Origin of the sequence: Chryseobacterium aurantiacum (assembly GCF_003020585.1) — a bacterium.
GTDB lineage: Bacteria > Bacteroidota > Bacteroidia > Flavobacteriales > Weeksellaceae > Chryseobacterium > Chryseobacterium aurantiacum.
The window spans coordinates 1-57,671 of sequence record NZ_PXUE01000009.1 but is presented as its reverse complement, the minus strand read 5'-3'; the positions used below and the strand labels follow the sequence as shown (position 1 = coordinate 57,671).

Sequence of the window (57,671 nt, the reverse complement as noted above, 5' to 3'; positions counted from 1 at the left end):
CTTAAAATTTTGGCAGATGTAGGTTTAGTAGGGTTTCCAAATGCAGGAAAATCCACACTTTTAGCTTCTGTTTCTGCAGCTAAGCCTAAAATTGCAAACTATGCCTTTACTACATTAACTCCTAACCTTGGGATTGTTGATTATAGAAATTACAAATCATTTGTAATGGCTGATATCCCAGGAATCATTGAAGGAGCAGCAGAAGGAAAAGGATTAGGACACAGATTCCTGAGACACATTGAAAGAAACTCCATTCTGTTGTTTTTAATTCCGGCAGATTCTGAAAATCACTTCCAGGAATTTAAAATTCTTGAAAATGAATTAAAAGAATATAATCCTGAACTTCTAGATAAAGATTTTATTATTTCTGTTTCAAAATCCGATCTTTTGGATGATGAGCTGAAAAAAGAAATCTCAGCAGAATTCCCAGAAAACAAGCAACCTCTATTCTTCTCTGGAGTAACAGGCGAAGGTCTTGTAGAATTGAAAGATGCTATCTGGAAACAGTTACATGGATAAAATAATTTTGATCACAACCCGTGATTAATATTATAAGAAATAAAATAAAGAGGAGCAATCATGCTTCTCTTTATTTTTTTATCATTTTCACTTTATAACTTTTTCTCCGATTCAATTGGAATAATTATTGAAAGACCATTCTGAAATTTAAACTATGAAATATTTACTGGGCCTTTGTGCATTTATCTTTCTATTTTCGTGTACTTCACAGACAACGAATTCAAAATATACCAAAATTGAATATCAGGCAGGTGCTTGCTTTGGATTTTGTCCTGTTTTTAAAATGACAATCAATCCGGATAGAACTGCCATTTTTGAAGCTGAGCATTTTAATTTCAATGATAAGCCATCAAAAGATGAGTTTTCAAAACCTCGCGAAGGCACGTTTACAGGAACCATCAAGGAAAAAGATTACAATAAATTGATCCGTTTGCTTGACGGCTTGGATGTAAAAAACCTAAAGGATAAATATGGTAGCAGAAACATTACTGATCTTTCCACAGCCTATTTAAGAATTAACTTCAATGATGCAACTTCTAAAAATGTAGAAGATTATGGAAAACGCGGCAGTGAAAAACTTTCGGAAGTATATCATTTCTTCGAGGACTTAAGGAAAAACCAGGAATGGAAAAAAGTCAAATAGACCTTATAAAATATTTAACTTATATTTGTGAAAAATAATTCCCTCTCTACGACGGAATTATTTTTTTTATAAAAACGTAATCATTTAATTTAAGAAACAAATATGAAAAAGAACTTTTTTTCCGTTGTACTATTAGCTATTTCAGCTTTAATTAATGCACAGAATACACCTGATAAATCTATAAGTTTTGGGGTAAAGGGAGGATATAATTTATCCAGCATGAAGTTTTTTGATGAAAAGCTAGATTCAAAATCTTATTTCTATGCAGGAATTGTGGCAGAACAGTCTTTATCACCTAAGTTTGGATTGCAGGCTGAGGTTCTTTATACTCAATTAGGAGGTAAAATTGCATATTCTACAGTAGCCCTAATAGGAAGTGAAATTGTAAATACAGGAGATACAACATTCGAATACCGTCTTAACCAGATTCAGGTTCCTATTTCTGCAAAATATTATATTATTCCAAATCTTTCAGCATCTGTAGGGATGAATTTTGGATTTAATATCTCCACAAAAGCAGAATCAAGCAACGCTATTATCGGAACGGAGAAAAGAAATTATGAGGGAATAAAGACATTAAACCTTTTTCCATTTTTAGGAGCAGAATATAAGATCAATGATCAGTTTTTTGTGGATGCCAGATATAATTTCAACTTCATTGAAGCCAGTAAAAACAATACCTTTCCAGTGAAAGTAGGCTTTCTGCAAGCTGGTGTAGGGTATAGATTTAAATAATATCTATATTTTTATCAAAAATATATGGCTGCCTATGCTGGGCAGCCATTTTTTATACCTTTAAAATTCTATTTACTATTTGGTAAACTGTTTTGAAAACAGGGGATATTTCTTAAGATTTTTTAAACTACCTTTGCAAAATGTAATTCTTTCAGACTGAGGGAATTTTTATTTAAATTTTAAAATAATTCATTTGAATTTTACAGACTTAAACTTAATAGAACCTATTGCTAAAGCAATTCAGGAACAGGGATATACGACTCCAACACCCATTCAGGAAAGATCAATTCCTGATATCTTAGATGGCAGAGACTTTTTAGGCTGCGCACAGACAGGAACTGGAAAAACAGCTGCTTTTTCCATCCCTATTTTACAGAATTTATCTAAAAATAAAATTCCAAATAAACATATAAAGGCATTAATCCTTACTCCAACCAGAGAGCTGGCTATTCAAATTGAGGAAAACATTAATGCTTACGGTAAATATCTTCCTTTAAAGCAACTTGTTATCTTCGGAGGAGTAAAACAAGGAAATCAGGAGGCTGCTTTGAGAAAAGGAATCGACATTTTAGTTGCAACGCCGGGAAGACTTCTTGACTTTATTGCGCAGGGAATTATCAGCTTAAAAAACCTTGAAATATTTGTCCTTGATGAAGCAGACAGAATGCTTGACATGGGCTTTGTGCATGATGTTAAAAGAATCATCAAGCTTCTGCCTCAAAGAAGACAAACCTTATTCTTTTCAGCAACCATGCCTGGTGAAATTCAGAAGCTTGCTAATTCAATTCTGAACAATCCTGTAAAGGTAGAAGTTACTCCTGTTTCTTCTACAGCAGATACCATCAAACAGTCTGTTTATTTTGTAGAAAAGGACAATAAACTGAATCTATTATCCCATATCCTGGAAAATGATATTTCGGAATCAGTATTGGTATTTGCAAGAACAAAGCACGGGGCCGACAAAATTGCCAGAAAGCTTCAAAAAGACAATATCTCTGCGGAGGCTATTCATGGTAACAAATCTCAAAATGCAAGGCAAAATGCCCTTAATAACTTCAAATCCGGAAAAACAAGGGTTCTTGTAGCAACAGATATTGCAGCAAGAGGAATTGATATTGATGAGTTAAAATTCGTTATCAATTTTGAGCTATCAGATGTTTCTGAAACCTATGTACACAGAATTGGAAGAACAGGAAGAGCGGGTGCTGAAGGAAACTCTATTTCATTTGTAGACGGGCTAGACCTTTTAAATCTAAAAAATACAGAAAAACTTATTGGAAAGAAGATTCCTGTTATCAAAAACCATCCGTTCCACACTGATGACTTGGTCGCACAGAAAAGAGATTCTAATAACAAACCTTTTTCTGGAGGTTCTGAAAAACCTAGAACATCTACTTCTAATAATAATTCCAGACCGAACAAAAACAACAAAAAGCCTTCTGGTACTGGGGCTCCTACAGGATTTAAAAAACCTAAAAACAAAAACTTTACCAGAAAGAAATAACTCTTATCGGGACGTTGTTCTATATTTATTTTTTAAAACAAGAAATCTCTTTTCAAAATATCGATATGAGAGATGAGAAATGAATATAGTAATCAGTATTACCGAGAGAAAACTTAAAATTATAATTACGGGATCACTTAATTTGTATTTGGAAACGGCCTTAAGGAGGATAAATCCTACAGGCTGCATTACAATAGCATGATACATGTAGATCCCGTAAGAAATTTTCCCAAGATGAATAAGTCTTTTATTTTCAAAAAAACGGATGGGCTTATGAGTGAAAAAAATAAGAAAAACGCCAAATAATATCATCCCAAAAATATGATATTGCAGGTCTGACATATTATTGGTGAAAATATTCGTTGTAAAGTATATGAGTAAGAGAATACTACTTACAACACAGATAAAGCCATTATACTTATTCTCCTTAATTCTTAACAAAGAACACCAGCCTGTAAAAGAAAAATAGAAAAACATCATTTGATATTTACTTAAAAAAGCTAACGCTGGTGTAAAGTATAAACCAATAAATACAAAGCTAAAAATAAATAAAAAGGCTTTGATATATTTTTGTGGAACCAAAAGAATAAGAGGGGCTACTAAAAGATAAAACTGCTCTTCTACCCCTATAGACCAAAGCATTTCAAGAATGCCTCCTGGTCTGAAAGCGGCAAAAACATTAGGAAAAAATGTAAACAAAAGAATAATACCCTCTGTGAGGTTATAATTGCTTTGAAAATCAAACCCCATCTTAGGAAGAACAATGTGATAGTAAACCATTCCTATAATGGCAACCAGATAGTATAACGGAAAAATTCTGAGCATTCTCCTTATGTAGAAATTCTTCAAATCAATTCTTCCGGTCATTGACTTCTCTTCAAATAACTGTCTTATAATAAGAAAACCACTTAAAGAAAAAAACATATATACAGCTTCGCTTCCTTTATTAAATATAGGTAAATCATTGAATGCTGCTAATCCTCTATTTTGAAAAAACTGTGGAATATGAAAAATCATAACCAGGAAAGCCAGGAAAAACCTTAATGAAGTAATATTAGGAAGCAGTTTCATGTATTTTTAAGTATTAAAAATATTTCTTGCGTTCTCAGTGGTAATTCTATCTATCTCAGAAAAATCCTTACCATAGATATCCACCAGTTTACCGGCAACTAGGTCAAGATATGAACTTTCATTTCTTTTTCCTCTATGTGGAACAGGGGCTAAATAAGGAGAGTCTGTTTCAAGTACAATTTTATCTAAAGGAATTTCGTTCAGAAACTGGTCTATTTTCCCATTTTTAAAGGTTACTACTCCACCTATTCCCAAAATAAAGTTCAGGTCTATAGCATGATGAGCCTGCTCCAAATTTCCTGAAAAACAGTGAAAAATACCTCTTAATTTTGGATGTTTTTTTCTTTCCAGTACTTCAAATGTTTCCTCAAAGCTTTCTCTTGTATGGATTACAATCGGAAGATCTTTTTCTATAGCCCAGTCGATCTGTTGTTCAAAAGCCTTTACCTGAATATCAAGAGTGCTTTTATCCCAATATAAATCAATTCCTATTTCTCCTATTGCAGGAAAATGTCTTTGATCTAGATAACTTTTAACAATATTCAGCTCCTTTTCCCAGGATTCCGGTTTTACGTAACAAGGATGAAGCCCCATCATAGAAAAAATCTGCTTCGGGTATTCTGTTTCCAGCTGCAACATTTTCTCATGAGATTCAGAATCAATGGCAGGAAGATAAAACTCTGTAATACCCTTGTCTAAAGCTCTTTGAATGGCTTCTTTTCTATCTTCATCAAATTCTTCTGCGTATAAATGCGTATGTGTATCAATCATTTTTTTATAATTTTAATAGATCTTCATAAGGATTTTCCAGATTCATCAGTATTCCAAATGCAGGTTCTGTTTTTACCCCCTGTTTTTTAAGATCTATTATTTTTTGTTTAAAATCCTCCCCTTTTTCTTGCAAAATATTGTATTCTGCAATCATATGTCTGTAAGCATTTTGTTCTGTAACAGGCTTATTTTGTCCAAAAATCTCGATAGGAAATTCTTCAAGCATAAAGTTCAGAACAATGCTTTTTTCTCCATTTACAATTACATTTTCAACCTTTACATCAGTATCAGATGGAATTAAATTGCTAAATGTAAGATATTTCAAAAAACTGTCTTCAAATCTCAGATCAACCTCACAAATAATATCAAGATCACTGCTTTCAATGTCAATTTCAATAGGAATTGTTCCGGCCAGAATAGCAGAATAAGGTTCTAATTTTTCTAGAACATCATACTTTTTAAGGACTTCATAGGCTCTTTTTTGCCTTTCATTTCCATTTTTCAAATAGTCAATTCTTGTAAAATCAATCATCTGAATATAGTATGTTTTACTTTTTTACGTTGATTTTCTATTCTTTGATCAAGCTTTTCCCTAAACTCTATAAACTTGGGGTCTTTCTTATCATTGGTTTTGTGTTCCAATGCCTTGATGATTTTAAAGTTTTCTTTGATAAAGTTTTGGGTTTCTTCTGAGAAATATGAATCTCCAAATTTGTCAAAAATATAGCCCACAGCCTGTGTACTTGGATGAATCATATCTTCCTTGTAAAAACGATAATCTCTCAGATCATCCATCAAAATTTCATAAACAGGCAAATAATGGCAGTCTTCAAAAAGAGAAATAGATTCATGGATGGCTGTAATTAATTTAGATTTACTCAATTGGTTTTCAACCATTCCATCCTTGGTATGCCTTACCGGTGACACCGAGAACAGGATTTGTACGTTTTCCTTACAAATATCTTTAAGCTCCAGAATTGTATTGTAAATGGAAGCTGTAAGTTCCTGATGGGAAAGCAGTCTTTTTTCGAAGAATTTCTGTGGAATTTTATGGCAATTGGCCACCAGTTTATTCTTCGGAAGAAATTCATAGATAAAAGATGAACCATAGGTGATAATGATCCAGTCAGCCTCCTGAAGAAAGGCATTGCCCTCTTCAATGTTACCATTAATTTTATCTAAGGTCTGGTGAATATATCTTGTATCAAAACTGGTATGATGATCTAGTGAAATATATTCTTCATTGTATATAATCAATTCTTCTTCCTCATAGAATGCTGAATCATGAAGTCTTTTTACAGCATTATTGATAGAAAAAGGATTAAAAATAGTTCCGAAAGAATTATTAAGCGTCTGAAGCTGTCCATCTCTCAGTAAATCAGTCATTTCAGTAGCAAAACAGGATCCGATTGAAAATATTTTATCTTCAATCTCAATTTTCTTCTCCGATTTTGGGATGTCAACCTCTGTTCTGAATTTCATTGTACAGGTATTAGGTGGCAGGAAGTAGGTAGCAGATCATTACTGATAACCGTTACCTACCCCTCTGCTGCCTATATTTAGCTTTCTCTTCTCAATAAATAGTTGGCCAATTCAATGAATGGTTTTTTCTTTTCCTCAGGAATGTCGATTTTCTGAAGATAGCTTTGACCAATTTCGTTATGTTTTTCAATTAAACGGAGTGCTTTTTCGTCTACTTTTGTTCTTCTGAAGATCTTTTCAACTCCGTATATTTTATCGATATTATCTGTCTTTTTAGAATACCAGTAATCCAGTTCCTTTCTTTCCTCTTCTGTAGCATGTTCTTTTGCCAACAGATAAAGAACTGTTTTCTTATTTTCATAGATGTCCCCTGCATGTTTTTTACCAAACTGCGCCTGATCTCCGAAGACATCAAGATAATCGTCCATAATCTGGAAGGCAATTCCGATGTGCTTACCAAAGTTGAAGATAGCTTTTGCATCCTTGAAGTCAGCTCTTGCAATTAAGGCTCCGATTTCAAAAGAAGAAGCACTTAAGACCCCTGTTTTATAGGTAATCATTCTGATATAATCCTCAAAGGTCACATTTTCCTGAGTTTCAAAATTGATATCATATTGCTGTCCTTCGCACAATAGAAGTCCGGTATGGGTGAAAATTCTGATACAAGCCTTGAAGATTTCAGGCTCAAGATCTTCAAAAAATTTGTATGCCTTAAGCATTAATCCGTCTCCGGAAAGAATTCCAACGTTTATACCGTGTAACGTATGAATTGTAGGCTTATTCCTTCTTAAAGGAGCCTCATCCATAATATCATCATGGATCAGGGTGAAGTTATGGAAAAATTCAATAGCCAAAGCCGGTTTGATAGCCTGTTTAAGGTCTCCCCCAAACAGATCACAAGCCATTAGCACCATAATAGGACGAAGACGCTTTCCACCGTGGGAAATAATGTAATTCATCGGATCATACAGCTCTGTAGGTTTATCTTTAAAAGTGTACTTATTAATGGCATCAGCAACAATCTGTTGGTATCTGTCTAAAAATTCCATAAAATCTTATAATTTGAACAAAAATACGATTTTTCGAGGCTTTACAAAACAAAAAACTTTGTCCAAATGGACAAAGTTTATATAATAAGTTGTAATTTTTATCTTAGGAAAGGAAAGTTACCAAAAGATAGGTAATTCCTGCTACAATAGCTGAAATTGGAATGGTTAGTACCCAAGCCCAAAGTAAGCTTACTGTAATTCCCCATCTTACGGCTGAAATTCTTTTCGTTAATCCAACCCCGATGATAGAACCTGTAATTGTATGTGTAGTAGATACAGGAATACTCAAATGATCAGTAATAAAAAGGGTAATTGCTCCTGCAGTTTCTGCACTTACTCCTTCCAATGAGGTTACCTTAGTAATCTTAGTTCCCATTGTCTTAATGATCTTCCACCCTCCACTCATGGTACCTAAACCAATCGCAAGGAATGAAACCAAAGGAACCCAAAGGTAATGCTGAGCAAAGTAATCGAAACGTCCTGCAGCAGGAATGTTCATATAAATTGGATCATGCAGCATTTCAACATGATAATAGATAAGTGCTGCTCCAATAATACCCATTACTTTCTGAGCATCATTCAAACCATGTCCCACGCTAAATAAGGCGGAAGAAACCAACTGAAGCTTCTTGAATGTTTTATCTGCTTTGTGAGGATTAGATCTCTTAAAAATATGTACAATAATCAGGGTAATAATAATTGATATAATCATCCCTATAATCGGTGCCATAAAAATGAACAAGAAAATAGGTATTACTTTATCAAACTTCACGATATCCTGAGTTGTCACCTTACTAAAAGCCTGCTTCAATGTATCGAAAAAGCCTAAATCCGGGTGAGCAGCTACAATATCATGATAATCCAACATAAAAGCGTGCATTAATGCTGCTCCTAGAAACCCACCAATAAGGGTATGTGACGATGATGACGGTATACCAAACCACCATGTCAAAAGGTTCCAGGCAATAGCTGCAATAAGGCCCGAAAATATTACTTCAAGATTAATAAAATTTTCGTTGACAGTTTTTGCAATAGTGTTACCAATTCTAAACTCCCCAATTACGTAAGCTGCTAAAAAGAAAGCGGCAAAGTTCCAAAGTGCTGCCCAAAGAACAGCCTGAAACGGAGTTAAAACCTTTGTAGAAACAATCGTTGCAATTGAATTCGCAGCATCATGAAAACCATTAATATAATCGAAAATTAAGGCTAAAGCAATAATAACTGTAAGTAAAATCGGAAATTCCATTTTTTGCTATGTTAAATATTGTTTAGGCGTATTTAATCATGATGTTCTCAATCGTATTGGCAACATCTTCTGCTTTATCGGTTACGATTTCAAGATAGTTCAATACAGATGAAACTTTAATAATGTTAATAGCATCATTGGTTTCAAATAATTCTACCATTGAGTTGGAAAGCAAGTCATCTGCAATATTTTCAATAGAGTTTACTTTAATACAAGCTTCTTTTACCTGCTCCATATTCTTGAACCCTTTAAGGTTCTTCATTGCATTCTGAATTTCAAGACATGCTTTGTGGATCAATAGAGAGAAATCTGAGTAAGCTTTCATCTCCGGAGATTTGTATAGGAAGATATATTTTGTAGAAGCGTAGATATAATCAGCAATATCGTCTAATCCTGTTGCTAATGTGTGAATATCTTCACGATCGAAAGGTGTGATGAAGTTTTTCCCTAGTTCTACGAAGATCTCGTGAGTAAGTTCGTCATTTTTATGTTCGAAGTCACTCATTTTTTTCAACATTGAATCGTCATTAAGATCGAAATCCTTGATTCCAGTGTTGAATTCCTCAGACATTGCAACTAGGTTTTCAGTTACCTTTTCAAAAAGTACAAAGAAGATTTTATCTTTGGGTTGAAAAGCGTGGAAAATATTACCAATTCCCATTTTTTAGTATTTATAATTCGAGTGCAAATTTCCTAAAAAAGGATCGCACGTGAAACTATATAACATTAAGTTTTGTTAACATTCGCTTAGCAACTGATTATCAAATAAAAAAACCGACATTACTGCCGGTTTTGTATGGTATGAACAAGGGGTTAGTTTGCAACTTCAGCCCTCATATCTTTTCCTTTGAACTTCATGGATTGAATATTGCTCAAGACATTGTCTTTGAACGATTTTTCAACCTCGAAGAAAGAGAATTTCTCTAAAATTTCGATATCTCCAATTTCAGCTCTTTTCTTGCTTTTTCCATCGCCTGTAGCTTTATTGATAATATCTAAAACATCTAGTTTCTTCAAGTGATCTTTCTTTCCAAGATTAAAGAAGAACCTTACCATGTTCTCATCTTTTCTTCTTGGTTTTCCACCACGATCTCTATCTCTTCCGCGATCTCTGTCTCTGCTATCTCTAGAATCTCTGTCACGACCTCTATCTCTGTCTCTATCACGTCCACGGTCTCTTCTTGAGTAATCATCATCTCTGCTGCTCAATTTCTGCTCAACAAGATCATGTTTGTCTTTGTAATATAAAGCAAGATCCTTTAATTGGAATTGTAACAACTGGTGCACCAATTCTTCTTTTGTAAATTTACTTAGATCCGGGATTAAGCTATCATCAAATTCGAATAAGTCTTCATGCTCCGTGAATAATTTCTCGAAAACACCTCCTACCTGAGCCTTGATAATCTGGTCTCCTGTTGGGATAAACTTCTCGTTAATTTCAATTTTTGTAGCAGACTTGATTTGCTTCAATTTTCTGCTTTCTTCCGGCTTAATTAAAGCCATAGAAATACCGTCTTTTCCAGCTCTACCTGTTCTTCCACTTCTGTGAACAAATACTTCAGGATCATCTGGTAAAGAGAAGTGAATAACGTGAGTCAGAGAGTTTACATCCAATCCTCTTGCTGCAACGTCTGTAGCCACAAGAATATCAATGTTCTTCAATCTGAATTTCTTCATTACCGTATCTCTCTGTGCCTGAGAAAGATCACCGTGAAGAGCATCTGCTGCATAACCATTCTGCATCAAGAAGTCAGCAACTTCCTGAGTTTCCATTCTTGTTCTACAGAAAATAATGGAATACTGGTTAGGGTTTGCATCAATTAATCTCTTCAATGCTTCTTTTTTCTGACGGTACCCTACCACATAATATTCGTGAGTAATGTTCTTCTTCACTTCGTTGATAGAACCTACTGAAATACGGTGTGGTTTTGTAAGGTAATTTTTGGAAATTCTTTCCACTTCTTTATTCATCGTAGCCGAGAATAAGAAAGTTTGTTTAGTTTCCGGAGTTTCTCTTAGAATGGTTTCCAATTCGTCTTTGAATCCCATAGAAAGCATTTCATCAGCCTCGTCTAATACCAACCAATGAATAGCAGAAAAGTCTAGTGCTTTTCTGTTGATAAGATCAATTACTCTTCCTGGAGTTCCCACAATAATCTGTGGTTTATCCCTCAAAGATCTCATCTGCTCTACAATACTACTTCCACCATAAACCGCTGTGGTTTTGATGTCCTTCATGTACTTAGAGTAATTCTTTATGTCCTTCGAAATCTGAAGACATAATTCCCGTGTCGGACAAAGCACCAATAATTGGATTTTGCGACTCGTATCGTCAATCATATCCAAAATCGGAAGCGAAAACGCTGCTGTCTTGCCTGTCCCTGTTTGCGCAAGTGCGATCAAGTCGCGAATATCTGAAAGAATAAAAGGGATAGTCTGTTTTTGGATTTCTGTTGGGCTTTCGTAGCCCAGTTCGCCAATTGCCTTAAGGATATCAGGACTTAAATTGGTTTCCGTAAATAAATTCATTAACTATTTTAAAATTTTTGCAAAGATACAATAAATATTTGACTTGTTTTTAAACAAAGTTTTAAATATACAAACTTAAATTCACAATTCTTTAATATTTTCTTAATTTTTAAAAAATAAAACATAAAAAAACACCTCTATAATTAAAGACTTACTAAACAATATTTTTTTTTATTAAAGTAGATTGATTTTTTTGGTACTATTTATGAATTTTCAAACAAAACTACAGAATTGCAATTTTTTATTTTAATTTTCTTCCTTATTATGTAAATTTGAATATTGGGATGATTTTGAAATTCAGGAGATAAAGTTCAAGGTTCGAAATAAAAAAAATTCAAAAAACCCCAGATTTCAAGTAAAGTTAACCAAAATAAAATACCAACACTATATGCCAGCCAGTATTTCTCCCAAAACATTTGATTTTCTAAAAAAATTAAGCAGCAATAACAACCGTGAATGGTTTAATGAAAACAAAGATCTGTATACGGATTCTCAGGGAAACATTATTAGTTTTCTGGATGACCTGATCAAAGAAATGTCCGGTTTTGATGAGGAGCTTGCTAAAATTGACAGCAAAAAAGCATTATTTAGAATTTACCGAGACACCCGATTTTCAAAGGACAAGTCACCTTATAAAACAAATTTCGGCGCGTCCCTGGGAATGGGCAAAGGAAATCAGAAAGGAGGATACTATCTTCATATGGAACCCGGCAAATCCTTTTTGGCAGGAGGAATCTACATGCCTGAATCTTCTGTATTGAAAGAGGTACGAAAGGAAGTCTCCTTATATGGTGATGATTTTCTCAAAATCCTAAACAATAAAGATTTTAAAAAATATTTCCCGGAACTTGATCAGGATGATAAGCTGAAAAAAATTCCTCAAGGTTTTGAAAAGGAAGATCCAATGGCTGAATATTTAAAACTTAAAAACTTTATTGTGGTGTACCACTTGAAAGACGAAGAGGTTCTGGACAAAAATGCAGTAAAGAATATGGCCAAAATCTTTAAACTGATGAAACCATTTAATGATTTCCTGAACACTCCTTTTAATTAATGTATCCGTATTATTAAATATTCCAGGGAATTTCATTGTGTGGGATTCCCTAAATTAATTTTAAGCCTCAAAATATTAAATGTTCATTTTTTTGACTTTAATCCTTTTTAATAGACTGTTCATCAACCAGAGGTGTCTATGTGACAAATCAATAACCTGTTAAAACTCATTTTTCATGAAAAACAGACAGCAAAGCCTTTTCATTGAAAATCAACAGATTATATTTAACATTTTTTAAGATAAGTTTTACATTTTTGTTTATCTTTGCTATTCGTCAAAAAGCTAAGGATGTCTTTATACCAAAAAATTGCAGAAAAACTACAATATATAAGTCCGAATTTTTACAAAAAAAGATATTTTAAGACCCTAAATAATCTTAATAAAAATAATTTTTCGGAACGCAATGTAGAACCGGAACTGGTATGGATCAAGGAATACCTTCCTAAAAATGCTATTATACTGGATATTGGTGCCAATGTAGGAACTTTCTTATATCAGCTGGAGAATAAGCTGGATCATGAGCACATCTATGCTTTTGAGCCTAATAAAAAGCTTTACAGAAGACTGAAAAGACTATTCCCCACGATGCGGGTACTTCCTTTGGCGCTTTCTGACGAAAATACGGTAGCCGAGTTCAAGGTTCCGATTATTAATGGAAAAACAATTGCTTCCCGCGGAACTTTAAATACCTCCTACAAGGAAAAAGGTGAAGAAAAAAGCTACACCGAAAAGGTAAAGGTGATCAAACTAGACGAATGGGCAGCAATAGAACACTTCAGCAGATTAGATTTTATCAAGATCGATGTTGAAGGAAATGAAATAAAGACTCTTTTGGGAGCAAGAGAGACCATCAAACAGTTTCTTCCAACCCTTATGGTTGAGATGGAACAAAGGCACCACCAAACACCAATATGGAATGAAATCTCTAAAGTAAAAAGCTGGGGATATGAAGCCAAGTACCTGAACAGGGAAAGCTTCATTCTGGAAATACTTACGGAAGACATTCTGCTACAAAATACAAGCGACGAAAAAAATAAAACTCAGTACATCAACAATATTATTTTTATACCTAAAAACCCTTAAAACAACTTTATGAGTGTAGTAGCGAGACAAGGCTTCAAATATTCCATTATTGGTTATATTGGTTTTTTGCTGGGCACAGTTTCCGCAATTTTCATTTTTCCTAATGATTTTGAATTTTACGGAAAGCTTCGCTATATTCTTCCTACTGCTGAAATGTTGGTTCCTTTTGTGGTACTGGGTATCTCCTATTCCAATGTAAAGTTTTTTCATACGGTAGAAAAGGATGGCAAAAAACAAAACATGTTATCACTGTCATTACTTACTGTTTTTTTCAACTTTCTCATTTTTACGGCTGTATTTTTTATACTGCCTTATTTTTATCCAAAATTCAGACATTCAGAAGCATGGAAAATTAAGGAAATGATTCTTCCTTTGATTTTAATCCTTTCATTTTGTGCTATTTTCAATAAATACACCTCCAATTACAAAAGAATTGTGGTGTCTAATATCTTTGACAATTTGTTTCCAAAAATAGCCAACCTTGGAGCTTTCTGCCTGTTTTATTATTTTGCGTTATCCCAAAAAATTGCATTCTCGTTTTTCTTCGGTATATTTACCCTGATGCTTTTTGGGTATATTTATTACACCAACAAACTGGAAAAAATTCAGCTTGATTTCAATACGGATTACTTCAAGAAAAATAATTTCTGGCAGCAGTTTTTCAATTACAGCTTCTTCGGATTTTTAGGAACTTTTGGAAATTACCTGGCCATTAACAGTTTTATGATTGGGGAATTTATGGGAATGGAAGAGGTTGGAATTTATTCTGTTCTGTATGCTTTAATCTCTTTGATTTCAATACCACAGCTGGGGTTGTTCAATATTTCCGCTCCTATCATCAACAAAACACTGGCCGATGGAGACATGGAAGAACTAGACAGGTTTCATAAAAAAACCTCGTTGTCTTTATACTTTTTAGGAGCTGTTCTGTTCTCATGTATTATGGTTGGGTTCCCTTATCTTACGCAGTTTATGCCAAAAAACGGAACTATGCTTAGGGAATATGAACCTGTTGTATGGATCTGGGGATCTGCAGTTTTAATTGATCTTGCCACAGGATTCAACGGAAATATTATTTCGCTCTCAAGATACTACAGATTCAATATTTTGGTGATGCTTTTGTTGGCTGGATTAACTATTGGACTGAATTATTATTTCATCAAGAATACGGATCTGAAGCTTATCGGAATTGCTTTATCTACTGCAATTTCACTGACCATTTACAACGTGGTCAAGATTGTATTTAACTACTTTGTATTTAAGGTTTCACCATTAACGATCGAAATGATCTTTGTTTCCATCATTTGTACTTTAGCTATTACTGTAGCTATTGTTTTACCGAACTTCCACAGCAATTTCATCAATCTGATTTATAAACCGGCTGTAGTTTTAGCATTAATCTACGTTGGAAATTATTTTACAAAGATTTTCCCGATAGAAGATTATCTGAATGCGAGGTTTATTAAGAGTATTTTTAAGTTCAAATAGCAAACTAAGAAAGTTGAGAAAGTAAATCCGGCTAAAAAAAAGAAATTTTTATTTAGAAACAAGCTTATTTAACAGCTGTTCCAATCTTTTTTGAACTTCTTCTTTACTGTAGCTTTTTTGGAAATCAAAATAATTATCTGAAAGCCCATTCAATTGATCTTGAACGTTTTCTTTTTCAGCCAGAATAAAATCTAGCTTTGATGGATAGTTATTAGGAAAAACAGCCAGTTTTCCATAGGCAATAGCATCTCCTAGGTTCCCTGTCATCTTGGTTTTTCCATATACTTCTTTGATGCTAAGAAACTCGGTTTCCTGTTGAATAGGACACCAAAGAACATTGGCTTTTTGCATCCATTTTTCAAAATCTGTGGCAGAAACTCTTTCTGAAAAATAAGTAATCGTGATATTTTGGGATATTGTTAAAGATAAGTTTTCGAGTTTTTTTAATTCGTGATCCTTTGCTTTACCAAGGAATACAAATTCACAGTTCATCCCTGTCCCTATTTTCTGGATGGTTTTAAAAATATGATTATAATCCCTCCTTTTCTGTGAAACACCACCAGGAATAACAATAATCAGGTTTTTATTTTCAGTTCTGTTAAATGTTCTTGTATAAAAAAGAGGTAAAAACTGATGTCTATCTGAAATCAACGCTTCATCCAAAACCACTAGAGATCCTGATTTTTGATATACCTTGTTAGAGTAAAGCAAGCCTTCTTTCCACCAAAGTTTCAATCTGTACATGATATCTCCTTTGAATACACTTTTTATCAAGTCCAGCTTTGAAGCTTTTGTAAAGTTCAGGTTATGGGTAACAATGGCTGTATTGTATTTTTTTGTTATCGCCAAAAATGTATTGAAAAAACGGTGAACAGTTCCGATAATAACCAGATCATATTTTTTGGTTTTCAGTTGATCTAAGATCATGGAACTATCCGACAGAAATACTGCTGCATCAGATTCGTTGACCTGGTCCTTAATTTTTTTTGAAAAGTAATAATCTACACTGAAAGATTGATTCCCCTCCATGATATCCATGAAAGCCTGTGCTATTTCTGCGTGGGTATCAATTTCTATGTAGGCTATTTTTTTCACTGATTAATTGTATTAAATAGATTTTGGCTAAAGCCAATTGAATTTTTATTTTATGATTAAATGGGTTAAAACCCATTCCTATTGATATTGATAAGATTTGTCCCCTTACATCATTTTCTCCTACATTTTCAACCATTTTTTCTTCAACATTCTCCAGCGTTGGTCATTAACGGCTTTCTGCTCTTTTTTTGTAATTTTCAGTTCTAGTTTTTGAGATTTGCAGGCTTCATAAGCTTTAATAATATCAAAGAAAAATGAAGGTGACTTACTTTTCATGGCCTCTTTTGAGGAAGCAATATAAGCCAGAAATCTGCTTAATCCAAGGAAATAGAAGTATCTGCCGTAGTAGTCAGCAGGTTTTATGGTATAGTCTGCTCCTTTTACCTTAATCAGTTTTACATGTAGTTCCGGCAAGACAATTTCCTTCCACCCCAAGTGTTCCAGCAGTATGGAGTCTATATTATCCCAGCCTAGGGTTTCCCTTAAACCACCCATTTCAACAAAGCATTCTTTTCGGTAAGCTTTCATTGGGCCTCTTACATGATGTTTATTGGAATTTCCCTCATATACCCAGCTTCCTTCTTTTTCTACATAGAGCAAACCTCCTACTAATCCATATGTTGGATTGTCTATAAAGGTGTGCGCTATAGCTTCCAGATAGTTTTCGGGAAGAATAATATCGGCATCAAATTTACAGATGATATCAAACTCATCAAGAGATTGGGTCTGCAAACCGTTTTTAAAAGCATGAACAACTTTGGATCCTGGCTGATGCTCTGATTTTTGAAGATTAATGGTTTCAAAGCGGGAATCACTCTCTGTATATTTCCTGATGACTTCGGGTGTTTTATCTGTGGATCCGTCATTAATGACCACTACCTTAAAGTCTCTGTTCCTTTGCTTTTGCAGGGAATCCAGAGTGAATGAGAGGTTCTGCTCTTCGTTGTGGGCAGGAATAATGATTAAAAACCTCACGAATTATTTTATAAATGATGAATAACAAGTGCTAAGTGACCTAAAGTTGCCACTTAGCACTTATTGTATGTTATTTGTTATGCGGTTTCAGCATGTTTTTGGGGTCAAGGATTTCGTCCAGTTTTTCCTGGGAAAGAATTCCTTTTTCCAATACAAGGTTGTAAACGCTTTTTCCTGTTTCTAGTGCTTCTTTTGCAATCTCTGTGGATTGTTTGTAGCCAATATAAGGATTAAGTGCTGTTACAATTCCAATGCTGTGTTTCACCATGTTCAGGCACACTTCTTTATTGGCTGTAATTCCTACTACACATTTTTCACGAAGCGTATCCAATGCATTGCAAAGGAAATTGATGTTCTCCATAATAGCGTGGGAAAGTACAGGCTCCATTACGTTAAGTTGCAATTGTCCTGCTTCTGCAGCAAAAGTTACTGTCAGGTCATTTCCAAACACTTTAAAGCACACCTGGTTAACCACTTCCGGAATAACAGGGTTTACTTTACCCGGCATGATGGAAGAACCTGGCTGCATTGGAGGAAGATTGATTTCGAATAATCCTGCTCTTGGCCCTGATGAAAGTAATCTTAAATCATTACAGATTTTAGATAGTTTTACAGCAAGACGCTTCATTGCAGAAGAGTAAATCACATAAGATCCTGTATCCGGAGTTGCTTCTACCAGGTTAGGTGCAGAGATAACCGGATATCCTGTAATCTGAGCCAAATTCTTAGCGCAAAGAACTGCATATCCTACCGGAGCATTTAATCCTGTTCCAATAGCTGTGGCTCCCATATTCACTTCTACAAAAAGGCTAGCATTATTATTCAGCTTGGAAATATCTTCTTCCAAAGTAGCTGCATATGCCTCAAACTCCTGTCCTAATGTCATAGGTACGGCATCCTGAAGCTGCGTACGTCCCATTTTAATAACATCATGGAATTCTTCTCCTTTTGCACGGAAAGCTGCTATAATTTTTTCTAGTTTTTCTACCAGACCGATATTCATCTGCAACAATCCCATTTTGATGGCTGTAGGATAAGCATCATTGGTAGACTGCGAAAGGTTAATATGATCGTTTGGTGAGCAAAATTCATACTCTCCTTTATTCTTTCCTAATTTTTCTAATACAACGTTGGCAATTACTTCATTCGCATTCATATTGATTGAAGTTCCTGCGCCACCTTGAATCATGTCTACCGGAAACTGGTCATGATATTTCCCATCTACAATTTCGTCGCACGCTTCTGCTATTTTGAAATACAGGCTTTCATCAAGAAGACCTAATTCATAATTTGTTTTTGCTGCTGCTTTTTTTACGAAAGCCAATCCTTTGATAAAATCCGGATACGAAGACAAAAGCTGTCCCGAAATCTTGAAGTTATTGATTGCTCTTTGTGTCTGAACCCCATAATAAGCATCTAAAGGCACGTTCAATTCGCCTAATAGATCACTCTCTTTTCTGAAATTTTCCATTACAGATATTTTACTGTTTTTGATCGTTTAAAGATAGCAAAAACGCATCTAATCGATGCGCTTTAATCTGAATTTATTTTACTGAATATTTTACATTCAAAGCTTGCAGTATTGCCCATGTTTCAGCATCCATGATTCCGTCATAGTTTTGTGGACGGAAGTGATATTGAAATGCTTCAATGGTCTTCTTGGTGGCATCATCCCATTTTCCGCTAAGCTCTATTCCATATCCGAATTTCTGCAATGCAGTCTGAATACCGATAATAAATGACGGATCACTATATTTTACGGCAAAATCTGTTTGTGCAAGATCAAAGTAATCCTGTTTGGTCGTCTGGTCGTACCACATTCCTATCTGGTATTCATCATACAGCTTTTTCCATGGGAACATAGGTCCTGGATCCTGCTTTCTTGTAGGCGCAATATCTGCATGAGCAAGTACGTTGGTAGCCGGAATTTGATATCTTGTGATAATATCTTTAGCCAATGCTGCTACTTTTCTTACCTGATCATCACTAAAAGGAGCAAATACTCTTGTACCGGTTCCATTAGGGAAGCCTGCATTTACAATTTCAATTCCTATTGAAGTATCATTTAGATTTTTGTCGCTTCTCCATGAGCTTACTCCTGCATGGTATGCACGCTTATTCTCATCTACCAATTGATAGATTTCTTTATCTCCTGTATTATTGACCAGGTAGTGGGCACTTACAGCCTGCTGTGTAAGAACTGTAATGGACTTATCGTCCGGAAGTGCTGTATAATGTAATATAAGATAACGTTGTCTGAAATTTTGGGCAACGGCAGGGAAATAAGTTTTTACTACCTTATATCCTACCGGTTTTGCAGATACAATAGAACCGTAACTTGCGGTATTATCATTTTTTGTTGCGTCTGCTATATTAGTAGTAAAAAATTCTACTCCGTGTTCGTTTGTAATTTTTGGTTTTGGAGCTTCCGGAGTTTGTGTTTTAGCTACGGGTTTTGGCTGTACCACTGGGGTTTTCGGTTTGTAAGTATTTTTTTTCACATTTTGCTGGGAAGTACATGAAAAAACGAAAGTGCTTAATCCGATGATATATAATGTCTTACGCATCAGTTTGGTTTTTGGATGATTTATTAGTTCAAAAATACACAAAATTTTCTTGAATTTTATTTGGTAAATAAAGAAATCTATTCTATATTTGCACTCGCAATAACGGAACAACGATCATTAAAAAATAAACAAAAAGGAGGGTTGCCAGAGTGGTTAATGGAGCAGTTTGCTAAACTGTCGACGCGAAAGTGTCGCAAGGGTTCGAATCCCTTACCCTCCGCTCATTTATATACTCTCGGGGCGTAGCGTAGTCCGGTCATCGCGCCTGGTTTGGGACCAGGAGGTCGCAGGTTCGAATCCTGCCGCCCCGACTTTTTAATGAGCTTATTAAGTTAAGCAAAATCACTTTTAAGGGTGCGTAGCTCAGCTGGATAGAGCATCTGCCTTCTAAGCAGACGGTCAAAGGTTCGAATCCTTTCGCGCTCACAAATAACGCCATTTAGAACATATGTTTTAAATGGCGTTATTTTTTTATACATGATTCATTATCACAATTTTTTCTGGAACTTCCATTCATTGTAAACAAGCCTACTTCATTTTCAAATACTAAAATTTCTATTATTTCTACTTGCTTTTTAAGGAAGTTAGACATCTTTCATATGTATTGCTTAAAGCTTCTGCTACAATCTTTGGATCTTGTTGGTGTATTCCATGGCTATAGCGAGGCAACAGAATAAGCTGACTATTACTATTATTCTTTATCATCTCTGCATAATGGTTTATTCTTAATTCATCCAATTCTTTCCACCACGGGATTAGATTGATCCCTAATTTCAATTTTTCATTCATTTCGGTTTCATAATGCTCAATATGTTTGTTGTACGAAATCATTACGGTTACAGGAATATCTTTAAGAGGCCGTAAGGATTTGTATTTTTTAAAGAATTCAGGTGAACTTTCATTCAGCTCTCTCTGTGCCTCATTTCGAAAACCATTGGATGTAGAACTATCATTGATGATGTTTCTAAGGTTTATAGCAAATAATTCCCTATACCCTGTCGAGCTTGATGTATTTACTTTCACTTTATTGTCTTCTTCTTTGGTAAGCATAAAATCTGTTGGATCTATGAAAAACAGACCACAAACCTCATTGGGATATATTGAAGCATATAAACGTACAAATGGACCACCTATTGAATGTCCTACCAATAGATAGGGCGGACTTATTTTCAATTCAGTTAACAAGTCATGAAGCCTTCTTATAACTTCTTCATCTGTCTTTACAGAAGTGTCAATTTCTGATTCTCCAATTCCATTCCTATCATAAACTATCCCTGAATACTTTTTTTGAATAAAAGGAAACAAACTTCCATAGCCACCGCCACCTGAACCAAGCCCACTTTCAAAGACTACAATTGGTTCATTAGCCTTTCTTTCATCAAGCCCAAAAGTTTTATACGCCATTTGTTTATTGTTAATGGATACAAATTTCCTTTCAGAAGTCTGTGAATGAAATAATGTTATTGAAAAAAGAGTAATAAATACAGGTATTATTATAGACCTCATCTCTATTGTTTTTAGCATAAGCATCAATGAACTTAAAGTTGCTTTCAACTCGAAAATACACACCCTGTGCACTCTGAATATACTAAACAATATTAATGAATTTTTAAGGGTTACAATACACTTTATCAATATCATTATAAAAAAACTGCTTCAGCATTTGAAGCAGTTTTTAAAATTTAGATCTAGAATTTATTTCAAGACTTTATCATAGATTGTATTAAGCAGGTTCTGTCTCATTTTTGAATTTCTCTGGGTCAAAAGAATAATAATGCCCCATTTTTTTGCTCTATTATAGCAAATGATGGAAGATTGCCCCATAGAGTCTCCCGACTTTAGGTAGATTGTATTTTGCTCATCAGTACTCACACCAAGCCCTAATCCCATTTCTCTTTTTTCATCTTTATAATAGATCTTTTCGGTTATCAGTGCTGCTTCAGAAACAGGGTTCCCCGGGGTTAAAATTGCTTTTAGATATTTTACCATATCAGAAGCATTTGATTTCACCAATCCGGCTGGCGCAGTAACATTCCATTTGAAGAATTCCTGAACTCCTCCATCAGGATTATAACCTGTTGTTCTATTTTTCACATTGAAATCCTTTGTTAATGTATTTTTCATTTTTAAAGGACCTATTATTTTCCCACGAATTATTTCATCATAACTTTTAGCATATACCGTTTCTAAAATCTCTCCAAGTAAAGTATACCCAATAGTAGAATAACGATACTTCCCGTAGTCAATAAGTTCAGTACAATTATTGATTATAGAGGCTAAAGATTGCTCTGTTACGCTACTTACCGGCTGCTGTGGATTCAATTCCATTAATTTACCAAAATCAAGGTCAGGTAAACCAGATTGATGAGATGCCAGATCTGAAATTTTTATTTTGTTTTTAAGATTTGAATTTAAAACATATCTTTTTGGCAAATAGTTATCTATATAATCATCTACTTTAAATTTATGATCAATAACAGCCTGCGCAATCAAATTGGAGGTTAGGATCTTTGTAATAGAAGCAATTTCAAATATGGAATTCTTATCAATATCAACCTTACTTTCTTTGCTCAATTTACCATATGCTGTGAAAAACTCTTTATTATTACTGATAAAACCAACACTAATTCCTACATCAGGATTTTTTTGATAATTATCCTTTATAATGGAATCAATTTTTTTGGAAAAATCTTGCCCAAAAGACAAACTGCTAATTAATAAAAGAACTGCTAAAAAGGTGAATGAAGTTTTCATTGTATCGTTATTTAATGTTATAAAATTATTTCGATACAAATTTGAAAAAGTAAAATCTCTTCTGCGACCGAATAAAAGTATTCGACCTCATTTATCAAAAAAAAACAGGTATGAATAGTTATAAAAAAGAGTACGAGTAATTACAAAACATTGAAAAACAATGTTTTATAAATCAAAATCAACAACTGTGTAATTTTCTTTCAAAATTATTATTAAATGAATATTCTGAAGTAAAATCCACTTCACCCAATATTTCTATTATTAATTTTTGGCAACCTGATATTTTTTACTTCTCTGCTCTCTCTTCATTTTTCTGTAAGCCCAAGGCGCCATTGCATGAACATCCTGCCACAAGCCTGTCTTGGTACGTTGTGCGTTTTGCTGTAATTGCCCCAAAGAAGCATCTTTGGAATAAGAGAAGTACCACCACCCCATTCCTGCTTTTATAAGCTCTTTTGAAAGGTATTTACCATTATCATAGTAAACCTTGGCTACGGAGCGACCATAGCGGTCTTTATTGGTTTCAATAAACTTAACTGTTTTACCAAATACCTGAGCCGAAGTAAACTGCTTGGCATTTTTCCCAAATGGCTGTCCATTTTCCGGGCAGTCTACCTCAGCCAGCCTAAGCTTTTTTTGTTCGTTTCCTTTTAAAAGCAAGGTGATTGTATCTCCATCTGAAATTTTGATTACTTTTCCGCTTGTCTGAGAGAAAATAAGTACCGGGAAAAGCAGGCTCATCAACATTAATCGTTTCATCCGGCAAATATAGGAATTAAGGGAGATTTTCTTATTTTTAGATTATAAAAAGAAACTGTTTGCTTAATTTTTTGTTTCGTAAGGATTTTAAAAATATTGTTCTTACCATCTTTTGTTCCAAGTCTTCCTATGGGTTGAAAAAAAATAAATATTTTTCGGATATCATAAATCCATGGTTATTAACTCAGTAAAGACAATAAAAAGTGTTCACGAAAAAATAATTAAAAATTCTTCTCATTTTATTTTTTTTATTCCAAAAAGTATTGCAACTTTGCAACCCCAAAAACGATGTAAAATTCGTTATTGATGGCCATCTCGGGGCGTAGCGTAGTCCGGTCATCGCGCCTGGTTTGGGACCAGGAGGTCGCAGGTTCGAATCCTGCCGCCCCGACTTTTTCAAGATTTTAAGGGTGCGTAGCTCAGCTGGATAGAGCATCTGCCTTCTAAGCAGACGGTCAAAGGTTCGAATCCTTTCGCGCTCACTTAAAGACTCACAAGAAATTGTGGGTCTTTTTTGTTTTTGATCTCTCTCAATTCCTATGATACCTCTATTTACTACTTGAGCTCAATAAGCATTACAAATAGCATAAAACTGAAACAAAAATATTTTTTTCCATTTTTATGTAAAATAATATAAGATCATGGTTATTAAACAAGTATAATTACTCAAAAAGGGTTCACGAAAAATTAATTGAAATTTATTCTACATTTTATTTTTTTATTCCAAAAAGTATTGTACCTTTGCAACCGCAAAAACGAAGTAAAATTCGTTACTGATGACACCCTCGGGGCGTAGCGTAGTCCGGTCATCGCGCCTGGTTTGGGACCAGGAGGTCGCAGGTTCGAATCCTGCCGCCCCGACTTTTTCAAGATTTTAAGGGTGCGTAGCTCAGCTGGATAGAGCATCTGCCTTCTAAGCAGACGGTCAAAGGTTCGAATCCTTTCGCGCTCACTTAAAGAGACAACTATTTGATAGTTGTCTCTTTTTTTATACCCATAAAAATCTATGACCCGAGCTTTTACTATTGGGACATTTAGAGTTCTATGTTCGAAGATAGAATTCTTTTATTACTTTTAAGAAACTTTATACAAGTGCTTCCACATATTTTCTACAACACTTTTTCTTCAATTCGAAATCCCTTAAGTTTATTATGTTTTTTCAGGATTTTGCAATTTTTGAAGATGAGATAAGGTAAGTCCATTAAACAACACTATCTATCTTTGGATAACCGCACTGCATTTAGCCACAAATTTCTCAAACTTCCGATCTGTATTTCGCATGACCGGCCCGTGCCCAAAGCAGATAATGGCAGGATTCAGCTCTGCTAACTTCTGGAGCGATTTGATGTTACGTTGCTGATCGGAGGTGAATATGTTGGGCGGAAGCCGCAGACCTGTCGCTGTTGTGAGCAGATTCATATTTGTCGCCACATCTCCGATGATCAGGACACCATCTCGTTCTCGGAATAAAGAAATATGACCTGCCGAATGTCCGGGTGTCTCTATTACCTGAAAGTTTCCAATCCTATCATTTTCAACAATTGTTCGTTCTACTTTATGTCCCTGACCTGCCCAGTACATTTGTTGAAGTTTTGCTATCCAATGTTGTGGAGTTGGATAATCGTTGGTGACCAGACCTGTTTCAGTCCTAAAAACTTCGTTGGGATGACAGAGTAAGGGTATCTTGAACTCAGCGCAAATCTGATCACTACAGCCTTGGTGGTCTGCATGGGCATGGGTCAGTACATGTTGAGAAACCGGAATTTTCTGGATAGCGTTCTTTATAGTGGTGTATGAACTCCGTATTCCGGAGTCTACCAATACATCTTCAATTATATAGCAATTGATACTGTTTCGTGGCATCAATGGAATCTGAAACACTTCGGGAGCAATTTGACGTAGCATCTTTTTTTGTGCAAATCTACATCGCTGATCAAGGCTGCGTAAGGACATTTGTCCTATAAGGGGTTGGGTCTATGTATTTGTCCCTTTGCCCGTGTAAGTGATCGTTGCGTGATACCGAGGTATGATGCCAGATCCTGCGTAGAAACACGCTGGACGAGTATCGGCTCGCTAGCAAGTACATGAAAGTATTTATCCACAGCCGACCTATTATTGTAATTCAGCAGATAGCGTTCCTTTTGGCTATATTCCTGTTCCATCACTGATTTTAGAACTCCGTTCCAAGCGGTCACCTGACCAAGCAGATATTGATAGTCCGGATAGCTTATCCTATAGATTATGCTATCTTCTATAGCCCTAATACTTCTTCTGGATTTTTTCTGCGCCACAAACTCCGGAAACGAAGTGACAAATTCCTTTTCAAATTTGAAGCAGGTTATATTTTCCTTTCCTTCTTTGTCGATAGCATATGCCTTTACAGCACCACTGGCGATAAATCCAATATGACGGCAGGACTCATCCTCACGAACAAAAAAATCACCCTTTTTTAAGTGGATCGATTTGAAGAACTGAGCAGAAAAATTAATTTCCTCGGCTGATAGTACTCCTGTTGAGGATAGGTAATTTTCAAATACGTCAGTCATTTTACAATTTTTTCGTCCTTTTATTTTCTTATTAACCGTTTACGGATTACATGCTAAAACCAGTATCCAAATTTAACAATTATTATACATTCAAAAAATACTCACAAGATCCTGCTTTTATAGATATTCTGTTAGAGATGATTCTATTTATCACTTCATGACATGAAAATTACGTTTCACCGGCCTATTTTGCTGCATCAGCTTAACTTTTACTCTCATGGATTGCTATTCGTATTACTTTTACAGCGGTAAGCTTTAAAAAGGGAGCCATTAAATGTTAGTTTTATGATGTAGGGAAACCTGATTAAGGATCAATAAAAATCTTTTTTTGTGCAACTTTAAATTCCCCATAGCCATTATGGCTACACTATACACTTAATCATGTTTGGGTAGGATTGGATGATTCCAATCCTATTTTTTATTCCTATCGGTGGTAAGCTACAGGAAGTATTCAAAATAAAAACCTCTACACTGTTGCAAAGGCTTATTTATCATCAAAACTTACATTCATCTATCATTGTATCGTTCAATAGGATTTTCGAGCAAATTTCATGGTTTTTTGCAGCTCCCTGTACCCGCCAGATAATGGTATACTTCTCACCGCTTCTCACCTGCTTTCCTCTGATAGATTTTAAATGGTTCTCTTTAAAAAGGCTTTCATACTTCTCCATCACTCCCTCTTCGTATGAAAGGGTAATTTGGTAAGTATAGCGGGTACTGATTCTGTCGATAACATTCTGGATATACTTGAACATGATGAGCAATAAAAATACAACCACAGAACCAATGGTAGCTTCCTGATAGTACCCTGCTCCTATTGTCATTCCCAATGCTGCACAAATCCATATGGTAACAGCTGTTGTAAGACCTGAAACTCTGTTTTCTTCCTTAAAGATAACACCTGCTCCTACAAAGCCTATTCCGGTGATGATATTGGCTGCTATACGATCAGGACTTCCTGTTTCACCTAAATTCATGGAAAGCATTGTAAAAATACAGGCACCCAATGTCACCAGAATCATGGTTCTCAATCCGGCAGATTTTAATTGATATTCTCTTTCAATCCCAATTATACCTCCTACCAGAACAGAAAACAAGATGGGAAGCACATCATCCAATATATTCATTAATCCATTTTTTAATATCCTAAATTTATTTGATTTTTTTCAATTATGAAAGACTCTGTTTTTATGATTTTACCACAAAAAAAACCACTGTATTGTACAGTGGTTGGTTTATTTTTAATGAAGAGGTTATTTCAATTTATAAGAACTTCCATTCCAAAGATAAGTTTTGGAAGATCGTTTTTTGGTTTCCCTTTCTTTTTCATCTGTTTCCATATCTTCTACCTTAAGGATAAAAGCATCGGAAATACCTCCTTTATCATTAGGAAAAACATATTCTTCACTATGATAATAGGCACCTGCGTCCCCTACATTCATCAGCTGTGGAAGTGCAATAAGTTTTTTATCCTTAAAAAGAACATATTGATCATAAGTTGCAATACCACATGCTTCACCCGAAACCATTGCTTTCAGGGTAAACTCAACATTCTGTAACTTGTGGTTGCTTTCAATATTGAATGCAGCAGTACTTAATTCTTCTCCTCTTCCTGTATCAAAATATACCTCATCAATCAGGGTATTCCCCTCCATTACTTTGATTCCTGCTATATTTTGTTTCTCAGTTTCATTAAGCGTTTTAATTTTCCTATCTATTGTTTTTGATAAACCAAAAAGGAAATCATACCCGTTTTTATTACGATAGCCTACACAAAGATTACCTCCCCAGACATATCCTTCGGAAGTCACATCTCCTTTCTGATAGGAAATCTTATACCAATTGGCATTTCTTTCTCCTAATTTCAGAACTGGAACCGTTTCTACCTTTTGAAGAACCATCACCGTTTGATTGGTCTGTAACGAGTCTGTAGTCTGAGCATTCACACCAGGTTCTTTTCTTACTCTGGTCCAATCTGTAAAAACTTTCTGAACTTTATTTTCTGTAAAGCTAAAAACACCATCTGCATACACTTCATGATCCTGAGCTGCAAAGAGCTGCAACATCAGTACACATAAAGCGGTCAATAAAGTTTTCATATTTGTTTTTTGTTTTTTTAATTATTTTTCAAGCAATAAACTTACCCATTCTTCTCTCTGCAACTGCTTTTTAAGGGTAAGACCACTTTCTTTACATACTTCCAGAATATCATCTACATCAAAGAAACAAAGTCCTGAAAGCAATAATTTACCACCTTCGTTTAACACAGAAACATAAGTTGGAATATCTGAGATCAGAATATTTCGGTTAATGTTTGCCAGGATAATATCATAATGTTCCTTACCAAGGTTATCTGCTGTCCCCTGCTCAATATCAAGTTCAACACTGTTTCTGGCAGCATTTTCTTTTGAATTTTCTACCGACCATTCATCGATATCGATAGCCTTAGTATCTCCTGCTCCTTGCTGTTTTGCATAGATCGCCAATACAGAAGTTCCACACCCCATATCCAATACTTTCTTTCCGGTAAAGTCGATATCCATCATCTGCTGGATCATCAGGTGTGTTGTTGGGTGATGTCCTGTTCCGAAAGACATTTTCGGCTGGATGATAATTTCATGCATTCCCGGTACAGATTCATGAAACTCTGCTCTGATTAATACTTTATCATCGATATTGATGGGTGAAAAGTTTTTTTCCCACTCTTCATTCCAGTTAATATTTGGCATTTCTTCATATGAATACTCAATTTTTACATTTTCGTTTTCAAAGATTGAAAGGGCCTTAAGCTGATCTTCGTGAAACAAATCTGTCTGGATATACCCTAAAATTCCGTGAATTTCTTCTGTAAAGCTGTCAAAACCTATTTCAATAAGTTCTGCCATTAATATCTCGTTCCAAGGTTGCAATGGAGAAATCTTGAAGTTGAATTCTAAATAATTTTGCATGTGAATAATTTGCTGCAAAAATACTAATGTTATTATTGTTAAAAAAATAGAAAGGAGAAGTTTTGACTAAAGCCGGAGGATTTTATGATTTTGTTAAATGGGCTAAAGCCTATTTCTATTGAATTCTAATTTGAAGTTCTCGCTGATTATGGAGATTAAGCAGATTGATGTGAGAAAAATGAAAGATCTGTGAGAAACAAACCTATTTTTTGGTGTAAAATAAAAAAGCGGGACTCCATTGATTGGATTCTCCCGCTTTTATTAGATCTCATTATTCAGGATATGCTTAGAGTTGTTTCTGTAGCTTACCCTTGAATTTTAAGTTTTGAACTTTCTATGGGTTTGTAGAGAAGATAGAACCATTAGCAATTAATGCTCTTCTGTTCATTTTTAGGATGTCTCTTACCCATTCTGCAAAATCCTCAGGTTGTAGCACTGTATCCGGATTTCCGTCTGTAAGCCCACCCTGGATACTCATGTCAGAAGCAATTGTACTTGGCGTTAAGGTCACCACACGGATATTTTGCTTTCTCCATTCTGCCATCATCGATTGTGATAATGAAACTACTGCTGCCTTTGAAGCTGCGTAAGCTGACATATTTGGCCCTCCTTTTAATCCTGCTGTGGAAGCTACGTTCACAATATCTCCTTCTCCTTTAGCTTTCATAAATGGGTGTACAGCCTTAGCTGCATAATACACTCCGAATAAATTGGTTTTGATTACTTGTTCCCATGTTTCAGAAGGCATATCTTCAATGGTTCCGAAGTCTCCGATACCTGCATTGTTCACAAGAATATCTACTCCACCCAGTTTTTCAGCTAAAGCTTCAATTCCTGTTTTTACAGCGGCTTCATCATCAATGCTGAATACTGCATAGGCAGCATTTACTCCTAACTTTTGGATTTCGTCAACTGTATTTTTAAGGTTCTCTTCGTTTCTTCCTGTAATGGCAATATTCACTCCTTCATTGGCCAAAGCTAATGCTACAGCTTTCCCTAATCCTCTTCCGCCACCTGTTACAATGGCATTTTTTCCGTTTATATTCATAGTAATAATACTTTTCGTGTTACAAAGTTACAAAAGAACATTTTTACGGAATGGAAAGAATGGAGATTTAATAGTTTTTTAATGGTCTTTGAGAATTTAAAGGCACAAAAGATTTTTAACACTTAAGTAAAAAGAAGTTTATTCTGCAGCTTGTTGAGAAGAGCACTTAAGTTTTATGAAACTCTTATGTATTCTCAAAATTTCTTTTGTGACTTTTGTGGTACATCCTTTTCAACCTCAGCTCAAAATAAAGCCGGCTCACGATGAACCGGCTACTAAATCTAAAAAAGTATAGTAAAAAATGAAAAACTTAAGGAATCTGGATGGCATTCTGCACTTCAAATTCTTCTGAAGCCGAAAATTGATTTCCATACATATCTACGGCTCTAACCTCAACTTTATGTTTTCCTAAGGCTAGTTTTCTAGGGAAATCTGCTTCCCAGATATGTTTAGCTATTTCCGGATTGGATGGTCTTCTTCCCTGTAAAATTTTCTCTGTGGTATCCCATTTGAAAACAGAAAGAGCGAAATTAGGGTCTATGGTTTCATCATACTCCATTTCTTCCCATTTTCCGTTGTCTATTCTGTATTCAACCTTGTCTTTTTTGCTTCCCATAAAGAAGTTAGCCAATACTTTTGCTGAAGTTTTTGACGGGAAAGGAATTACTTTGGGAACATATAATTTGATTTGATAATCCTCCGGTTTTCCGGCTGTCTTATATTTTACTTTATATTGATTATCTGTAAAGCTGATGAATGAATATCCTTTGGCTGTTCCGTCTCTCATGGTTGAAGTAGGAAGTCCCTCTTCGTCCGGTGTTCCAGAATACCAGTCGCCGCAGGTGGTACCTACGTTATATTCATGCAGTTCTTTCACACCGTTCCAACCTGCTTTTTTACCATAGAAAATCTGCTGTTGAATATGGGTATGTGCCGATAAAAGCAATACATTCTGGAAAGGATTTAGGAAATCGAATAACTTCTGACGGTCTGCATTTCTGAAACTGTCTTCATTGTTATGCTCTAACGGAATATGAAAAGATACTACAATAAGTTTGTTTTTATCAACCAACTTCAGGTCGTTTTCAATAAACTGCAGCTGGTCTTCTCGGAAACCACCCCAATATCCTTTACCATCTCTTGGATCAGGATACAAGATGTCATCCAGAATAATGAAGTGTACGTTTCCATAATTGAATGAATAATTGGCGGGACCAAAATTGGATTCGAAAGTTTCATCGGAAAGATGGTCATCTTTAGCATCATAGTTCATATCGTGGTTTCCCATGACGTTATACCAAGGCAATCCTATTTCCTTCATTACATCTGCATAAGGTTTCTGCAAGCTTAGATTGTCTCCTACAAGATCTCCCAAGCTGATTCCCAGCACTGCATTTTTTCTGGTATTTTTAACTTCATTTACAATTCCTCTTTTAAAGTAATCTAACTCTTTCTCGGTATAAGGCTGTGGATCTCCAAAAACCAGAATATCAAAATTTTTGTCTTCATTTTGCTTATAAAGTGGGAAGTTTAATTCCTTAGGAAGCTCTCCGGTAGGAGCTACTCCTTTGTATTTAAAATCTGCAGGAGAGCCCTTGGGCTTATGGTGATGATAAAACTGTGGGAGATTATTATTGTTTAAAGCCGTCTGATAGCCCGATGGCTTGATCACAAAAACGGTCTGATCTTCCTGAACCGGCAAGCTGTAACGTCCATTTTTATCAGTCAATACAACCTGAACCCCGTTTGAAACAGCCACTCCTTCTATTCCTTTTTCCCTGTTTTCTTTCTTTTGGTTTTTATTGCTGTCTTCGTAAACATATCCTGAAACAGAAGACTGGGAGAATGCCATTGCTGAAATTAATAGGCCGGGCATTAAAAGTTTTATTTTGATACTCATTTTTATTTCTTTTTTACTTATTACGTTTATTTATTCCACCACATTTTCACGTTGATATTGTCCCCACCCATCTGCTGAACTGCCGCCAGATAGTTTTCCATATTTAAAACTCTTGAATTAGGTGGATACATTAATCTTTGAGGAAGGTTTCCATCGTTTAAAAGTCCGCCGTTATTGGGAAGTTCCGGGAAGCCTGTTCTTCTTTTCTCAAACCATTGCTGCTGATCTACAAAGAAGAGTGACAGGTATTTCTGATGCATAATTTTTTTCATACTTCCTGTTCCGAAGGCTACATTCGGATTATCAAAATAATTGGCAGGAACTACTGATCCCCATTGTTCTATAGAGCTTTTCACTCCATTTTCATAATAGGTCTTTGCACTTCCGGAAATGATTCCTTTCAATGCCAGTTCTGCCAGTGTAAACTGAAGTTCAGCATAGGGATACACAAAAATTTTCAATGGTGCTTTAGCTAAATTCTGGTTAAGGTTTGACGGCTGATTGGTAAATACGGTTCCGAATGGATATCCTGACGGTGCTCCCAGATATCCAATATTATTTCCTTTAGGATCTTTTGCCTGAGTGAAAAACATGGGAATACGTGGATCATTATTAGCTTTCATGCTCTCTACAAAGAATTCTGAAGCGGCTCTACCCGTTGTAAAATCCTGGTATCTTGCAATAGGAGGCATTAATGGATAAATTCCTGAAATATCTACTTTTACAGCATCTGTATTACTTTGGAAAATGGGAAATATTGTTGGATTATTCGTGATTTCCTGAATTCTTTCTTTAATGTTCACTTCTCCATCTCTGTTCAAAATCCTTGTCAAAAGTCTTAAAGAAAGTGAGTTACAAAACTTCTTCCAGTTGATAATTCCATTGGCATCCGTATCTGCTTTGTAGAATAAATCTCCTCCGGAAAGCATTTTATTGGTTATAAAAAGAGAATTTGCCGTTTTTAAGTCATCCAATAGCTTTATATAAATATCCTTTTGCCTGTCAAATTTTGGTTGAGTAATATTTCCGTCTAATTGTGATGCTTCAGAAAACGGAACATCTCCGTAGGTATCTGTAAGGTTGGAGTAAATCCATGCGTTCATCACCATTGAGATGGCCTGATAGTTTTTATCTCCCTCAGCGGCTGCAGCTTTTCTAAGATCATCTACCTGCTTTAGCCATCTGTAAGAGTTATTCCAAAAGCCATTTCCTGTGTTTTCTGTGATGTAATAACGACTCAGTGAGTTTCCTTCATTAGGAAAATCCAGAGAAACCTGCATAATATCGAAGGTAAAATCATTGGCTCTGTTATATCCTACTGCAGCCATATTGTACTGGATGGGAACCAGTAAAGAACTGGCAACAGGTTCATTAATTCTACTGGTATCTTTATTGATTTCATCAAGGCTCCTGTCACATGAAACGGTACTGCCCGCAAGGACCATGAATGAGCATATGTAGATTAATTTTTTCATTTCTTCTGATTTTAAAATTTAACGTTTAACTGAATTCCGACGGTTCTTGCCTGAGGTAGCTGCCCCATTTCCACTCCCGGTGTGATGCTAGAATCATCTAGTGTAGCAGCTTCAGGGTCAAATAATGGAAACTTCGTCCACATCCAAAGGTTTCTTCCGAATAAGGCAAGGCTGATATCTGTAACTTTTAAAGGTTCAACTACAGATTTTGGGAACGAGTAAGAGATTCTTGCATCCCTCAGCTTAATGAATGAGGTATCAAATGAGTTTGTTTCCACATTCGCTCTTCTGTAATAGTCACCATAATAGGCAGAAACAGGAATTCCTTTTGTATTTGGCGAGAAGCTTCCGTCGGGGTTCTGGATTACTCCCTGCCCTACAATTAAGCCTCCGGGATTATCTCTTCCGGCAAGGGTATGGGTAAGTTTTCCTTGTTCAGACATTTTGTGATGGGACTGCGAATAGGCCATCCCTTTGTACTGACCATCAAATGAGAAACTGATGGTAATATTTTTATATTTGAATTCATTCTGAAGACCTGCTCTCCACTTTGGATAGGCATTTCCAATTTTTCTTACTTCGGTTGGCTTGGCTGTTAACCCATCGGTATCATAGATCACCTGTCCATCCGGAGAATATAGTAATCCGTAACCATAAATATCTCCCAAGGATCCGCCTACAACGGCATTATAGTAAACAACACTTCCTACGCTTCCCATGGTATAAGGTTTTCCCTGATACTCTTCCGGAAGTGAAAGAATCTTATTCCTGTTCATAGACCAGTTGGCATTTACGTTCCATGAAAAGTTTTTATTCTTAATCGGATAGGCATTTAATGTCATTTCAATTCCTCTGTTTCTTAGTTCTCCGGAATTGATAATTCTTTTGTTGTACCCTGTTTCATACAGCATAGGAATTACAATTGACTGGTCTTTAGAGTTGTTTTGATAAGCTGTGAAGTTGAAAGTCAATCTATTTTTCAGCACTGTAAAATCCATACCTCCTTCTATGTTGGTAATCATTTCTGGTTTAAGATTCGGATTCGGATATAATAGCGGAGATTCTACAGACCCTGTAAATGCACTGTTTTCGTAGTACTTTTCAAGCATATAGTTGTAGGTATCGTTTCCAACTTTTGACCATGATAATCTTAGTTTCCAAAAATTCAGGTTATCAGATTTTATTTTAAAGATATCTGATAATACAAAAGATGAGGATAATGATGGATAGAAGTAAGACCTGTTATGAGCAGGAAGCGTACTGCTCCAGTCATTTCTGGCTGTTACATCTAAAAACACCATATCCTTATAGCTGAAGTTGGCCAATGCGTACATACTGTTCACCTGATTATCATTAGGCTTTGGAAGCTTAGTTTCAAGAGAGGTAGCATTAGAAAGCTGATAAAGGCCGACTTTATTTAATCCATTGGCTCTGTAGTCATTCATCGTGTATTCATGGTACCTGATATTACCTCCGGCAGAAGCATTTACTCCAAAGTTTCCAAATTTATTTTTATAGGTGAATAAAATATCATTATTCAGATCCAGGTATCTGATGTACTGTTCTCTGTAAAAACCTTTCAGATAGTTGGCAGAACTCCATGGTCTTCTCTGCGTACGAAGTTCATTATTCCACTCTACTCCGGTTTTATAGGTTACATCAACGTTTTTTGCCAGTTGATAATTAATATTAATATTTCCTGTAATTGTTTTCTTATTGGTTCCGTTCAGGTTTTCATATGCAATCAGGTAAGGATTATCAATATAGGAGCTGAAAGGATGAACCTGTTCTATCTGCTCCTGTCCTTTTCTCCAGATGGGTTTGTACCACGCAAGATCTACGTTAGGATTTTGAAAAATCATAAAGTAAGAGATCGACTGGTTGTTATAACCTGTTGCCGGAAGATTATCACTTTTTGTCTGGCTAAAATTGATCTTGGTTCCGATCTTCAGTCTGTTGCTTAGCTTATGATCTAAGGACAGGGCTGCATTCAATCTGTTGAAGCCTGTATTGGGCATCATCCATTCATTCTTTAAATAGGAAAGAGATGTTCTGAACGCTGTAGTTTCATTAGAATGTTCTATTGACAAGCTATTTGAATAATTAGAACCAACCTGCCAAAAGTCTTTTATATTATTGGTATAAGGTCTCCAAAGTTTTCTTTCCAAGCTTTGTCCCTCTATGGTTGGGTCATATTGAAAGTAATACTGGCCTGCAAATTTTGGCCCGAATGCACTACTGGTAGATCCGGTATTGATCCCATCCACAGAAAGTCCATAAGAATAATAATAGTTTCCGTTTTTATCTTTCTGTTGAGTTCCCTGCCCGTATTCATATTGATAATCCGGCCATTTCAGAACGCTATCATAACTTGAATAGGAATTAAAGGTAATCTGAACTTTTCCTTTTTTACTTTTTCCAGATTTTGTGGTAATCATAATGGCTCCTCTGGAACCTCTGGAGCCGTATAATGCTGAAGCGGTGGGCCCTTTCAGGATAGAGATTGATTCAATATCGTCTGGGTTGATACTATTGAAACTGTCACCGTAATCTATGGGTAGATCACCTCCTGAGCCCGCACCATAGGCCGCAGTTCCTGTTCCGGTCTTTTTTCCACTTAAAGGAACGCCATCAACAACAATCAAAGCATCATTATTTCCCATATTCATGGAAATGTCTCCACGAAGCGTGATACGGGTTGTACCAAGAGGTCCCGCTCCTGCAGTCTGAACTTTTAATCCTGCTACCTTACCCTCTAAAGCCTGTGCCCAGTTGTTATTCTGGGTTTTTAAGATTTCCTCAGATTTAACAGTTTGGGTTGAGTACCCTAAAGACTTGTCGTGCCTTTTGATTCCCAAAGCAGTCACCACTACTTCATCAATTCCCTTGATTGTGTCTTTTTTAGCTTTCTGCTGAGCCATCAGATTGACGCTGATGAATCCTAACAACGACAAAACCAACAGTTTTTGTGTCTCTTTACGCATATCCTTTTTGTTTGCGCAAAATTAGAACGACATTATCAGTAGGATTTTAACACTATTTTAACATTTATTAAAGATTTATTGAATACTATATTAATTTTTTCTTAACAAAATGAATTAAAACACTGATTTAAAGCTATTTAAGTAATTAATAATTCTTAATGCCATTTCCTGGCTATATTAATGTATATTTATTGTCTTCTCTTGGGATAATAAACCACAAATAGCTCATAATCAATATTTTAAATTAGTTTAATTTTTCAATAATGTATTCTAATAGTTAAAAAGGGTGATTCTAAGGTAAAAACAACAGTCTGCCCCTTTGCGGAGGCAGACTGTGGAATTTATTGATTGTTAAAAATATTATTTTCCTTTCAGCTGTTCAGGAATATTGGTTGTTACAAACCCTATTCCCTGCTTTTTCAATTCGTCGTATACTGAAACATCATTTACGGTCCACGAATTGGTGATAAGACCTAATGTTTTCGCTTCTGCGATCCAGGTTGGATTTTTCTGGAAAACACTGTAGTGATAATCCATTCCGTCAAGTCCTTCTTTTTTGATTTGTTCCGGTGACAATTCTCCGTTCAGGTATTGAACTTTAAAGGCCGGAGCTAGTTTTTTAATCTCTTTGCAGATATTTAGGCTGAAGGAAATGAATTCACTTTGAGAATCCAGTTTCATGTCCTTGATCATTTTAATGGTCTTTTGAGTAATCTCATTTTCAATTTCAGGAGTTTTGGCTGGCTTAATCTCAACAATAAGCTTTACAGACGGATCTTTTTTTCCCTGCTTTAAATAATCCTTTAAGGTAGGAAACTTTTCGCCGTTGGATAATTTCAATGCTTCCAGTTCTTTGAATGAGGCTTCAGAAATTTCCATTTTACCGTGGTGTTCGTCGTGGTTAATAACCAATACTCCATCTTTGGTCATTCTCACATCAAATTCAGATCCGTAAACCTTTAATTTCTGAGCATTCTCCAATGATGTAATAGAATTTTCCGTTGTAGGAGGCTGAGCCTGAAAATATCCTCTATGTGCGATAATCTGAGTTTGTGCTTTCATCAAAACTGTACTTAAAACTGCTAACCCTAAGATAAAATTTTTCATAATATAATTTAGATAATTAAAAACAAAGTCCCGAAACTTTTGATAAAGGTAGTTAATATGAGACTTATTGAGAAATATAAACCACAAAAGACAGCCTTTTAAGTCTTCTGTGGTTTAAAAAATGATTACTGTTTAAAAACTATACTTTGCTCCAATCTGAATCTGATATGGATTTCCTGACAGTGGCGCCAAACCGCTTCCACTGATATTCTTTTCATACTCAAACTGTCTGGTTGTCTGGTTGAAGCTTTTGATTCTGTACATGGAAGTGTTTCCATATGACTCGTTGACTCCCCATTCTTTATTAAGCAGGTTCGCTACGTTGAAGATATCTACAGAAAGCTCAAAGGCTCCAATTTTGTCAAATTTAATTTTCTTGGCTACACGTACGTCCCAAACTCCATAGAATCCATTCTTTCCTCCATTACGTTCTGCTATTTTACCGTTGTATTCATTCACATAATCTTTCAATGCCTGCCCTACCTGAGGATCATTCACGATGGATTCTGCGATATTGGGGAAGATATAGGCTAGATCATTGGTGTCTACAAAGTCTCCGTTAATGTTTCCTCCTGAGGTCATAGAGAAACGTGTTCCTCCAATTCCTGAATACCTAAGACCCAATGTAAATCCTGCAATAGTAGGTGAATTTCCATAGATAACTACTTTATTACGGAACTGATTGTCAGAATAAGTCATTCTTAAATCTCTAGGATCACTCTGAATAAGGGTTGATAATGTTGCAGAATTGGCTACGTTTCCGTTATAGGAAGTATTATCCTTGATGTCTGACCATGTATAACTTGCTGTGATCTCTCCGTCTTTCCAATAACGGTAACTTGTATCTAATACGAAAGAGAACTGATTTACCTTACCATCACTTACCAATTCCAGTACTCTTCCGAAATTGTTATTAATTCTTCCTTCTTTCCAGTCCAATTTTGTTCCTTTTATTGTCGAAATTGGAACATATACACCTCTTCCTCCCTCATTATCCAGGGTAAAGAAAGGGTTGGATACCATATTTCTGTCGTAATAATAGTAGTTATTTCTTCCTAATGCCATATAACCGGCAACTCCTGCCCGGAATCTTTCATTAAAGAAGTGGGTATAAGAAATATTAGCCTTATAAACAATCGGGATTTTAGCATCTTTTCCTGTATAGTTAATTGTTGGCATTTGATCCTTAGGAAGTGTAGGCACCGTATTATAATTATCTCTGTAGCCAAAGAAATCAGGAATAAGACCTGCAACTGCCGGATCTACATCTACGGTTGCCAAATGTTTTCCATCAAATACAAGATTGTTGATGATCATATAATTGTTGATATCCGAAGAGAATATCCCGGCTCCAAACTTAATGAAGTCCTTATTATCTTCATTGATATTCCAATCAAACTGGAATCTAGGCTGGATAACAAATGATTTGATTTTATTATCTGTTCGGATTCCCATTTCATCAAACAACTTCTGATTGAACTCGGCTTTCGGGTATCCTCCGTAATCCAATCTTATCCCCGCCATCAAATCAAGGCCTTTTGCAATCTTTGTCTGGAATTGCCCATACAGCCCGATGTTCCAGATACTGGATCTTACAGAGATATCATCCATTAAAGGAACCTCTCTATAGAATCTATAAGGAATGAGGTTTTCAAAATTATAAAGGTTATTACCCGGATTGGTTGTAATATTTTCTCTGAAGTGGAATCTTCCATTCACTTCACTTCCGTATATTGATTTGGATGAAGTGTACATCAAATCAGCCCCGAAAGTATATTTAACCTTATCTGTATTGTAGTAAAGGTTATCTACAATCTGAAATACATTGTTTTTAAAGCTTTCCTGCGCAAAACGATGCCCTCCAAACTGAATATTGGTAGCTCCTAGGCCGGGAGTGGAAATATTTTCTACAATTGCTCTTGGAACAGGCTTTCCGAGTTCATTATTTTGGTAACTATCCTGAAATGTATATAGATATTGAGCTTTTAATTCGTTGGTTAAATTAGGCTTCAGATTTGACCTTAGCGTTAATAACAAACTGTTATCAAGGTTTTTATCATTTCCATAAGATTCAAAGAAGTTAATGCTTGTATTATCAGCAAGCCCGTTTTTATTCAGATCGTGGGTGAAGTTATTTCTTAGGGTCAACAAATGCTTCTCATTAATCTGCCAGTCTAAACGTAGAAATGCAGCATCAGAATTTCTTACCTTATCAAAGCTTCCAAATTGAGGTGTATTTCCTACTCCATACTTGGATCTTGCAATATCCAAAAACTTATTAAGAGTTCCTGAATTAATGTTCAATCTTTTCTCATCATCCTGCGATTTGATATCTGCAATCTGTAATGGCCTTGAATCCAGCTGGTGATCCCAGGCTACAAAGAAGTGTAATTTATTTTTAATGATGGGACCTCCCAAAGTGAATCCAAACTGAGAAGTAGAGAAATCATTCTCTCTCTTATTTCCTCTAATATCGTACGGACTGGAAAGCCAGTTGGTTCTTAAATATTCCCAGGCACTTCCGGAAAATTTATTGGTACCTGATTTGGTAACGGCACTTACTGTTCCACCGCCACTTCTCCCTAATGTAACATCATATTGGTTGGTCGTAATCTTAAATTCACGTACTGCTTCAATTGAAATAGAAAAAGGGGCACCGCTTCGGCTGGTAGTAGCTCCCGCAGAAGTAGGGTTCTTCGCGGTCATTCCATCAATAGTAAAATTGGTAGAAGATCCAAGCTGACCTGAAATACTTCCGTTTTTCCCACTTAAAGGAGAAAGATCCGTAAGACTCGCAAAGTTTCGTCCGTTTACAGGAAGTATCCCAATATTTTTTGCAGAAATAGCTGTAGCAGCTCCTAAGTTTCCAATTTTGTTCTTTAGATTTCCGGTAATTTTGACCTCTTCTATTTCCTTTTCTCCTCCCAGGTTCATGTTTACGGTAACCTGATCTCCGAAGTTCACACTGTATCCTTCTTTTTTATCATCATTTACAATGACTGTATAAGGGCCTCCAAGGGGGATTTCCTTAAAGATATACTCTCCCTTTGAGTTTGTTTCTGTCTCTGTTCTGAACCCTGTAGATTCATTTACAATCGTAACTTTCACTTTTTCCTGAGCCGAACTTCCCGGCCCTGTCACTTTTCCTACGATGGAAGCCTGTGTGGTTTGTGCATAAGCCATTGTTCCAAGTCCTAAAAACAACAACCCCAATACAATCTTTACTTTTCTCATTTATTAGCATTAGATGCGCAAAGGTATCGTGACTTTTCAGGCTGGCTATTTAAGAGAATTTTAACATTTTCTTAATTAAATTAGAACGTTATGTTAAATTACTTTAAACAAATATTCTATTCGTTGGGTAACCAGTTTGTTGTGGGACATTACGTATTTTTAATTTTCCGGTAATATTTAATTCTGTTATTTTTTTAAATGAAATTACTTTAGTTATTTTTGCTCAAAAGATATAAAAGCAATGTCTGAAAACATTCAACAAAAAATAGAACAGCTCCGCAAAGAGCTGCATCAGCATAACGAAAACTACTACCTTCTGGATACTCCTACCATATCTGACTATGATTTTGATATGCTGTTGGAGGAACTTCAGGACCTTGAGGCGAAACACCCTGAGTTTTATGATGAAAACTCACCCACAATGCGTGTAGGAGGAGGCATCACAAAGGTTTTCCCTACCATTCAGCATAAATTCAGAATGTACTCATTGGATAATTCCTATGATTTTGATGATCTGGAAGATTGGGAAAAAAGAATCATTAAAGCAATTGATGAGCCTGTAGAATTTGTAGCAGAGCTTAAATATGATGGAGCTTCTATTTCCATTCTTTATGAAAACGGAAAGCTTATACAGGCAGTAACCCGTGGTGATGGGTTTCAGGGAGACGAGATCACTCCAAATGTCCGTACTATTTCAGATATTCCTTTGACCTTGAAAGGAGATTTCCCCTCTCAATTCTTTATGCGTGGTGAAATCTATTTAACCAGAAAAAACTTTGACAAGCTTAATAAACTTCGTGAGGAAGAGGGATTGGACCCGTTCATGAATCCCAGAAATACAGCAAGTGGAAGCTTGAAAATGCAGGACAGTGCTGAGGTAAGAAAACGTTCACTTTCTTCTGTACTGTATCAGTTTATCTCCGAAGAAGTTCCTGCAGAAACCCATTGGGAATTGCTTCAAAAGGCTCAGGGTTGGGGATTCAAGACTTCTCAGCAGGCCAAATTATGCAAAAGCCTTGATGAGGTAAAGGAATTTATAACGTTCTGGGATACGGAGCGCCACAATCTCCCATTCGAAATTGATGGAATTGTTTTAAAGGTAAACTCTCTGCATCAGCAAAGACAACTGGGATATACTGCCAAATCTCCGCGTTGGGCAATGGCTTACAAATTTAAAGCAGAAAAGGTAGAAACAGAGCTTCAGAGCGTTTCTTATCAGGTAGGAAGAACAGGGGCTATCACTCCTGTTGCCAACTTAAAGCCAGTTTTATTAGCCGGAACTATTGTAAAAAGAGCTTCTCTGCATAATGAAGATATTATCAAAAAGCTGGATCTTCATGAAAATGACTTTGTTTATGTAGAAAAAGGAGGTGAGATTATTCCAAAAATTGTAGGAGTAAATACAGATAAAAGAACAGAGGAAAGTAGAGAAATAGAATACCTCAAACATTGCCCGGAATGTGGAACTGAATTGGTTAAAATTGAAGATCAGGCCATCCATTTCTGTCCGAACGAACTTCACTGTCCGCCTCAGGTTGTAGGAAGAATGATTCACTATGTTTCAAGAAAGGCTTTAAATATTGAAAATCTGGGAAGTGAAACCATTGAGCAACTTTACAGAGAAAAATTGGTTGAGAATCCTGCCGATTTCTATGTTTTGACAAAGGAACAGCTTCTACCACTGGAAAGAATGGCGGAAAAATCTGCCCAGAATATTATTAGCGGAGTTGAAAAATCGAAGGATATCCCATTTGAAAAAGTCTTGTACGGGATTGGAATCAAGCATGTAGGAGAAACGGTAGCCAAAAAACTGGTCAAAAACTTCCCTACTATTGAGGAATTGAAAAATGCAACTGTTGAAGAACTTTGTCAGGTGGAGGATATCGGAGCTAAAATTGCGGTAAGCATTGTAGACTTCTTCCAAAACACTGAAAATCTATTGATGATCGAGCGTTTGAAATCTTATGGAGTTCAGCTTGAAAAAGGAGAAAGCACGAATGAAGTTCTATCCAATGTATTGGAAGGAAAAGCTTTCCTCTTTACCGGAAAATTATCTTTATTTACAAGAGAACAGGCCGAAGAAATGGTAGAAAAACATGGTGGAAAAAACATTTCTGCGGTTTCTAAAAATCTAAACTACCTTGTTGTAGGAGAAAAAGCCGGAAGTAAGCTGAAGAAAGCTCAGGACATCGGAACGATTATCATCCTGGATGAGCAAGAGTTCTTGGATTTGATTGAGAAGCAATAATGACTAATTATTTTATAAGTTAATATGATATAAAGCTGTGATAAATTTCACAGCTTTTTTTGTTTCATTAATTGGACGAGGTTATTTTAAATCAGATAAAAACAAAGCGTAAAAAATACAAAGTAATCACTTAAAAGTTTACATTTGCTTTTGATTTGTAATCAAATAATAAAAACTAAAACGTAACCATCTTAACCATGAAAAAACTCTACTCAGTTATTCTACTGACTATATTTTCTATCCTTCAGTCACAGATTGTCAATATTCCCGATGCTAATTTTAAAGCAAAATTATTGTCAGCAGATGTTACCAATAGTATTGCATCAACAAATTCCGGTAATTTCAACATGAAAATTGATACGAATAACAATGGAGAAATTGAAATATCCGAAGCTTTACAGGTAGGAAAACTGCGACTTTATGGTGGAGGAATATCAGATCTGACAGGAATCTCTGCCTTTGGAAATTTAGGAGGGCTGGATATTTCCGGGAATAATATATCATCCCTAAATCTGAGCTCTAATCCTTTTTTATCAGAATTAAGTTTTGATGGAATGTTACAGCTAAATTCCCTGAATCTTACCAACTGTAATAATATATACAGGTTTTATTGCAATAATACAGCATTAACTTCATTGGATTTACAAAATAGACTCTCTTTAAAATATTTGTACATTTTTAATACCCCTTTAACCCATGTCAATATTTCCGGATCTTCAAATATTGTAGAATTGGATATAGAAAATACACAACTTACAACATTTGATGCTTCTAATCTGCAGAGTATTTTTGTTTTTTACCTGAAAAACAATTCTTTGCTTTCATCCATTAACTTTGCAAATTCCAACATGGAGATCATAGATGTCAGCAAAAATAATCTATCAGCTCTCAATATTCAAAATCAAAGCAAGCTTCGTGTTGTTTACTGTGAAAACAATCACTTAACAAACTTAAGTATGCCCGGTTGCCCCGATATGAAAATGATTTATTGCGGATACAATCAGCTCACAAGCCTTAATCTCTCCATATATCCTCTTTTAAATACACTCAATTGTAATAATAATTCAATTCAATCTCTTGATCTATCCCAAAATCCTGAATTTTATAATATCAACTGCAGCTCAAACAATATGAGTTTTCTTAATTTAAAAAATGGTAAAGCTCAGCAAAATAACGGAACAGGTATAGTTTTTAATCCCAATCTTGTAATTTGTTGCGATTACAATGAACAGGATATGATACAAGGTATGATAGATAGTTCCAATTATTTTTTCTCCACTTATAAAACAACAAATTATTGCTCATTTACTCCGGGCGGAATATTCTATGTCGCTCAGGGAAATACAAAATATGACAGTAACAATAATGGCTGTGACATTGGTGATCCGGGTAAAGCATTGCAAAAATTTAATATTACAAGTGCAACTACTTCAGGAAGTTTCATAGGAAATACTTCAGCTAATTATTCAATTCCACTACAGTCCGGAATACATACTCTTACCCCTGTGTTAGAAAACCCTAATTATTTTACAGTCACTCCACCTTCCATAAGCGTCAACTTTCCCAATCAACCTAGTCCTGTAGTACAAAATTTCTGTTTGACAGCCAATGGCACTCATAATGACCTTGAAGTTACTGTTATCCCAATAATATCTGCAGTTCCCGGATTTGACACTCAATATAAAATAGTTTATAAAAACAAAGGAACAGGAGCACAATCCGGAAATATTTATTTTAATTTTGATCAGAATCGAATGGTTTATCAGAATGCAACAGTAGCTCCCGCTTCTCAATCTACAGGAGTTCTCGGCTGGAATTTCACTAATCTTCTTCCTTTTGAAACAAGAGAAATCACGGCCACTCTAAAGTTAAATACTCCAACACATACTACCCCTGTGAATAGTGGTGACATTCTACATTATGTAGCACAAATCAATGGAGCAACAGATGAAAAACCTCTTGACAATCGTTTTACATTACATCAAACAGTTGTTAATTCTTTTGATCCTAATGATAAAACTTGTCTTGAGGGAACGTCTATTGCAAAAACCCAAGTTGGAGATTATGTTCATTATCTGATTCGATTTGAAAATACAGGAACAGGCAATGCCAAAAACATCGTCGTAAAGGATGAAATTGATATTTCAAAATTTGATCTGTCTTCTCTGGTTGCATTAAACGGAAGCCATAATTTTGTAACAGAAATCAGATCTCCGAATATTGTAGAATTTATTTTTGAAAATATTCAGCTTCCTTTTGATAATGACCATAATGATGGATATGTTGCATTCAAGATAAAGACAAAATCTACTTTGAATATTGGAGATACTTTCAGTAATACGGCAAAAATTTACTTTGATTATAATGCTCCTATTGTAACCAACACGTATACAACATCAGTTGAAAGTACATTGGCTACTTCCGAGACCGAAAATAACAAGAATAGAATAAGCATCTATCCTAATCCTGCAAAAGATATACTGTATGTTAAATCTACCAATGAAGTGACTAAAGTTGAAATTTATGATACAGCCGGAAGAGTTATTACTTCTATGGGAACAAAAGGAAACTCAGTAGACGTTTCTCATCTGCCTAAAGGAAATTATCTGATTAAATTATTCTTAAAAGATAAAGTTTCACTATTGAAGTTCATTAAAGATTAAGATTACAAAACAAACTATAACAAAGGCTGCAAATGATTTTCGCAGCCTTTTATATTTAGTAAAGGTATATTATTTAAATACAAGAATTGTATAAGGATTGTTTACGCCGGCTTTGGGGGTAATCAGCCTGATGTGTTCTTTATTTTTATAATAATCTATATAAGAGTCTTTGGTGATGGTCTTTCCTTTTTCCGTCTCCTTATAGCCGGAAGCCAGGATTATTTTAAGGTATTGATCATATTCTTTTTTAGTCTTAAATTCATACTCAATTCTGTCCTCCGATTTTTCTTCTGCAAATACAAATTTCCCAATCTTAGATTTGTAGTCGGGAGCCTCATATTCGTTTAAAACGAAACCTAAGCCTTCTGTTTTGTCATAAAAACCATAGTTAAGCTTTTTCATTTCCTTTTTAAAATCAGACATTTCAAGCTTATTGAATGCTGCAAGCTCCTCTAATGTAAAAGTCTGGGCAGAAATCTGCGTACTCATTATGATGAAGAATAATACAATGAATAGATTTATTTTTTTTCTCATATCATTAATTTGTCAGCAAATATAAAAGAATATTGGCCAATCATTTTTTTAATAAACCGAGTTCTTTCTCATCAAAACATATAAAATTTAAGCAACCGGTAACCTGAAATAAAAGGTACTTCCATTATTCAGCGTACTCTTCACTCCAATTTCGCCATTTTGTTTTTCGATGAAATTTTTTGAGATTGCCAGACCAAGTCCGGTTCCATTCTGATGTTCTCCAGGAACCTGAAAATAACGATCAAAGATCTGACGATGATACTTTTCATCAATACCACTTCCAGTGTCCTTAATATTAAATTGGATGAATGACTCGTCTCTTTCCACTATAATTTGGATGCTTTCGTCCTGAAAAGAATGTTTTATGGCATTGGTAAGAAAGTTATTCATTACCCAAACTGTTTTGTCAAAATCTGCTGTTATAAAATCTGTTTCTTCCGATAAATAGTCCGTACTGATTGAAATGTTCTTCTGTTCTGCCAGTTTTTCGACATTTTTTACGGCTGTCTGTACAATTTCCTTCGGTGAACATTTTTCAACCATTAATCGAATATTTCCGGATTCTACCTGCGAAAGATTCAGAAGTTCACCTGTAATATCCAACAAACGCTGTCCATCTTCATTGATACTTTTGAGCAGCTCCTGCTGCTGTGCATTAAGTTCTCCAAATTTTTGATTGCCCAATAACTGTACGCCCATTTTTATAGCTGATATTGGAGTTTTCAGTTCATGTGAAATAGTGGCAATAAAGTTAGTTTTAGCAAAATCCAGTTCCTTGAAAGGGGTAATATTTCGCAGCAAAATTACTTTACCAATATATTTCTTCTCCTTTTCTCCGGTTCTCACAATATTGATGGGCACAATATCCTGTTCAAAATAATTTTCTTTGTTGTCTCTGACAATCTTAATAGGCTCTTTAACCGGATGATCGATATTTTTCAGCAATTCCCGCATCAAATCATTATTCACCGCAACTTCATGAGCCGTTTTTCCGATAATCTCCTCTTTACGAAGATTGGTAATTTTTAAGGCTTCATCATTAATCATATAGATAAAATGATTTTCATCCAGGCCAATTACTGCATCATGCATGTTATTCACCAATGTTTCAATCCGTTTTTTCTCCATCAATTGCTGGGAAAGAGTACTGCTTTCATATTCCTGAAGCTTTTCGGCCATCACATTAAAAGACTCTGCAAGGCTGTTAAATTCCTCACTTCCTTTAAAATGGACCCTTTCATTATAGTTTTTATCAGCAATTTGTCTGATACTGAATGTTAATTGATTGATAGGTTCTGCAATGGTCTGTGGCAGGTTGAAAAGCAAAATAAAAGCAATTAAAAAACATACCGTTCCCAGGCTGACAATCCAAAAGGTGGCATTTTCTGCTGTAATAATGGCAATATCACTTTTTCTTTCAATCCCTTTCATATTGAGGGACATTATTTTTGCCAGATCTTCCCGAATCAGTTTTTCCTTATTGAAATTAGGTTCTTTTAAATAACTATTGAAATGCAGATTCAGATTCTGGGTAGCCTCTTTCTCTCCAAACTCAGTAAGATTTTTTTCCTGAAGCTTGTTATTTTTCTGAAAGTCTGCAATGGCCACAGTACTATCAATACTTATATGGTCCAGTGCGAGAAGCATATTTTTGGAAAATTCCAGACTGTTATAATTGGCCGTAAGGATCTTCTCTGTGTCAGATTTTAATTTATTGATATATACAGAACCTATTACTGAAAGCAGAACAATCAGTAAGAATAAAAGGCCGACGCCTAAGGTAAGTTTTGTTTTAAGTTTCATTACTTTTACGATAAAATAATAATATCTATCTGTCTTTCATTCAGCCCGTTCATTAGGCTATAAATCCAGCTGTATCCAAACAGACGCTGCCAGAGTTTTGCATGGGGTTTTCCGATACAGACCGTTGTGATATTATGGGCAATTACATATTCAAGAATTCCGTTATGAACACTGCTTTCTTTTATTCGGACAACCTTGGCACCCAATTCCTGTGCTAAATTAAAATTATTAATCAAATACCGCTGTTTATCCAATGCAATTTTTTCAGGATTTTCAGAGGGTTTCTGAATGTATAAAACGATCCACTGGCTATTGTAATAGCTTGCCAATCTTGCTGTTTTACGAATGATTGTTTTAGCAATCTTCTCATTACTGCTGATACAGGCCAAAAATTTTATGGGTTTAAAATTCTCCGTTTTAATCTCAGTTTCCACTTTCCTTTCCACATGGGTTGCAACTTCCTTTAGAGCAAGCTCACGAAGCTGTAAAATATGTCCGCTTTGGAAAAAATTACTGAGCGCCGTCTGAATTTTTTCTTTTTTATAGATTTTTCCTTCTTTTAATCTGGTCAGCAATTCGTCAGCAGTGAGGTCAATATTCACTACTTCATCAGCCAATGCCAGAATTTTATCGGGAACTCTTTCTGTAACTTCAACTCCTGTTATTATTTTTACTTCCTCATTCAGACTTTCAATATGCTGGATATTCATGGCACTGATGACATTGATCCCATTATCCAGAATTTCCAAAACATCCTGCCATCTTTTTTTATTTTTGGACCCTTCTACATTAGTATGAGCAAGCTCATCCACCAGAACAACTTCAGGATGTTCATTAATAATAGCCTGAAGATCCATTTCCTCTAGATTTTTCCCCTTATAAAAGACTGATTTTCTTCCTATTTCCGGAAGTCCCTCTACAAGAGCTACCGTTTCTTCCCGATCATGGGTTTCTATGTAGCCTATCTTTACATCAATGCCGTTTCGTAAAAGGGAATGAGCTTCCTGAAGCATTCGGAATGTTTTTCCGACACCTGCACTCATCCCAATATAGATCTTAAATTTCCCTTTTCGGGATTTTTGGATCAGTTCTAAAAAATGTTTTGCTGATGACATTGATTATTACTTTTTTCAGTATTAAGTTATTATATATTTTTTGAACCACAAAAGTCACAAAAGCGTTCTTTAATAAGATTACTTATAATAAAACATTTTGGGACTTTTACTTTCTAAAGATTCCTGTAAAGCTTATTATCTTTTTTACACTTTAGTTATTTTAAGAGACTGCTAACTGTTTAATAAGAACACTTTAGTTTTGAAAATCATTGATTTTCATCTTATGTGAACTTTTACAGAATTCTTTTTAAATTACTTAAGTGAGCTAAAGTGTCTTATAATAAAGGTTTTTGGGACTTTTACCTTCTAAACATTCCTGTAAAGCTTATTATCTTTTTTACACTTTAGTTATTTTAAGAGACTGCTAACTGTTTAATAAGAACACTTTAGTTTTGAAAATCATTGATTTTCATATTATGTGAGCTTTTACAGAATTCTTTTTAAATTACTTAAGTGAGCTAAAGTGTCTTATAATAAAGGTTTTTGGGGCTTTTGCCGTCTAAACATTCCTGTAAAGCTTATTATCTTTTTTACACTTTAGTTATTTTAAGGGACTGCTAATTGTTTAATAAGAACACTTTAGTTTTGAAAATCATTGATTTTCATCTTATGTGAACTTTTACAGAATTCTTTTTTTTAAATTACTTAAGTGAGCTAAAGTGTCTTATAATAAAGGCTTTTGTGACTTTTATGGTTACTTTTTTCATCGGCATAAAGCCTCTAATTTCTAATCTCTCCTTTAAAACCAGGCTGCCAGACTCGTTGTAATAAAGAAATTCCCTTGTTTCAATCCGTCATTCTTAACAAAAATGGCATCTTTAGAAGTAAAACCTCGTGCTTCTGTACGGAAAACCACATTCTTAAAAATAGCATAATCTACGTTCAGTGAATATCCAAAAGTTTGAAACCCATTAGGAGTTCCTGTACTTATAATTACTCCATTTTTATCATTATAATATTCCAGTCTTCCAGCCAATGCCCATTTATTATCAAGTTGATATTTCATCTGTACATTGGGGCTGTACCAGATATTATACTGCTCACTTCCTTTTAGCTTCTGCTCTGCTCCAATATCAAATCCAAGCAATGCTGAAAACTGATCTGTCAGTTGAAAACTTCCATATAAATCATGGAAATAGCGCATTCTCTTTTCATTTTTAGCTTTATCGTTTCCAATAAATGAGCTGCTGTTTAAGGTAATCTTATCATTAGGTTTGTAGGTTAGCTGATGACCGAAAGAAACACTCTGATTTCCCTCCGCTTTAGCAATACGCTGCCAACCGTTTAGAACCAAACCACTTAAAAACCATTTTCCATTGTCTGAAGTATAGGAAATCTTAGCGCCGGTTTCAAAATAAGGCGAATTTTCGGCAGCAAAACTTCTTGTAAGATTAATATTATCCTTGCCTATAGCACTTTCCCAACCAATATGGGATGGCATAATCCCTGCATCAATCCATAAATTTTTATTTTTTGAAATTTTGATTCCAATATTCGCTTCATTCATATATCGCAAAGCTCCTTGTTCTGCAACCATATTGTCCTGTGCATAGGTTCCTCCCATTAAAGCAATGTTTGCACGAAGATTATCACTCTGGTAGTTTGCTTTTATAAGTCCTAAATTAAGATTCAACTCATTATGCCTGTTGTATGAGTATAAAAAATTCTGACGAAGATGATTGTTTGGTTCATTAAAATCATAAGTGTAAAAAAGTTCTGCATAGGCAGAAAATGTTACCTTATTTCCTATTTTTAATGAATCGGATGATTGTGCTTTTGGGAAGAATACCCCCAACAACAATCCTATAATTAGATATTTTTTCACGTTAGTTTTATATTATTTTAATTGGTCTAAAGCAATGTTAAGCTTCAGTACATTTACTTTTGATGGTCCAAGAATTCCTAAAAACGGTTTCTCAGTCTGTTTTTTTATTAAACTATTGATTTGCTCTTCAGAAAGGCTTCTCACTTTTGCAATTCTCTTTGCCTGATATAAAGCCCCCTCCTCAGAGATGTCAGGATCCAGCCCGCTACCACTTGCTGTAGCTAATTCTACAGGAACTTTAGTATTTCCCATCTCAGGATTTTGAAGCTTTAGAGTATCTATCCTTTTTTGTACAGTTTCCAGATATTCTTCATTGCTAGGGCCTTTATTACTCCCTCCACTTCCTGCTGCATTATAGTTTACAGAAGACGGACGGCCATGGAAGTATTTTTCAGATTTAAATTCCTGACCGATATTAGCATAGAATTTCTGGCCATTATGAGTGATAATTTCTGCATTTCCCTGAGTAGGTAATATTTTTGACGCTCCATAGGTAATGACCAAATAGATTCCTACAACGACCAACATTACAAGAGTTAATCTGAATGCTGAAACAATATGATTTTTCATTTTTAAAATTTTAATAGAATAAACTAATCAGTAAATCAATGATTTTGATTCCAATGAATGGAACAATTACACCACCCAAACCGTATATCAAAAGGTTTCTTCTCAATAATGCACTGGCACCAATCGGCTTGTAGGCCACTCCTTTCAAAGCCAGAGGAATAAGGAAAGGAATAATCACCGCATTGAAAATAACCGCAGATAATATGGCTGTTTCCGGACTATGAAGATTCATGATATTTAACTTCTGAAGAGATGGAATAAAAGTGATAAACAGAGCAGGAATAATGGCAAAATATTTTGCTACATCATTGGCAATACTGAATGTAGTTAATGTTCCACGAGTCATTAGCAACTGTTTTCCAATCTCTACAATTTCAATCAGCTTGGTAGGGTCATTATCCAGATCCACCATGTTACCGGCCTCTTTTGCAGCCTGTGTTCCGCTGTTCATGGCTACTCCTACATCTGCTTGAGCCAATGCGGGAGCATCATTGGTACCGTCTCCCATCATGGCAACCAGTTTGCCTTCCTGTTGTTCTTTCTTGATGTAATTCATTTTATCCTCAGGCTTGGCTTCGGCAATGAAATCATCTACTCCAGCTTTTTCTGCGATAAATTTTGCAGTTAAAGGATTATCTCCGGTTACCATTACCGTTTTTACTCCCATTTTTCTCAATCTTTGAAAACGTTCCTGAATTCCGGTTTTAATGATATCCTGAAGTTCGATTACTCCCCATACTTTTTCGTTTACAGATACTACTAAAGGAGTTCCACCATTTTCAGCAATTTTGGTCACAGCATCCTGTGTTTCCTGTGGGAAGATATTCCCGTTTTTTTCAGTCAGTTTTTTTATTGTATCGTAGGCTCCTTTTCTGATTCTGGTATCCTCAAAATCAATTCCCGAAGTTCTCGTTTCCGCTGTAAAATCTATATAAACCGGATTAGGAACCAATAAATCCTCTGATTTCAACTGGCTAAGCTCTATAATTGATTTTCCTTCAGGGGTTTCATCGGCTACAGAACTTAATGCAGAAGCCTTAATAAAGTCTTCAAGTTGAATTCCCTCGGCAGGATGAAATTGTGTAGCTTTACGATTTCCGATAGTGATTGTTCCTGTTTTATCCAGCAAAAGAACATCAATATCCCCCGCAGTTTCCACTGCTTTTCCGCTTTTAGTAATTACATTGGCTCTTAGTGCTCTATCCATTCCTGCTATTCCGATTGCAGAAAGCAGACCTCCGATTGTTGTCGGAATAAGACAAACGAAAAGTGAAATAAATGCCGCAATGGTAATCGGAGTCTGCGCATAATCTGCAAAAGGCTTTAAAGTGAGGGTAACAATTATAAATGTAAGGGTAAACCCGGCTAAGAGTATAGTTAATGCGATTTCGTTAGGTGTTTTCTGTCTTGATGCCCCTTCTACAAGGGCAATCATTTTATCTAAAAAGGATTCTCCCGGTTTTGTGGTTACTTTTACCTTAATTCTGTCAGACAATACCTTTGTACCGCCTGTTACAGAACTTTTATCTCCACCTGCTTCACGAATTACAGGAGCACTTTCTCCGGTAATGGCAGATTCGTCAATGGTTGCCAATCCCTCGATGATCTCACCATCCATTGGGATTTGGTCTCCTGCTTCACAAAGAAAAATATCTCCCAACTTCATTTCTGCCGACATTTTTAACGCTGTTTCTACCTGAAATCCAGGTTTATTATCAACAACTAACTTGGCAGGGGTTTCTTCGCGGGTTTTTCTAAGGGTATCAGCCTGTGCTTTTCCTCTGGCCTCGGCAATAGCTTCCGCAAAATTGGCAAATAAAACGGTGAAAAATAAAATTATAAATACGAAGAAATTATAGGAGAAGCTTCCCTGGGTTTTATCACCAGCCAAGCTGAACATGCTTACAACAAACATGACGACAGTTCCGATCTCCACCAGAAACATTACTGGATTTTTAAACATAATTTTCGGATTCAGTTTCACGAAGGACTGTTTAATCGCTTCGTTTACCAGATCTCTTTGAAACAATGTTTGTGATTGATTTTTCATTTTTTTGAAAGAGTTTATAGCATTGTAAATCAATAATAACCATCAAGGCAAACTAAAATTATTAAGAAATAGAAATGGATAATATTATGTAGTGAATGTTTCGGTAGTTTAGACTAGCATTCCTAAATACTTCAGCTCCCTTAATGGTTGGGTATTGACTTTAATTTTTAATGTTCACTTTTATTTAGAGAAATACTGGATCTGCTCAGCAATAGGTCCTAAGGTTAATGCAGGGAAGAATGATAGTGCTGCAATAAGCAGAATCACCGCCAATGTCATAAACCCGAAAGTTGCTGTATCCGTTTTTAATGTTCCCGAACTTTCCGGAATATATTTTTTCTGGGCCAATAATCCAGCAATGGCTATCGGCCCTATAATCGGAATGAATCTGGAAAGTAACAGTACAATTCCTGTTGAAATATTCCACCATGGGGTATTATCTCCCAGCCCCTCGAATCCTGAACCGTTATTGGCAGAAGAAGAGGTAAACTCATACAGCATTTCACTGAACCCATGAAAACCAGGGTTATTCAATGTTTTTGCACCAAATTCCGGTAAATAGGCTGTTAATGCAGTTCCCACAAGAATTAAAAAAGGATGGAACAAGGCCACAATCATAGCGATCTTCATTTCTTTGGCCTCAATTTTCTTCCCCATAAATTCGGGCGTTCTTCCCACCATCAGGCCACTGATAAATACAGCGAGAATGATAAAAATAAAGTAATTCAGAATTCCTACTCCACAACCGCCATAGAAGCAGTTTATCATCATGGCAAGAAGCTCATTCATCCCTGAAAGCGGCATTGTACTGTCATGCATTGAGTTTACAGAACCTGTTGAAATAACAGTGGTTGCAATACTCCAATATCCTGATGCAGCACTTCCAAAACGAATTTCTTTTCCCTCCATGGCTCCAAGGCTGCTATCAGCACCCATCTTTGTAATCAAAGGGTTTCCGCCGGTTTCATTAACGACGTTTGGAATGGTAAGGGCTAAAAAACCAACAGTCATTACAGTGAAAATAACCCATGAAAGTTTTCTTTTCTTTAAATAAAAACCTAATGCAAAAACCAACGCAAACGGAATGATCATCTGAGTGACCATTTCTGTCATATTCGTTATATAGTTGGGATTTTCAAGGGGGTGTGCCGAGTTGGCTCCAAAGAAGCCTCCGCCATTGGTTCCAAGATGTTTAATTGCAACAAAAGCCGCTACTGGTCCTCTGGAAACATCTATTTTTTGCCCCTCTAAAGTAGTAATGTGATCTTTACCTTCAAAAGTCATCGGACTTCCGTTTATAGAAAGAATTAAAGCTACAATTATACTTATCGGAACTAAAATTCTGATCATTGATTTGGTAAAATAATCGTAAAAATTACCAAGTTCTGTAGCCGTTTTTTCTTTAAAAGCTTTAAAAAGAACAGCCATTGCAGCCATTCCCGTTGCAGCAGTTACAAACTGTAAAAACATCAGATAAAGCTGACTCAGATAACTTACTCCTGTTTCCCCCGAATAGTGCTGTAGGTTACAGTTAACTAAAAATGAAATGGTTGTATTAAAAGCCAGATCAGGAGACATATTGGGGTTTCCATCAGGATTTAAAGGAAGCCAGGCCTGATTTAGCAGAAGCAAAAATCCAATGATAAACCAAACCAGATTAATTGCCAGCATGGCATACATATTCTGTTTCCAATTCATCTGACGGTTAGGATTAATTCCCGATATTTTATAAATTAACTTTTCAATCGGCTGAAAAACCGAATCAAGAAAAGTTTTCTTGTATCCATAGACATTAGCAATGTATTTACCCAAAAATATCCCGATAACTAATGTAATAGCAAACATTGCTATGATGCCTAAAATTTCTGTACTCATGATCTCTTAAAATTTTTCAGGTTTCATTAAAACATAACAGATATACACAAAGGCAAGTATTGAAAGGAAAAATAAACTCCACATAATTTTATATTCTATCAAAAAATTCAACTGATTTATATAAAAGCCAAAACAATACTGCAAAAAGCAGAATCAAACTTATGAGCATCATATTTTTATTATTAAGGTTAAAAGAGTAAACAATACATACGATACAATCAGCAAACTCAAAGTGGAATGCTCACGTTTTTTGAACGTTTTTCTTGAAATTGTCATTTTTAAATATTTTATTCGGGTACTATATGCCAAAAGAAAGTCCAAATTAGAATTAATCAACATAACAAACTAGAAAACAAAGCATTAACCAAAAATATCTAACGGTATAAAAACAAAAAAGCCTATCAAAATGATAGGCTCTTTATTAAAATGATAAAATGTTTATTTTAAACCGTATTCTTCCAGTTTACGATACAGCGTCGCGATTCCAATTTCTAAGAGTCTGGCCGCTTCTGCCTTATTACCTTTTGTATATTGCAATACTTTCTGTATATGAATTTTTTCAAGGGTTCTCATGCTTAAGGAATCACATTCAGGAACCGTTTTTTCAGAATAGTGAGGAAGACTTTCAGCATCCAGCACATTATCGTTCATTAAAATCAGACTTCGCTCCACAGCATTCCTCAATTCACGGATATTACCTTTCCAGTCATTTTTCTCCAATGCCTTGTAATAGTCAGGGTTTACCTGAATAGAGGATAAATGAAGCTTATGGGAAAATAGATCAATGAAATTTTTTGTCAATATTTTTAAATCCTCCTTTCTGTCTCTTAATGCAGGAAGGCCAATTTCAAAAACATTTAATCTGAAATATAAGTCTTCTCTAAAGTTCCCTTGTCTAATTTCTTCTTCAAGATTTCTGTTGGTTGCGGCAATCAACCTAAAATCAGATTTAGAAACCTTGGTCTCTCCCATTTTGATAAACTCTTTGGTTTCAAGAACTCTCAGCAGCTTTGCCTGAAGCTCTATCGGCATTTCACCAATTTCATCCAAGAATAATGTTCCGCCATTGGCTTCCTCAATCAATCCTTTCTTATCTCTTAAAGCACCCGTAAAAGCACCCTGTTTATGTCCAAAAAGCTCACTTTCAAGAATTTCTTTACTGAATGCGGAGCAATTAATAGCAACAAAACTATTTTTCTTTCGGTCACTTCCCTCATGGATAGCATTCGCAAAAACTTCCTTACCCGTTCCTGTTTCACCCGTTAAAAGAACAGCAGCGTCGGTTAAAGCTACTTTCTCAGCCAATTTCTTTGCATGTAAAATCAAGGGAGAATTACCAATAACCTGTGCAAATCCTTTTACAGTGGGAGATAACTGAATCGTTCTGGATTTGTTATCTTTAACCTTTTCTAGGGCTTTATACACCAAGGGAATAATCTTCTCGTTGTCATCACCCTTTACCAGATAGTCATAGGCCCCATTCTTCATCGCCTGAACAGCATCTGTAATATTTCCAAATGCCGTCATTAGGATGATTTCAAGATGTGGATATTTCGTCTTAATTGATTTTATAAGATCTACCCCAAAAGCATCAGGGAGCCGGACATCGCTCAACACAACATCAAAATCATACTGCTCCAGCATTGTCATTGCAGAACGTGCCGTAGAAGCTTCTTTTACATTAAAATTTTCTTGGGAAAGGATCATTCCTAATAACTTTAGGAGCTTGATCTCATCATCGATGATCAGAATGTTTCCGGACATTATAATTATTTTAGGAAAACTGATACAAACTTATTGATTTTATTCGAGTAAAGCCCCTTTACAAAGGGAAATTCTTTTCATAAATTATAAGAGGAGCCTAATCCCGCTATCCACTCATACTCCTCGCGCCTAGGCTTCCAACAGCCTTGTCCTTGTGGCCCTTTTTTCCTGCTGCGGGGTAACCGCTGCTATCGGGGCTAGTGACAGGCAGTGAATATAATAATAATGATGGACCTTGGTTGATCTTTGGCCTTGGTTGTTGCCTTCCCGGTGCAGGTGGGGCATACGGTGTGGGGTGCCTCTAGGATTTTTGCAGGTTCACCTATGTGCACAAAAAAAGTCCCATGCTTTTGCATGAGACTTTAAAAATAAAATAAAAACTGGCGGCGGCCTACTCTCCCGCTTTCGCAGTACCATCGGCGCTGGTGGGCTTAACTTCTGTGTTCGGAATGGGAACAGGTGAGCCCCACCGCTAAAACCACCCTAAAGGTTGTATATAAGATATCAGTCCATGGATATCAGAGTGCAGACCTATTGGTCTGTGATCTGATGCCTGTTGTCTGACACCTGGTTTTAATCGATAAAAACTTTCACAAAGAGGTAACCTTGCTGCACTTCCGTGCGCCATATTAGGCTATAAATCTACGGGTAATTAGTA

The 57,671-nt window shown here is 35.6% G+C and carries 43 protein-coding genes, 7 tRNA genes and 1 rRNA gene (1 of these 51 running past the window's edge); 16 read left to right on the top strand and 35 right to left on the bottom strand.

The features are described from left to right. From obgE to C7D53_RS20465, 4 genes are all read left to right on the top strand, one after another. Window positions 1–519, top strand: partial view of a GTPase ObgE gene (gene obgE, locus C7D53_RS20480; RefSeq protein ID WP_106918251.1) — the 3' portion only. It extends 465 nt beyond the left edge of the window; 519 of the gene's 984 nt are visible here — the last part of the coding sequence; its start codon lies beyond the left edge, outside the window; its stop codon occupies window positions 517–519. Window positions 520–673: 154 nt separating this feature from the next. Continuing rightward, window positions 674–1,162, top strand: coding sequence for a DUF6438 domain-containing protein (locus C7D53_RS20475; RefSeq protein WP_106918250.1), 489 nt, complete (start codon window positions 674–676; stop codon window positions 1,160–1,162). 102 nt (window positions 1,163–1,264) lie between these two features. Further along, window positions 1,265–1,897 (top strand): porin family protein, encoded by a 633-nt coding sequence (locus C7D53_RS20470; protein WP_106918249.1) that lies wholly within the window; start codon window positions 1,265–1,267, stop codon window positions 1,895–1,897. 193 nt (window positions 1,898–2,090) lie between these two features. Then, a complete protein-coding gene (locus tag C7D53_RS20465; RefSeq protein ID WP_106918248.1) occupies window positions 2,091–3,401 on the top strand; it encodes a DEAD/DEAH box helicase in 1,311 nt (436 codons plus the stop codon). A 3-nt stretch (window positions 3,402–3,404) separates the two neighbouring features. Here C7D53_RS20465 and C7D53_RS20460 read toward each other — a convergent pair whose 3' ends face one another. From C7D53_RS20460 to C7D53_RS20425, 8 genes are all read right to left on the bottom strand, one after another. Then, window positions 3,405–4,472 (bottom strand): acyltransferase family protein, encoded by a 1,068-nt coding sequence (locus C7D53_RS20460; protein ID WP_106918247.1) that lies wholly within the window; start codon window positions 4,470–4,472, stop codon window positions 3,405–3,407. A gap of 6 nt (window positions 4,473–4,478) precedes the next feature. Beyond that, window positions 4,479–5,243, bottom strand: coding sequence for a TatD family hydrolase (locus C7D53_RS20455; RefSeq protein WP_106918246.1), 765 nt, complete (start codon window positions 5,241–5,243; stop codon window positions 4,479–4,481). Between the two features lie 4 nt (window positions 5,244–5,247). Beyond that, window positions 5,248–5,775 carry a DUF4269 domain-containing protein gene (locus C7D53_RS20450; RefSeq protein WP_106918245.1) on the bottom strand — a complete coding sequence of 176 codons (528 nt, stop codon included), beginning with the start codon at window positions 5,773–5,775 and terminating at the stop codon, window positions 5,248–5,250. Further along, window positions 5,772–6,725, bottom strand: coding sequence for a GSCFA domain-containing protein (locus C7D53_RS20445; RefSeq protein ID WP_106918244.1), 954 nt, complete (start codon window positions 6,723–6,725; stop codon window positions 5,772–5,774). The genes C7D53_RS20450 and C7D53_RS20445 overlap by 4 nt, the downstream gene beginning before the upstream one ends. Window positions 6,726–6,802: 77 nt before the next feature. Continuing rightward, window positions 6,803–7,774, bottom strand: coding sequence for a polyprenyl synthetase family protein (locus C7D53_RS20440; protein ID WP_106918243.1), 972 nt, complete (start codon window positions 7,772–7,774; stop codon window positions 6,803–6,805). Between the two features lie 103 nt (window positions 7,775–7,877). Beyond that, window positions 7,878–9,020, bottom strand: a complete 1,143-nt coding sequence (locus C7D53_RS20435) for an inorganic phosphate transporter (protein WP_106918242.1) — start codon at window positions 9,018–9,020, stop codon at window positions 7,878–7,880. 22 nt (window positions 9,021–9,042) lie between these two features. Beyond that, window positions 9,043–9,681 carry a DUF47 domain-containing protein gene (locus C7D53_RS20430; protein WP_027374906.1) on the bottom strand — a complete coding sequence of 213 codons (639 nt, stop codon included), beginning with the start codon at window positions 9,679–9,681 and terminating at the stop codon, window positions 9,043–9,045. 152 nt (window positions 9,682–9,833) lie between these two features. Next, entirely contained in the window at window positions 9,834–11,549 is a 1,716-nt protein-coding gene (locus tag C7D53_RS20425; RefSeq protein WP_106918241.1) for a DEAD/DEAH box helicase, read from the bottom strand. 388 nt (window positions 11,550–11,937) lie between these two features. On the opposite strand from C7D53_RS20425, the gene C7D53_RS20420 reads away from it, so the two are divergent. The 3 genes from C7D53_RS20420 to C7D53_RS20410 all read left to right on the top strand — a co-directional run bounded on the left by C7D53_RS20420 (window position 11,938) and on the right by C7D53_RS20410 (window position 15,174). Next, window positions 11,938–12,603, top strand: a complete 666-nt coding sequence (locus tag C7D53_RS20420) for a DUF2461 domain-containing protein (RefSeq protein WP_106918240.1) — start codon at window positions 11,938–11,940, stop codon at window positions 12,601–12,603. A gap of 288 nt (window positions 12,604–12,891) precedes the next feature. After that, window positions 12,892–13,686 carry an FkbM family methyltransferase gene (locus C7D53_RS20415; RefSeq protein WP_106918239.1) on the top strand — a complete coding sequence of 265 codons (795 nt, stop codon included), beginning with the start codon at window positions 12,892–12,894 and terminating at the stop codon, window positions 13,684–13,686. A 9-nt stretch (window positions 13,687–13,695) separates the two neighbouring features. Continuing rightward, entirely contained in the window at window positions 13,696–15,174 is a 1,479-nt protein-coding gene (locus C7D53_RS20410; protein WP_106918238.1) for a lipopolysaccharide biosynthesis protein, read from the top strand. Between the two features lie 48 nt (window positions 15,175–15,222). On the opposite strand, the gene C7D53_RS20405 is transcribed toward C7D53_RS20410, so the two are convergent. The 4 genes from C7D53_RS20405 to C7D53_RS20390 form a co-directional block, all read right to left on the bottom strand. Next, window positions 15,223–16,269: a hypothetical protein gene (locus tag C7D53_RS20405; protein ID WP_106918237.1), complete on the bottom strand. Its 1,047-nt coding sequence runs from the start codon at window positions 16,267–16,269 to the stop codon at window positions 15,223–15,225. A gap of 120 nt (window positions 16,270–16,389) precedes the next feature. Next, on the bottom strand, window positions 16,390–17,244 hold the full coding sequence (locus C7D53_RS20400; protein WP_106918236.1) for a glycosyltransferase: 855 nt from the start codon (window positions 17,242–17,244) through the stop codon (window positions 16,390–16,392). Between the two features lie 70 nt (window positions 17,245–17,314). Beyond that, a complete protein-coding gene (gene aspA, locus C7D53_RS20395) occupies window positions 17,315–18,715 on the bottom strand; it encodes an aspartate ammonia-lyase (RefSeq protein WP_106918235.1) in 1,401 nt (466 codons plus the stop codon). 73 nt (window positions 18,716–18,788) lie between these two features. Further along, the gene (locus C7D53_RS20390) at window positions 18,789–19,811 is read right to left on the bottom strand and encodes an N-acetylmuramoyl-L-alanine amidase (RefSeq protein ID WP_106918234.1); all 1,023 of its coding nucleotides are present in this window, start codon (window positions 19,809–19,811) and stop codon (window positions 18,789–18,791) included. Between the two features lie 135 nt (window positions 19,812–19,946). Between C7D53_RS20390 and C7D53_RS20385 the strand changes: the two genes are divergently transcribed. From C7D53_RS20385 to C7D53_RS20375, 3 genes are all read left to right on the top strand, one after another. Beyond that, window positions 19,947–20,031: transfer RNA gene (locus C7D53_RS20385), tRNA-Ser, on the top strand. Window positions 20,032–20,047: 16 nt separating this feature from the next. Next, window positions 20,048–20,122, top strand: a tRNA-Pro gene (locus C7D53_RS20380). A gap of 41 nt (window positions 20,123–20,163) precedes the next feature. Next, window positions 20,164–20,237, top strand: a tRNA-Arg gene (locus C7D53_RS20375). A 138-nt stretch (window positions 20,238–20,375) separates the two neighbouring features. Here the strand turns inward: C7D53_RS20375 and C7D53_RS20370 are convergent. From C7D53_RS20370 to C7D53_RS20360, 3 genes are all read right to left on the bottom strand, one after another. Next, a complete protein-coding gene (locus C7D53_RS20370) occupies window positions 20,376–21,215 on the bottom strand; it encodes an alpha/beta fold hydrolase (RefSeq protein ID WP_162926240.1) in 840 nt (279 codons plus the stop codon). Between the two features lie 291 nt (window positions 21,216–21,506). Then, a complete protein-coding gene (locus C7D53_RS20365; protein WP_106918232.1) occupies window positions 21,507–22,565 on the bottom strand; it encodes a serine hydrolase domain-containing protein in 1,059 nt (352 codons plus the stop codon). Between the two features lie 261 nt (window positions 22,566–22,826). Beyond that, window positions 22,827–23,324, bottom strand: a complete 498-nt coding sequence (locus C7D53_RS20360; protein WP_106918231.1) for a thermonuclease family protein — start codon at window positions 23,322–23,324, stop codon at window positions 22,827–22,829. A gap of 316 nt (window positions 23,325–23,640) precedes the next feature. On the opposite strand from C7D53_RS20360, the gene C7D53_RS20355 reads away from it, so the two are divergent. The 4 genes from C7D53_RS20355 (at window position 23,641) to C7D53_RS20340 (ending at window position 24,276) form a co-directional block, all read left to right on the top strand. Then, window positions 23,641–23,715, top strand: a tRNA-Pro gene (locus C7D53_RS20355). 17 nt (window positions 23,716–23,732) lie between these two features. After that, window positions 23,733–23,806: transfer RNA gene (locus C7D53_RS20350), tRNA-Arg, on the top strand. Between the two features lie 304 nt (window positions 23,807–24,110). After that, window positions 24,111–24,185: transfer RNA gene (locus tag C7D53_RS20345), tRNA-Pro, on the top strand. Between the two features lie 17 nt (window positions 24,186–24,202). Continuing rightward, window positions 24,203–24,276: transfer RNA gene (locus tag C7D53_RS20340), tRNA-Arg, on the top strand. A 263-nt stretch (window positions 24,277–24,539) separates the two neighbouring features. Here the strand turns inward: C7D53_RS20340 and C7D53_RS20335 are convergent. The 11 genes from C7D53_RS20335 to C7D53_RS20285 all read right to left on the bottom strand — a co-directional run bounded on the left by C7D53_RS20335 (window position 24,540) and on the right by C7D53_RS20285 (window position 40,566). Continuing rightward, on the bottom strand, window positions 24,540–25,229 hold the full coding sequence (locus C7D53_RS20335; protein WP_106918230.1) for an MBL fold metallo-hydrolase: 690 nt from the start codon (window positions 25,227–25,229) through the stop codon (window positions 24,540–24,542). Window positions 25,230–25,282: 53 nt separating this feature from the next. After that, window positions 25,283–25,870: a Crp/Fnr family transcriptional regulator gene (locus tag C7D53_RS20330; protein ID WP_106918229.1), complete on the bottom strand. Its 588-nt coding sequence runs from the start codon at window positions 25,868–25,870 to the stop codon at window positions 25,283–25,285. 494 nt (window positions 25,871–26,364) lie between these two features. After that, a complete protein-coding gene (locus tag C7D53_RS20325; protein ID WP_106918228.1) occupies window positions 26,365–26,997 on the bottom strand; it encodes an MgtC/SapB family protein in 633 nt (210 codons plus the stop codon). 126 nt (window positions 26,998–27,123) lie between these two features. After that, window positions 27,124–27,969 carry an SH3 domain-containing protein gene (locus C7D53_RS20320; RefSeq protein WP_106918227.1) on the bottom strand — a complete coding sequence of 282 codons (846 nt, stop codon included), beginning with the start codon at window positions 27,967–27,969 and terminating at the stop codon, window positions 27,124–27,126. A 21-nt stretch (window positions 27,970–27,990) separates the two neighbouring features. Continuing rightward, entirely contained in the window at window positions 27,991–28,818 is an 828-nt protein-coding gene (prmA, locus tag C7D53_RS20315; protein ID WP_106918226.1) for a 50S ribosomal protein L11 methyltransferase, read from the bottom strand. A 334-nt stretch (window positions 28,819–29,152) separates the two neighbouring features. Then, entirely contained in the window at window positions 29,153–29,866 is a 714-nt protein-coding gene (locus C7D53_RS20310; protein WP_106918225.1) for a 3-ketoacyl-ACP reductase, read from the bottom strand. 310 nt (window positions 29,867–30,176) lie between these two features. After that, the gene (locus C7D53_RS20305; RefSeq protein WP_106918224.1) at window positions 30,177–31,742 is read right to left on the bottom strand and encodes a calcineurin-like phosphoesterase C-terminal domain-containing protein; all 1,566 of its coding nucleotides are present in this window, start codon (window positions 31,740–31,742) and stop codon (window positions 30,177–30,179) included. Window positions 31,743–31,792: 50 nt separating this feature from the next. After that, window positions 31,793–33,241, bottom strand: coding sequence for a SusD/RagB family nutrient-binding outer membrane lipoprotein (locus tag C7D53_RS20300; protein WP_106918223.1), 1,449 nt, complete (start codon window positions 33,239–33,241; stop codon window positions 31,793–31,795). 11 nt (window positions 33,242–33,252) lie between these two features. Further along, the gene (locus tag C7D53_RS20295; protein ID WP_106918222.1) at window positions 33,253–36,225 is read right to left on the bottom strand and encodes a SusC/RagA family TonB-linked outer membrane protein; all 2,973 of its coding nucleotides are present in this window, start codon (window positions 36,223–36,225) and stop codon (window positions 33,253–33,255) included. Between the two features lie 360 nt (window positions 36,226–36,585). Beyond that, entirely contained in the window at window positions 36,586–37,332 is a 747-nt protein-coding gene (locus C7D53_RS20290; protein WP_106918221.1) for a glycerophosphodiester phosphodiesterase family protein, read from the bottom strand. 132 nt (window positions 37,333–37,464) lie between these two features. Next, window positions 37,465–40,566 carry a TonB-dependent receptor gene (locus tag C7D53_RS20285; RefSeq protein WP_106918220.1) on the bottom strand — a complete coding sequence of 1,034 codons (3,102 nt, stop codon included), beginning with the start codon at window positions 40,564–40,566 and terminating at the stop codon, window positions 37,465–37,467. A 241-nt stretch (window positions 40,567–40,807) separates the two neighbouring features. Between C7D53_RS20285 and ligA the strand changes: the two genes are divergently transcribed. Together ligA and C7D53_RS20275 are read left to right on the top strand one after the other, a co-directional pair. Next, a complete protein-coding gene (ligA, locus tag C7D53_RS20280; RefSeq protein WP_106918219.1) occupies window positions 40,808–42,814 on the top strand; it encodes an NAD-dependent DNA ligase LigA in 2,007 nt (668 codons plus the stop codon). 197 nt (window positions 42,815–43,011) lie between these two features. After that, window positions 43,012–45,477 carry a DUF7619 domain-containing protein gene (locus C7D53_RS20275; RefSeq protein WP_106918218.1) on the top strand — a complete coding sequence of 822 codons (2,466 nt, stop codon included), beginning with the start codon at window positions 43,012–43,014 and terminating at the stop codon, window positions 45,475–45,477. A 69-nt stretch (window positions 45,478–45,546) separates the two neighbouring features. On the opposite strand, the gene C7D53_RS20270 is transcribed toward C7D53_RS20275, so the two are convergent. The 9 genes from C7D53_RS20270 to rrf all read right to left on the bottom strand — a co-directional run bounded on the left by C7D53_RS20270 (window position 45,547) and on the right by rrf (window position 57,499). Beyond that, window positions 45,547–46,011 (bottom strand): hypothetical protein, encoded by a 465-nt coding sequence (locus C7D53_RS20270; RefSeq protein ID WP_106918217.1) that lies wholly within the window; start codon window positions 46,009–46,011, stop codon window positions 45,547–45,549. 87 nt (window positions 46,012–46,098) lie between these two features. Beyond that, complete coding sequence (locus tag C7D53_RS20265) at window positions 46,099–47,814, bottom strand: ATP-binding protein (RefSeq protein WP_106918216.1); 1,716 nt, start codon at window positions 47,812–47,814, stop codon at window positions 46,099–46,101. A 5-nt stretch (window positions 47,815–47,819) separates the two neighbouring features. Further along, entirely contained in the window at window positions 47,820–48,929 is a 1,110-nt protein-coding gene (locus C7D53_RS20260) for a histidine kinase (RefSeq protein WP_106918215.1), read from the bottom strand. 739 nt (window positions 48,930–49,668) lie between these two features. After that, window positions 49,669–50,754 (bottom strand): porin, encoded by a 1,086-nt coding sequence (locus tag C7D53_RS20255; RefSeq protein WP_106918214.1) that lies wholly within the window; start codon window positions 50,752–50,754, stop codon window positions 49,669–49,671. A 12-nt stretch (window positions 50,755–50,766) separates the two neighbouring features. Next, complete coding sequence (gene kdpC, locus C7D53_RS20250) at window positions 50,767–51,324, bottom strand: potassium-transporting ATPase subunit KdpC (RefSeq protein WP_106918213.1); 558 nt, start codon at window positions 51,322–51,324, stop codon at window positions 50,767–50,769. Between the two features lie 10 nt (window positions 51,325–51,334). Continuing rightward, entirely contained in the window at window positions 51,335–53,374 is a 2,040-nt protein-coding gene (kdpB, locus tag C7D53_RS20245) for a potassium-transporting ATPase subunit KdpB (protein ID WP_106918212.1), read from the bottom strand. Window positions 53,375–53,554: 180 nt separating this feature from the next. Beyond that, on the bottom strand, window positions 53,555–55,249 hold the full coding sequence (kdpA, locus tag C7D53_RS20240) for a potassium-transporting ATPase subunit KdpA (RefSeq protein WP_106918211.1): 1,695 nt from the start codon (window positions 55,247–55,249) through the stop codon (window positions 53,555–53,557). A 438-nt stretch (window positions 55,250–55,687) separates the two neighbouring features. Further along, the gene (locus C7D53_RS20230) at window positions 55,688–57,013 is read right to left on the bottom strand and encodes a sigma-54-dependent transcriptional regulator (RefSeq protein WP_106918210.1); all 1,326 of its coding nucleotides are present in this window, start codon (window positions 57,011–57,013) and stop codon (window positions 55,688–55,690) included. Window positions 57,014–57,391: 378 nt separating this feature from the next. Next, window positions 57,392–57,499, bottom strand: a 5S ribosomal RNA gene (gene rrf / locus C7D53_RS20225). Between the last annotated feature and the right edge of the window lie 172 nt (window positions 57,500–57,671).

What these genes read in the sequence shown, in the direction of transcription:
- C7D53_RS20475 (WP_106918250.1), top strand. Translation starts at nt 674, where the DNA reads ATGAAATATTTACTGGGCCTTTGTGCATTTATCTTTCTATTTTCGTGT.
- C7D53_RS20470 (WP_106918249.1), top strand. Translation starts at nt 1,265, where the DNA reads ATGAAAAAGAACTTTTTTTCCGTTGTACTATTAGCTATTTCAGCTTTA.
- C7D53_RS20460 (WP_106918247.1), bottom strand. Translation starts at nt 4,472, where the DNA reads ATGAAACTGCTTCCTAATATTACTTCATTAAGGTTTTTCCTGGCTTTC.
- C7D53_RS20455 (WP_106918246.1), bottom strand. Translation starts at nt 5,243, where the DNA reads ATGATTGATACACATACGCATTTATACGCAGAAGAATTTGATGAAGAT.
- C7D53_RS20450 (WP_106918245.1), bottom strand. Translation starts at nt 5,775, where the DNA reads ATGATTGATTTTACAAGAATTGACTATTTGAAAAATGGAAATGAAAGG.
- C7D53_RS20445 (WP_106918244.1), bottom strand. Translation starts at nt 6,725, where the DNA reads ATGAAATTCAGAACAGAGGTTGACATCCCAAAATCGGAGAAGAAAATT.
- C7D53_RS20440 (WP_106918243.1), bottom strand. Translation starts at nt 7,774, where the DNA reads ATGGAATTTTTAGACAGATACCAACAGATTGTTGCTGATGCCATTAAT.
- C7D53_RS20435 (WP_106918242.1), bottom strand. Translation starts at nt 9,020, where the DNA reads ATGGAATTTCCGATTTTACTTACAGTTATTATTGCTTTAGCCTTAATT.
- C7D53_RS20430 (WP_027374906.1), bottom strand. Translation starts at nt 9,681, where the DNA reads ATGGGAATTGGTAATATTTTCCACGCTTTTCAACCCAAAGATAAAATC.
- C7D53_RS20425 (WP_106918241.1), bottom strand. Translation starts at nt 11,549, where the DNA reads ATGAATTTATTTACGGAAACCAATTTAAGTCCTGATATCCTTAAGGCA.
- C7D53_RS20420 (WP_106918240.1), top strand. Translation starts at nt 11,938, where the DNA reads ATGCCAGCCAGTATTTCTCCCAAAACATTTGATTTTCTAAAAAAATTA.
- C7D53_RS20415 (WP_106918239.1), top strand. Translation starts at nt 12,892, where the DNA reads ATGTCTTTATACCAAAAAATTGCAGAAAAACTACAATATATAAGTCCG.
- C7D53_RS20410 (WP_106918238.1), top strand. Translation starts at nt 13,696, where the DNA reads ATGAGTGTAGTAGCGAGACAAGGCTTCAAATATTCCATTATTGGTTAT.
- aspA (WP_106918235.1), bottom strand. Translation starts at nt 18,715, where the DNA reads ATGGAAAATTTCAGAAAAGAGAGTGATCTATTAGGCGAATTGAACGTG.
- C7D53_RS20390 (WP_106918234.1), bottom strand. Translation starts at nt 19,811, where the DNA reads ATGCGTAAGACATTATATATCATCGGATTAAGCACTTTCGTTTTTTCA.
- C7D53_RS20370 (WP_162926240.1), bottom strand. Translation starts at nt 21,215, where the DNA reads ATGGCGTATAAAACTTTTGGGCTTGATGAAAGAAAGGCTAATGAACCA.
- C7D53_RS20365 (WP_106918232.1), bottom strand. Translation starts at nt 22,565, where the DNA reads ATGAAAACTTCATTCACCTTTTTAGCAGTTCTTTTATTAATTAGCAGT.
- C7D53_RS20360 (WP_106918231.1), bottom strand. Translation starts at nt 23,324, where the DNA reads ATGAAACGATTAATGTTGATGAGCCTGCTTTTCCCGGTACTTATTTTC.
- C7D53_RS20335 (WP_106918230.1), bottom strand. Translation starts at nt 25,229, where the DNA reads ATGCTACGTCAAATTGCTCCCGAAGTGTTTCAGATTCCATTGATGCCA.
- C7D53_RS20330 (WP_106918229.1), bottom strand. Translation starts at nt 25,870, where the DNA reads ATGACTGACGTATTTGAAAATTACCTATCCTCAACAGGAGTACTATCA.
- C7D53_RS20325 (WP_106918228.1), bottom strand. Translation starts at nt 26,997, where the DNA reads ATGAATATATTGGATGATGTGCTTCCCATCTTGTTTTCTGTTCTGGTA.
- C7D53_RS20320 (WP_106918227.1), bottom strand. Translation starts at nt 27,969, where the DNA reads ATGAAAACTTTATTGACCGCTTTATGTGTACTGATGTTGCAGCTCTTT.
- prmA (WP_106918226.1), bottom strand. Translation starts at nt 28,818, where the DNA reads ATGCAAAATTATTTAGAATTCAACTTCAAGATTTCTCCATTGCAACCT.
- C7D53_RS20310 (WP_106918225.1), bottom strand. Translation starts at nt 29,866, where the DNA reads ATGAATATAAACGGAAAAAATGCCATTGTAACAGGTGGCGGAAGAGGA.
- C7D53_RS20305 (WP_106918224.1), bottom strand. Translation starts at nt 31,742, where the DNA reads ATGCCCGGCCTATTAATTTCAGCAATGGCATTCTCCCAGTCTTCTGTT.
- C7D53_RS20300 (WP_106918223.1), bottom strand. Translation starts at nt 33,241, where the DNA reads ATGAAAAAATTAATCTACATATGCTCATTCATGGTCCTTGCGGGCAGT.
- C7D53_RS20295 (WP_106918222.1), bottom strand. Translation starts at nt 36,225, where the DNA reads ATGCGTAAAGAGACACAAAAACTGTTGGTTTTGTCGTTGTTAGGATTC.
- C7D53_RS20290 (WP_106918221.1), bottom strand. Translation starts at nt 37,332, where the DNA reads ATGAAAAATTTTATCTTAGGGTTAGCAGTTTTAAGTACAGTTTTGATG.
- C7D53_RS20285 (WP_106918220.1), bottom strand. Translation starts at nt 40,566, where the DNA reads ATGAGAAAAGTAAAGATTGTATTGGGGTTGTTGTTTTTAGGACTTGGA.
- ligA (WP_106918219.1), top strand. Translation starts at nt 40,808, where the DNA reads ATGTCTGAAAACATTCAACAAAAAATAGAACAGCTCCGCAAAGAGCTG.
- C7D53_RS20275 (WP_106918218.1), top strand. Translation starts at nt 43,012, where the DNA reads ATGAAAAAACTCTACTCAGTTATTCTACTGACTATATTTTCTATCCTT.
- C7D53_RS20270 (WP_106918217.1), bottom strand. Translation starts at nt 46,011, where the DNA reads ATGAGAAAAAAAATAAATCTATTCATTGTATTATTCTTCATCATAATG.
- C7D53_RS20265 (WP_106918216.1), bottom strand. Translation starts at nt 47,814, where the DNA reads ATGAAACTTAAAACAAAACTTACCTTAGGCGTCGGCCTTTTATTCTTA.
- C7D53_RS20260 (WP_106918215.1), bottom strand. Translation starts at nt 48,929, where the DNA reads ATGTCATCAGCAAAACATTTTTTAGAACTGATCCAAAAATCCCGAAAA.
- kdpC (WP_106918213.1), bottom strand. Translation starts at nt 51,324, where the DNA reads ATGAAAAATCATATTGTTTCAGCATTCAGATTAACTCTTGTAATGTTG.
- kdpB (WP_106918212.1), bottom strand. Translation starts at nt 53,374, where the DNA reads ATGAAAAATCAATCACAAACATTGTTTCAAAGAGATCTGGTAAACGAA.
- kdpA (WP_106918211.1), bottom strand. Translation starts at nt 55,249, where the DNA reads ATGAGTACAGAAATTTTAGGCATCATAGCAATGTTTGCTATTACATTA.
- C7D53_RS20230 (WP_106918210.1), bottom strand. Translation starts at nt 57,013, where the DNA reads ATGTCCGGAAACATTCTGATCATCGATGATGAGATCAAGCTCCTAAAG.